Genomic DNA, 55715 nt, shown 5'->3' with positions numbered 1-55715 from the left:
ACGCTGTTAACGGTCACTCCGCTGCCGGCGACATATTTCGCCAGGCCGCGGGCCAGCGACAGCTGCGCGGTCTTGGTGACGCCATAGTGGATCATGTCCGCCGGGATATTGCGCGCCGATTCTGAGGAGATAAACACCACCCGTCCCCAGCCTTTACTGACCATCGCCGGGAGCAGCCCCCGCGACAGGCGTACGCCGGACATGACGTTGGTCTGCCAGTAGTTGTCCCAGGTCGCGTCGTCGGTGGCGTAGAAATCCTGCGGGCCATAGATCCCGGCGTTATTGACCAGAATATCGACGCCGGTCACGGCCCGCAGCAGCTGCGCTGCGCCGTCGGCGTCGCTGAGGTCGGCGATGGCCGGGCGCGCCTTCGCGCCCGGCACCTCATTTTGCAGCCGGGCGATCGCGGCGTTCACGCTCTGCTCGCTGCGCCCGTTAAGGATGACCTCTGCGCCGCTCTCCGCCAGGCCTTTGGCGATGGCGAAGCCAATACCCGCCGTGGAGGCGGTGACCAGCGCGACTTTTCCCGCTAAATCAATCTTCATGTTCCTGCCTTCTGGTTGTGGATCTCCTATTAAGCGTAGCAGCGGCGATATAGCCGGGGATCAGTAACCGGCGTGCTTATTGACCAGGTTTTTCAGCGGCAGCCCGCGGCGCTGGCGCTGAATGTTCTCCAGCAGCTGGCGGGCGATCACCTCGGCAGAGGCCGCAGAGGCCATATGCGGGGTGATGACCACCTGCGGATGGCGCCACAGCGGATCGTCCGCCGGCAATGGCTCCTGCGGGAAGACGTCGAGCACCGCCCCGGCGAGCTGGCCGCTCTCCAGCGCCGCCAGCACATCCTCATTGACCATATGCTCCCCGCGGCCGCAATTGATCAACACCGCCCCGGCGGGTAGCCGGTTGAACAGCGGCGCGGCGAGGATACCTCGGGTCTGCGCGGTGAGCGGCAGGAGGTTAATCAGCCCGTCAAGCGACCCGAGGAAGCTGTCGAGCGCCTCCTCGCCGCGATAGCAGGTGACGCCAGCCAGCTGCTTTTCACTGCGCGACCAGCCGGAGACCCGATAGCCGAGGCGGGCCAGCTGGTCGGCGATATAGCCGCCAATTTCGCCGAGCCCCATAATGCCGATATGGAAGTCGGCGGCGGCGCGCTGGGGATAGAGCTTCCAGGTTTGGGTCCGCTGGTGGGCCAGCGCCCGGTCGAAATGGCGCTGAAACCACAGGACGCTCCACAGGGCATATTCGAACATGCCGTGGCGAAAATCTTCATCGATCACCCGGCACAGCGGGATCTCGCTGGCGAACAGCGCGGGCGGCAGATGATCGACCCCGGCGGACGCGGCCTGGATCAGCTTCAGCCCCGGCGAACGGGTCAACAGCTGCGAGTCCGGGAACCAGCAGCTGGCGTACTGGGCGTCGCGCGCCGCCTGGTGATGGGGCAGAAGCGCCGTGACGTCGGGAAACTGCTGCAGGGCGGCGCAAATATCGCGGGCGAAATCCGCGTCGTTACAATCCACCACGATAGTGATATCAGACATAGGCGTTAGTCTTTGTAAGAGGTATCGAGACGGTCAAGACGGCGCAGCCACGCCTGCCAGACCTGTTGACGTTCATGCTCCACGCCCATCAGCTGCTCGCAGGCGTGCTGGCTGAGGTGCGGAGCGATGGTGTGGATCGGGCTGAGGGCCGCCAGCTGGGCGGTGGCCATCTGGATCTCGCAGGCGCGGTTCAGGTAGTACATGATATAAAAGGCGTCAGCCACGGTGCGGCCCACCGACAGCAGGCCGTGGCTCTGCAGGATCATGGCGATATTATTCCCCAGCGAGCGCTGGATGCGCGCCCGTTCGTCGAGGTCAAAGGCCACCCCTTCATAGGGATGGTAGCCGACGCGCTGGTAAAATTCGGTGCTGATCTGGTTGAGCTGCAGCAGGCCGTCCTCGCAGGCGGCCACCGCCATTCCCGGCAGCGTATGGGTGTGGATCACGCAGTGGGCGTCTTCCCGGGCCATATGCACCGCGCTATGGATGGTAAAGCCCGCCGAGTTAGCCGGCGCGTCGCCCGCTACGACCTTGCCCTGCATATCCACTACGATCAGGTTGCTGGCGGTGACTTCGTCAAACATCATGCCGAAGGGATTAATTAAAAAACGCGGCTCGCCGTCGCCGGGCAGGCGCACGGAGAAGTGAGTGTAGAGGGTATCCTCCCAGCCGAACAGCGCCGCCAGCCGGTAGGCGGCGGCCAGCTGCTGGCGCAGGTGTTGCTCAGTTGCCATTTAGCGTACTCCCATAAATTCACGGATTCGTTGCAGAGAAGGCGCCTCCAGCGGGCTGCGGATCACCTGCGGGGCGATATCGGCCTGCACCACGCCGTTCTCCATCAGCACCACGCGGTCGGAAATCGACAGGGCGAAGTCCATCTCGTGAGTGACAATCAGCATGGTCATGCCTTCGCGGGCCAGCGACTGAATGACCTTCAGCACTTCGCCTACCAGCTCGGGATCCAGCGCCGAGGTCGGTTCGTCAAACAGCATAATGTCCGGCTTCAGCGCCAGCGCCCGGGCGATCGCCACGCGCTGCTGCTGGCCGCCGGAGAGCTGTCCGGGGTACTTGTGGGCATGGGCCAGCAGGCCGACGCGGTCGAGCAGCGCCAGGGCCTGCTCGCGGGCGACCGGCTGGTCCAGCAGCTGGTGATAGCGCGGGGCCAGCATCACGTTGTCGAGCACCGTGCGGTGGGGGAACAGGTTGAAGCTCTGGAAGACCATGCCGATGCGCCGTACCCCGGCGCGCATCTGGCGTTTGTCGACGATAGCTCCGCCCTTAAGATAGTCCTCGCCGTAGAGAATGATCTCCCCGCCATCAAGGCTTTCGAGGGCGTTGATGGTGCGGATCAGGGTGGTTTTGCCGGAGCCGGACGGGCCGATGATGCTGATCACCTCCCCGTTCTCCACCTGCAGATCGATGCCTTTCAGCACCTCATGCTGACCCCAGGATTTGCGAATGCCCCGCAGATCGAGCGCCGGCGGCGCGCCGTTGACGGCCGGGGTGTTGCTCTCTTCCGTCAGCGCCGGCAGGCTCTGGCGCAGCGCCTGGCATTCCGCCTCGCTGAGGGTTTGCGGACGCTTACGCTGAATATCGAGACGATTTTCCAGCGCCCGGAACAGCCAGGTGAAGACGGTAACCACCATCACGTAGTACACCGCTACCGCCAGCAGGGTCTCCATCACAAGGAAATTCTGCGCATACAAGCGCTGGCCGGTGAGCAGCAGCTCGGGTAAGGAGACCACCGACAGAATCGAGCTCAGCTTAATGATGGTGATGTATTCATTGATCAGCGTCGGCAGCGAGATGCGAAACGCCTGAGGGATCACGATCAGCCGCTGGATGCCGATAAAGCTGAAGCTCAGCGCATGGCCTGCCTCGCTCTGCCCCTTGGCCACCGACAGCAGCCCGCCGCGGTGGATCTCCGCCATATAGGCCGCTTCGGTGACGGTCATCGACACCAGCCCGGCGATAAACGGCACCCCGAGTAGCGGCTGGGTCACCGGAAACAGCTGCGGCAGGTTGTAGACAAACACCAGCAGCACCATCAGCGGCACGCTGCGAAAAAACCAGATATAGAGTTCGACGGGGATCTTGACCCAGCGCGGCGCGGAGAGCTTCGCGCAGGCTAACAGAAAACCGACCACCAGGCCGATCCCCCAGGACAAGGTGCTGACCACGATCACGGTCACGCACGCCTGCCAGAATGCTCCAATGCTAAACAGTGAAAAAAAGTATCCCCAATCGAACGCCATACCGACTCCTGTTGCGCAGTGCTTATTGTCTTAATCGATGCTTTCTAAGTTGTATTTTTTGATCAGCGCGGCATATTGGCCGTTGGCTTTCAGCGCGGCCAGGGTAGCCTTAATCGCCTCCGCCAGCTCGGTGTTGCCTTTGGCGACGTAGATCCCCAACGGCAGCGGGTAGACCAGGCGCGTAGAGCTTATCCCCAGGCGGCCGCGGCTCTTGTCGACGATGATCTGCGCCGCCGGGGCAATCTCAAGCTGGGCGCCGATGTTCTTCGACAGCAGCGCCTGCGAGGCTTCCGGCGCCGTCGGGAACTCCTGAATGGTGATGGCCGGTTTGCCGTTTTTCAGGCACCACTCATCGGAGTGTTTTTTCAGGCTGGTCACCCAGGTGGTGCCTGCCTGCAGACCGACCTTCACGCCGCAAAGCTCATCTTCGGTTTTCGGCTGCACCGCGCCGCCCTTCAGGGCGATGATCGACGCGCCGGAGAGGGCGTAAGGGATGGCGTCGGCCTGTTTCTGGCGCTCCGGCGTCACGTACATCCCGGAGATCACCGCGTCATATTTCTTGCCGATGCCGAGGATCAGGCTGGTGAACTTGGTGTCGATCAGCTGCGGTTTGGCCTGCAGATGTTGGGCGATCAGCGCGGCAAACTCCGGGTCGAGACCGACGATATTGTTATTGCTGTCATAGGACTCAAACGGCGGGTAGGTGACCTCCATCCCCACCTTAAAGACGCCCTCGGTCAGCAGTTCCGCCGCCTGGGTGACAGGGGAAAAACAGGCGCTGACGGCGAGGGTAAGCGCGACATGGCGCGAGATTTTTTTCAGGGTGCTAGTCATCATGGATCCTCACGGGTGGTTAGGGGTTTTTTTGCTGAGCCTGTTTTTTCAAATGGCCAAACGTATTGGTGCCGCGCGCGCGCTCCGGTAGCTGAAGTTCACCGCGATTGACCTTTTCGCGCAGGTAGCGATAGGTTTGCAGGGCCTGGCTCCACATATGCTCCCCGATGCTGAGCTCCTGATATTCACCGGCTTCGCCGGCGGCGAGAAAGGTCGGCAGCGGACGGATCAGCGTGTGGTAATCGCAGGCGAAAAACAGCGGGAAGGAGTACCGCTCCTGCGGCACTTTGCGCACCCGGTGGGCTGTAGCAACAAATGTGCCAGCGCTGAGCACTTCCAGCATGTCGCCGATATTGATCACGAACGCCTCTTCTCCGGCGGCGTTCTTGACGGGAGGTGCATCGATCCACACGCTTTCTTCATTGAGAACTTCAAGGCCGGGCTGGTCGGCGAGCAGCAGGGTGAAGCACTCATAGTCGGTGTGTGCACCAATTCCGGGAACATCTTCGACGCTGGCGTCGAACGGGTAATGGATCAGCCGCAGCTTAGCCGGCGGGCAGGTCACCATCGGTTTGAAATACCCTTCCGGCAGGCCGAGCGCGAGGGCGAAAGCGTCGAACAGACGGTGGCCGAGGGCGAAAACCGCGTCGTAGTAGGCCAGCACCCGCGCGCGGAAATCTGGCAGATCGGGCCACTCGTTGGCGCCGATCAGCGGCGTACCGGCGAGCACCAGCGGATGGTCATCCGCTGCCTGGAAGCCGATATCGAAAGCCTCTTTATGGTCCGGCTTGCCGGAGCCGTAGATCTCTTCTCCTTCCGGAACGTAGCCCTTATGGCTTTTGGAGTGGCCGATGTAATAGTTCATCTTCTCCTCCATCGGCAGGGCGAAGATCTGCTTCGCCGCCTCGCGGACGCCGGCGATCAGCGCCGGGTCGATACCGTGGCCGGTGATGTAGAAAAAGCCCACCTCGCGCGCCGCGCGGCCGATGGCGTCGGCCACCGCCTGACGCCTGGCGAGGTCATCGCCGGCCAGATCGCGGATATCGATGGTCGGGAGTTCAGTAAAAGCGTGCTTCACGGCGGTCATGGCTGCGGTTCCTGTTCAGTGAGCGATAAAAACTGCTGAAAGTGGGCCTGCTGGCGCGTGGCCATCCAGGCGTTGAGCGACCAGAGATCGGCCACCGGAACGTTGGTGAACGGCAGATGGTGCAGATAGCCGTCGGCGCCAAACTCCGGGGTCAGCGTGGTCTGCGGGTAGCCGCGCTGGCGCTGCGAACGCCAGATTTGCTGCCAGAAGCGCTCGGCAAAGGCCAGCGCCGGCTGATACTCAGGCGCCGCCGGGTGCGGCACCTGCGGCCCCTGGTCGTAGCCCACCCGGGCCTGCACGTGATGCACGCGGTCGATAAAGGCGCTGAAGTCATCGCTGGGGTCATCCAGCAGGCGCTCACTGACCACCACCCAGTGGCTGATGTCGGCGGTAAAGCGCAGCTGGGGGAGTTGCTGAATGATCTCCAGGGTGAGCCACGGGCTGTACAGCGAGGTGGCGCGATGGGTTTCAAAGCTGCAGGTCAAACCAAACCCGGCGGCCAGCTCATGCGCCTTGCCGAGAAAATCGACCTGCTGCGCCAGCGGCCAGCGATCGTTGCCCGCCAGCAAATTGACAAAGCGCGGGTTGAGGCTGCTGGCCTCGGCGAAGCGGGTCTGCAGGCGCGCCAGATGCTGCTCGGGCGTTTCATGCTGGGCGGGGAGCACCCCGCCGCCGCTGAAAAGAATGGCGATATACTCCAGCCCCGACGCCTGCAGGCGGTCGGCGAGCTGCCGCCGCTCGGCCACCGTTAACGGCACGCGGGCTTCGATACCGCAGCAGCCGACACGCTGCAGTTCATCCAGCGTTTGCGGCCAGGGGGTCGTCACTCCCCAGAGGGTGCGAAAGCATTTCAGCTCCATGGCGGCTTCCTCAGGCGTACTTCACGCCGGGCAGGACGCAGAGCATCTCGTACAGCAGGTTGGCCGCCAACTGGGAGGTATTACCGCTCACGTCGTAGGGGGGCGAGACCTCGACCAGATCGGCGCCAATCAGATTCAGGCCGCGGCAGCCGCGGACGATCTCCAGCGCCTGAATGGAGGTCAGACCGCCAACTTCCGGCGTCCCGGTTCCCGGAGCCCAGATGGGATCGAGGCTGTCGATATCAAAGCTGAGATACACCGGCCCGTCGCCCATCTGCTGACGGACTTCGGCCATCAGCGGCGCCAGCGAGGTATGCCAGCACTGCTCCGCCTGCACCAGGCGAAAGCCCTGGTCAACGCCCCACTGGAAGTCGCCGGTGGCATAGCCCTGGGCGCGCTGGCCAATCTGCACCACCCGTTTGAGGTCGAGCAGTCCCTCCTCAACGGCGCGGCGGAAGGTGGTGCCGTGGGCGATTTTCTCTCCGAACATCTCATCATTGGTATCGGTATGGGCGTCGACGTGGATGAGCCCCACCGGACCATGTTTTTTGGCCAGCGCCCGCAGGATCGGCAGGGTAATGGTGTGGTCCCCGCCGAGGGTCAGCGGGATCAGCGGATAACTATTCAAACCGGTGTAGTAATCTTCGATAATTTGCACCGATTTGAGCAGGCTGTAGGTATTGATCGGTACATCGCCGATGTCGGCCACCGACAGCGAGTCGAACGGCGCGGCGCCGGTTGCCATATTGTACGGACGGATCATCACCGATTCGGCGCGAATATAGCGCGGTCCGTAGCGCGTACCTGAGCGCTGCGAGGTGCCGATATCCAGTGGAATGCCGACAAATGCCGCGTCAAGTCCCTGTAAATCTTCGATAAACGGCAGGCGCATCATTGTGGCGCGGCCGGCGAAGCGTGGCATCTCATTGCCACCCTGCGGTTGGTGAAAGAGGTTATCCATGTCTGCTCCTGAATCTGACGGATGAAACGTAACAGGAGAGATAGTGCGCAACCCGCGCTGGACTTTACATCGTCTGACGTAAATACTCAGTTCATTTATTGGTGAACTAAATACGATGCTTCACGACGCCAGCCTTAATATTCGACAGCTGCAGGTTTTCGAGGCGGTGGCCCGCCTGGAGAGCTACAGCCGGGCCCAGCAGGAACTGGGTATTTCGGTCTCCGCCATCAGCAATGCGATGTCGCAGCTGGAGGGACAGCTCGGCTTCACCCTCTGCCAGCGCGGGCGCGGCGGCTTTTCTCTGACCGAGAAAGGCCAGCAGTTTTTACAGCAGGCGATCCGCGTACTGAGCGAACTCAATGAGCTGGAGCGGCAGTCGGCGCTGCTCAAAGGGGAGCACAGCGGCACCCTGTGCATCTCGACGCTCGACTCCATCGAGACCGAAACGGCGCTCTCGCTGCCGGTGGTTCTGCGCAGCTTCAGCGACAAATTTCCCCATGTGCATATCAAACTGATTATCCGCACCCCGGCGGAGCAACTGAACGGCGTGCTGAACAACCATATCGACCTGGCCATCGGCAGCTACAACTCGCAGGTGCATAACATCATCAGCGAGCCGCTGTACCGTGAACAGCACTGGCTCTACTGCAGCGATCTGCACCCGATGTTCTTCAGCCGCCAGCTCGATAAAGAGCAGATCAGCCAGTGCCCGCTGGTGACCCGCAGCTACTGGAACACCAGCGATCTCCGCCGTCGGGGCTTCAGCAAAGGGAGCGCCACCGTCGAGACCGTCGACGCCCAGCTGCTGCTGATCCTCTCGGGGAAATATATTGGCTATCTGCCGGAGCATTACGCCTGGCCGTGGATCAAAGAGAACCGCCTGCGGGTGCTGCTGCCCAACGAGTTTGGCTTTCAGTCGCCGTTCTCGGCCATCTGTAAGCGCGGGCGCAGCAATGAGCCCTATCTGAAAGCGTTCCGCGATCTGCTGAAGAAAAACACGGTGGCGCGGCCGAAGTGGAATTATTAAGCGGGGCGGGCGCTTCCCTCCGCCGCGGTGGTGATTTTCGCGCTTAGCGCGCTGCCCGGCGGGGGCATGTCCCCTGTTCAAAAAACGAACGGCAGCCGGTAGCCCGCCCGGGCTGCGGCTGCCAGGCAACTGCCTCCAGGTTATCCACAGGGTTAGGCGCCGCTGGTGTGGACAGGTCGCGGGGCGACAGGGCGCGGCTAGCGGAACAAAGGATGGCGTTTGCGTTAAATAAAACGGTACGAAGGGGAATCTGTGTTTGCCCCGCCTTTGCCCGTGAAATCAGAAAATTTACTTCGCAGGCTAACCGCAGATTGCTTCAAAAAAATTCCCGTATTTGTTATATTGTTGTTCATTGATTATTCACCTCTGCGGTGCCAAAAAGAACAAGATTCACCGCAACCCAGGACACTGCCATGTTAGATTACCGCTTCCCGACAGCTTTGCAGATGGTTCTCAGCGTAGCAATGGCGGAGCAGATGGGTGAACGTTCGACGAGTGCGATTCTGGCCTACGGCCTGGAAGCGAACCCGAGCTTTATCCGTAAACTAATGGTTCCGCTAACTCGTGACGGCATTATCGTCTCCACGCTTGGCCGCAACGGCTCAATTCATCTTGGCCGTCCGGCGGACAAGATCACCCTGCGTGATATCTATCTTTCGGTTATCGAAGATAAAAAACTGTGGGCGTCGCGTCCTGACGTCCCGGCCCGCTGCGTGGTCAGCGCCAACGCCTGCTGGTACTTCAAATCGGTTGCCGATGAAGCAGAGCAGGCTTCGTTAAACGTCCTCGCTCGCCATACCGTGGCCAGCGCGCTGGAGGCGGTCAAAAACGCCGATACCAGCGGCTGCGACCCGGTGCCGGAAATGATCGCCCGCTTTAAAAAAGCGCATTAATCATTTTCTGGTGACGAAAAAAAACCGCCTTCAAATTGTGAAGGCGGTTTTTTTGTTATCTGCTGCAGGCTAGGCGGGCAGATCCTCCTGGACCGGCTTCCTGCGGGTCACCAGTTTCCGTAGCGTCACGTAAAACACCGGCGTCAGGAACAGACCGAAGAGCGTCACGCCCAGCATCCCGGAGAACACCGTGATCCCGGTGACGCCGCGGACTTCCGCCCCCGCGCCGTGGCCGAGGATCAGCGGAATGGTCCCGGCGATAAAGGCGATGGAGGTCATCACGATCGGGCGCAGACGCAGGCGGCATGCCTCCAGCGCCGCTTCCATGATGCCTTTCCCCTGGATCTCCAGCTCGCGGGCAAACTCGACGATCAGAATGGCGTTTTTACAGGCCAGGCCCATCAGGACCACCAGACCCACCTGCACGAAGACGTTGTTATCGCCCCCGGTCAGCCAGACGCCAAACAGCGCGGAGAGCATCGTCATCGGTACGATAAGGATCACCGCCAGCGGCAGTGTCCAGCTTTCATACAGCGCGGCCAGCACGAGGAACGCCAGCAGCACCGCCACCGGGAAGACGATCAGCGCCGTGTTGCCCTGGGTGGCCTGCTGGAAGCTGAGATCCGTCCACTCAATATTCATCCCATTCGGCAGGATCTGCTTCGACAGCTCCTCCAGATGCGTCATCGCCTGTGAAGAAGAGAGGACCCGCGGATCGGCATCGCCAATCAGGTCCGCCGCCGGATAACCGTTGTAGCGGATCACCGGATCCGGCCCGTAGGTGGTACTGATATTCACCATACTGCCGATCGGTACCATTTCGCCCTGATTATTGCGGGTGCGCAGATTGGCGATATCTTCCACGCTTTCGCGGTATGGTCCGTCAGCCTGGGCCATCACGCGCCAGGTACGCCCGAACTGGTTAAAGTCATTGACATAAGACGAGCCGAGATAGGTCTGCAGCGTACCGAATAGCTCGGTTAGCGATACCCCCTGCGCTTTCGCCTTATCGCGATCGACCTGCACGTCCAGCTGCGGCACGTTAGCCTGGTAAGTCGAGATCGGGAAGTGCATCCCCGGCGTCTGCATAATCGCCCCGGACATCGCATTCACCGCGCTTTGCAGCGCGCCATAGCCCAGCCCTCCGCGATCCTGGATGTACAGGGAGTAGCCGGAACCCTGACCCAGTCCTAAAATCGGCGGCGGCAGGATGGAGAAGCCAAAGCCCTGCTGGATTTGCGCGATTTTGGCGTTGATCTCCGCGTTAATTTCCGCCGCCGTGTGTTTGCGCTGGTCGAACGGTTTCAGGCCAAAAAAGACCGTCCCGGTATTCGGCGTGTTGGTGAACTGCAGCGCGTTAAGCCCCGGGAAAGCGACCGCATAGTCGACCCCTTCGGTATTCATCCCGATCTCGCTCATTTTGCGGATCACCGCGTCGGTGCGCGCCAGCGACGACCCTTCCGGCATCTTCACGCCGCCAATGAGATACAGCTTATCCTGGGTGGGAATAAACCCGCCGGGGACGACTTTAAACATCACCCCAGCGGCGCAGAGCAGCAGCAGGTACACCGCAAACACTGCGCCACGGCGTCCAAGCGTTTTGCCTACCAGTCCCTGATAGCCGTTCGAGCTGCGCAGGAAAAAGCGGTTAAACGGACGGAAAATCCAGCCAAACAGACGATCGATCAGCCGGGTAGGGAGGTCTTTCTTCGCGCCGTGAGGCTTTAACAGCAGGGCCGCCAGCGCCGGGGAGAGCGTCAGCGAGTTGATGGCCGAGATCACCGTCGAGATGGCGATGGTCACCGCGAACTGTTTGTAGAACTGGCCGGTGACCCCGGAGAGAAACGCCATCGGCACGAACACCGCACACAGCACCAGCGCAATGGCGATAATCGGCCCGGAGACCTCACGCATCGCCTGATGCGCCGCGGCAAGCGGCGCAAGCCCCTCTTCGATATTACGCTCGACGTTCTCCACCACCACGATGGCGTCGTCCACCACGATACCGATAGCCAGTACCAGCCCGAACAGGCTCAGGGTATTCAGCGAGAAGCCCAGCAGATAGAGAATGCTGAAGGTACCCACCACCGATACCGGCACAGCGATCAACGGGATAATCGACGCGCGCCAGGTCTGCAGGAACAGGATCACTACCAGCACCACCAGCACTACCGCCTCCAGCAGCGTCTGCACCACCGCGCGGATGGAGTCGCGGACGAAAACCGTCGGGTCGTACGGCGCCGCCCATTGCATATCTTCCGGGAAGCGGGTGGCCAGCTCGGCCATTTTGGCGCGTACCGCATTCGACAGATCGATGGCGTTAGCGCCGGGTGACTGGAAGATACCGATCCCGACCGCATCCTTATTGTTGAGCTGGGAGCGCAGCGCATAGCTACCGGAACCCATCTCGATGCGCGCCACGTCGCGCAGGCGGACCAGCGAGCCGTCCTGCGCCGTTTTCAGAATGATATTGCCAAACTCTTCTTCGGTATGCAGACGGCCCTGGGCGTTAATGGAGATCAGGAAATCGCTCTCCTGCGGCAGCGGCTCGGCGCCAAGCTGTCCGGCAGACACCTGGACGTTTTGCTCCTGCATCGCCGTCACCACATCCGAGGCCGTCAGACCGCGGGCCGCGACCTTATTGGGATCCAGCCAGACGCGCATCGCATATTCACCGGAGCCAAAAATCTGGATCTGGCCGACGCCGGGCAGGCGCGCCAGCTCATCCTTCACTTTCAGCGTGGCGTAGTTGCGCATATACAGCGAGTCGTACTTCCCGTTTGGCGAAAACAGATGCACCACCAGGGTCAGCGTCGGAGACTGCTTCTGGGTGGTGATCCCCAGACGGCGTACATCCTCCGGCAGACGCGCTTCGGCCTGCGCGACGCGGTTCTGCACCTGAACCTGCGCCTGATCCGGGTCGGTACCCGGGCGGAAGGTGACGGTGGTGACCAGCACGCCGTCGGAGCCGGCGACCGATTTCATGTACATCATGTTTTCAACGCCGTTGATCGCTTCCTCCAGCGGCGTCGCCACGGTCTCGGCAATCACTTTCGGGTTGGCGCCGGGATATTCCGCGCGCACCTGGACGCTCGGCGGGACGACATCCGGATATTCGCTCACCGGCAGCAGTGGGATAGCGATTAACCCGGTGATAAAAATTAAAATCGACAGCACCGCGGCGAAAATCGGCCTGTCGATAAAAAAGCGGGAAAAGTCCATGTCTTGGATTCTCTGATTAGGGATCAGTTAAGGGTGGCGCTGGAGGTCATGGCAACAGTTTTGGCGTTAACCGGCATACCCGGCATAAACACTTTTTGTAAGCCGTCGACGATGACGCTATCCCCAGGATTCAACCCCTTCTGAACGATGCGTAAACCGTCTGCCAGCCGCCCTGGGGTAATGTCGCGGCGCTGTGCTTTACCATCTTTATCAACGATATAGACGTATTTACGATCCTGATCGGTCAGTACCGCTTTGTCGTCGATAAGCGTGGCTTTGAACTCTGCGCTGCCCGGCAGACGCACGCGGGCAAACAGCCCTGGCGTGAACAGACGCTGCGAGTTATCCAGCAGCGCACGCATGCGGATGGTGCCGGTACTCGGCGTTAACTGATTATCGAGAAAATCCACTTTGCCCTGGTGGGGGTAACCTTCCTCGCCAACCAGGCCAATCTCCACCGGAAGCGCCTGATTATCGCTGGACGCGCCTTGCCCGCGGCGGGCGAGGTTTTGATAGTGGAGGTAGGTTGACTCGTCGACGTCAAAGTAGACGTACACCGTCTTCTGCGAGACCAGGGTGGTGAGCACGCTGGCGGTGTCGCCCGCGGTGACCAGGTTACCGCTGGTGATCAGCGCCCGGCTGGCGCGGCCGTCAATAGGGGCGGTCACTTTGGTGAAGTCGAGGTTAAGCTGCGCGGCATCCACCGCCGCCTGCGCGGCGCGAATGTCGGCCTGTGCCTGAACCGCGGCTGACCGGCGCTGCTCCCACTCTTCACGGGAGACGAGGTTGGTATGGACTAATTTATCGGTGCGGTTCGCCTCGCTTTGCGCCAGGCTGGCCTGCGTTTTGGCTCTTGCCAACGCCGCCTGCGCCTGCTCCAGCGCGGCGCGATAGGTTCTGTCATCTATCGTGAACAGCACCTGGCCCTTTTTCACCTCCTGGCCGTCGGTGTAATTCACTTTATCAATGTATCCCGAGACGCGAGGGCGAAGCTGAACGCTCTCCACCGCTTCAATGCGACCGTTAAAACTATCCCACTGACTGATCGACTTCACCAGCACCTTAGCGGCGCTGACCGTCGGGGCGGGAGGCGCAGCATTCTGCGCGACGCTGTCGTCGCAGCCGACGAGCAGAAAGGAGAGCATCATCGCGCCGAGCGCGGTCAGGTGAATGTTTCCCCAGGTTTTTTGCAGGCTCATTATTTTTATTCCGGTAAATGTAGCCGCCGGGCAAGACGCAGCGTGAGAAGCCGCGCCACTTCCTTTGTCCGGGCTGGCTTAAGGCCATTTGTGTCGATCATCGCCACAAAACTGTAACAATTTCGAATACACTATCGCGGCGATTGTAGGAAGGCGCTTAACTAAGTGCAAGAATAATTGTTGCACTTTATGTGCGGTCCAGGGGGGGATAAAAAACCGCGATCCCGGCGTGGATTTAAATGTAACAATAAAACTTGCATTTTGTGTAAAAACAGGCCACCTTTAAATGCAACTGACAAAGATGCTTTTAACCGGCCGCGAGGGGGTAACATGATGAACACTGGCGCCATCATTCAGGATCTGATCGACTGGATCGACAACCATCTTGATAGCCGTCTGGATATTGACACCGTTGCCCGACGAGCCGGCTATTCGAAGTGGCACCTGCAGCGGATCTTCAAAGAACATACCGGGCAGCCCCTCGGAGAATATATTCGGGCGAAAAAGCTGCAAAAGTCGATCGAACGCTTAGCCCACAGCAACGAGCCGATCCTGAACGTGGCGATTGCCCTCGGCTTTGACTCCCAGCAGTCCTTCAACCGCAGCTTCAAGCGCCGGTACGGCCAGGCGCCCGGCGTCTGGCGCCGGAGTATCAGCCGCTCTGTTGCGCAGACATCTCGTCAGCGATCCGCATGACCGGGGAGGGTCAGTCCTGACCCGGCCCATGATCGAATTTGCTGCCTTTGCCGATGGCATAGAACTGCCCGCCTGCGACATAGTGAACGGTCCGTAGCTCGTCCGGCGCATCATCAAAAATCCAGTGTCCGTTGCGGAATACCCGGTCATCGCTCCAGGCGGCGACGATATCGCCCATAAACAGATTGTGTTGCTGCTGAATGTCCGGGTAGGGCATCACTTTGCACACCAGCCAGCCCGCACAGCCTGCCACAAGAGGAAGATCAAATTCCGGCTGATAAAAGAAGGGGATGGTGTCATTTTTATCCGGCGCGTCGGCATAGCTGCGCCCGCCAGCGTAGAGGACGGTTGCCATCTGGCTGACTACGGGGATCTGCACCACGAAATAGCCGCTCTTTTCCACCAGCTGACGAGTGAAAGCCTGGGTGCCAATATAGGCCACCACTTTTCGCTCGCCTGCCAGCCCAACCCAGGCGGCTGACATGACATTTTCGACGCCATCATATTTTGCGGAAATCATGGTGGTGGACCCGACCTGCAATAAACGATAGGCCTTACTTATTTCGACAGGCTGAACGGACATGGTTTTTCCTTTGTGCATGCTATTTAACGTAATGATTATCTGGATATTTATTGAGGGCATGTTCATTTTCGGGCCCCCTTTCGTAATCCACCGTACAACGATACGCCAGGCGATTAAGCGTAAAAAGGTGCGTAAATTGTTTTCATTATTCATAATCCACGAATAATCATGCCGTCTGTCGGTAAGCTGCTCGCTACAGGAGAGAAAGAAGGTGGATCGTATTCAGGCTATGCAGATGTTTATGCGCGTCGCGGAGGCAGGGAGCTTCGTGCGTGCCGCGGAAACCCTTTCCCTGCCGGCCTCCACTGTCACCAGTACCATTAAAAACCTTGAAAAATACCTGAAGGTGCGGCTGCTGAACCGGACCACAAGGCGGGTGAGCCTTACCCCGGAAGGGATGCAGTATCTGGCGCAGTGCCGGGAAATTCTCGCCCTCATCGAACATAGTGAATCCACCCTGAGCGAGTCTGTCGCGCGGCCTCAGGGGCGCCTGCGGGTTGATATGCCCGCGGGCATCGCGCATTTCATCGTCATGCCGCATCTGCCGGACTTTTACCGGCGCTATCCCGATATCTACCTGATGATCGGCGTCAGCGATCGCCAGGTCGATCTCATTCAGGAAGGCGTCGACTGCGTGATACGAACGGGAGAGCTGAACAACTCCAGCCTGGTGGCCCGCCCTCTGGGCCGCTTTCGCTGGGTCACCTGCGCGTCACCGGACTATCTCAGGGAATATGGTGTGCCGCCGTCACCGGAGGCGCTCTCTCAGCACCGGGCTGTGCATTATTTCTCCGGTCAGGCGAGGCGGGCCGATGAGTTCCGCTTCGTCCGCCATGGCGAGACCTTTTCTGTACCCGTCAGCGGCAACGCCGCGGTGAATGAAACGGGGCTCTATATAAAAATGTGCCTGGCAGGATTTGGGCTGGCGCAGCTGGCGGAGAATATCGTTGCTGACCACCTGCAGGAGGGGAGACTGGTGGAAGTGCTGACGGACTGGCAGCCGCCCCCGGTACCCGTCACATTGCTCTATCCGCACCAGCGCTTTCTGTCTCCCGCCGTGCGGGCGTTTGCTGAGTGGATGAGCGAGGTGGTTTGAGGGGAGTATTGCTTGCATTTAGCGCTTCACGATGGAGGGTAGGGTTCCAGCAGAAATATCTGGTCTGCTGATGAATCACTCGATATTCTGTAATGCTTTGTCTTTTTTGTGAACAGGAAAAAGTATGCTTAATACGCTACCCGATTTACACAGAAGTTTTGCAGAGCAACTGAAGCTTAAATTACAGTCTGATTCGCGGATCCACTCCCTTCTCGCCGGCGGCTCGTTTATCCATGGCGGGTTTGATCAATACTCCGATCTGGATTTCGTGGTGGTGATCGACCCTCTCTATTATGACGAAATCATGGCTCAGCGTATGGCGTTCGCCGGAACGCTCGGCCATCTGCTACATGCTTTCACCGGGGAACACGTCGGTGAGCCTCGCCTGCTGATCTGCCTGTTTGGCCCGGAACTTCTGCATGTCGATCTGAAATTTATCACCCTGGACATGCTCACTCAGCGCGTTGAGGAGCCTGCCGTGCTATTTACCCGTGATAACGATGCTCTCAAGCGACAGCTGGCAAAATTTAGCGCGCACTGGCCGAACATGACGCCGGAGTGGTTTGAGTCCCGGGCCTGGATCTGGCTGCATTATGCCGTGGTTAAACTGGGCAGGGGGGAACTCTTCGAAGCGCTGGGGATGCTGTCTTTCTTCCGGGAACAAGTGCTGGGACCGATGCTGTTTCGTCGCGCCAATCTACCGCAACGCGGCGTTCGTCGAATAGAAGCCCTCGGCATTGATCCCGATGGCCTGCTGACTTCCACTCTGGCAACACACGATCGTCACTCCGTCGGGATTGCCATTCGAAGGGCTGCTGACGCTTATGTCAACCTGCGGGCTGATGCGCTGCCTGACAATATCGCAGACGATGCGGCGCGTCGGGCGGTCCTTGCCATGCTGGACGCGTATTCTCACAAGGGGTAAATCTATCCCTCCGGCCGCGGACGCGGCCGGAGGGTGAAAGGTGTCGTTGGTGGTCTAATTCTGAGAGGGATGGGTTGCCGGGTAATTGGTAACGCGAAAACAACAGAGCTTTTCGTTGGGCCTATCAATGGGCCTAAAAGGTTCGGATTTCCTGAGTTCTCTTCAGACGTCGTGGGGCAAATTGCAGGCACAAAAAAGCCCGCAGGGCTTGCGCCGTGCGGGCTTTCAGGACTTCATCGGATGACTCTGGTAATCACCGATGGAGAATTTTGGGCTGGCGGAGTCTGACTTTGTCTTTTAATTGTCTGTATTTAATGGTTTTTTTATTAAATTGAGATTTTGGATATACCTAAGCGTATACCAATTCTGCTTTGTAGGCACAAAAATACAGTCATGCTGGTATGACAATTCCAACCCCGTCACAGCTTGTATCCATCTGGTCACACATGACAAAAGCAGGCAACCAATACTAAGAATTTACTTTACGGCTCTTCGCTATTGGGGTTCTTAACTTTTTCCCATTCAATGCCCAACCCTTTAAATTTTTGTGCAAATGGGATTACTATGAGCGCAACACAAGCCCCTAATAGTGCCATTCTCTCAGTGGTTAAAAAATTAAATCGTATATCTGCAATTACTATAAGTAATAAGGCGACAGCAAGAGACCAAGTAACTCGTTGAAAAATATCCATCGTTTGAGATTTTTTCTGCCGAATATCATTTTTCCTAACTGCTGACTGCTCTGCGGTAAGGGCTCGAAAAGTTGGGAAAAGATTGAAATCAGATTTAACTAATTCACCCGAATCACTGACTGAATACAGTGAAAATGGCAATGGGTTATTAGGCAGGGAGGATACGGTCACCAAGAAAAGTGGGATTTTTTCATTTCCAATTGCTTGTTTGTATCTTTTTAATTGATTTAGAGTGTTTTCGCTATGTGCAAATCTGTCTGACTTTATTTCAATAATAGCAAGATATTCTTTCTTTTCTGGATCTATAATTGCAAAGTCTGGTCTATATGTGTTTTTGCCATCGTTGGAGAAAAATGCAGGTTCGTATAATATAGAATCTTTGGTATATCCTAGTGATAATAAGTATTCAGAGAATTTATTTTCCGCCTCTGAATGGTAATTGTTGTCCATTACAGTCCCTCTCTGCTGTGTGAAAACTAGTGAGCTAAATTAATAAGGTAACTAAAAAACGCAAGAGATTCAATTGATTAACGAGTGATAGGTCAAGTCAAGGTCAAACTCGGCGATCATGATGGTTATCTTGTTGAATCACAGCCAGACATGATGAATTTCTAGGTTGGAGAAAAAACTTTTTTTCAGGAAAACTGTTCACACTGTTCACACTGTTCACACCGTTGTTTTTGCTTTTGATTTCATAGTGATACGTTGTGAATGGTTGGTGAGCAGTGAACACTTTACTGTTCATTTTTGCCGTTTTGCAGGTAAAAAAAGACCGGCGATTGCCGGTCAGGATAGATTATTTTGCTACAGGGTCATCACATTTCGGCAGCCAGTCGGCGTTGCTTTCCTCTCTTAGTGTTAGATTGGTTTGTATGCCCTGATTTTTTCGGCGCTTCTCATAACTTAGCCCGTACTCTTTCAGCATAGCTGGCAGCCCCTTACCGAACATGGTGAGGCTCAGGGTGTTCCTGTAGCCGTGGGCCTCCATATACGCCAGATAGGCATGATACAGATACAGGCGCGGCTGACGCGGAATGATGTTGGCATTGCCAATATACATTCCCTCAGGCTCCGGCAGTGCTTCCAGATAGCCGCAAAAATCAAATGTCGGGTCAGCATCGCGTTTAATACTGAGCGCCTCGTCCGAGTTCTGCTGTGACTGGAGCAGGGCGCGGGCGGTCATCGGGTCGCTGAACTTCTGCATAAGCTGCCGAACAATCACCGCCAGCTCACGGGCGATTTTATTCTTAAGCTGCGGGTCACGTTCCTCCGGGGCAATCTGTTCCGGGAAATGCAGAATCACCCGGCGCCGTGAGACACCGCCGCTACGGTCGGTAAAGCGCATCGGGTTATTGTTCACGGCCAGAATCACCGCCGGAATATGGGTGGAGTACGCATCCTTGTATTTCGGGTCAACGGAGACCGCATCCCCGCCGGTGATGGCCTTGAGTCCTGCCCCGTCACCACTCCATTTTTCCTGGTCAGGCAGGCGTATCAGCGAGAAGCCAATCAGCGCAGCGCGTTCACGCGGTGATTCCAGCGTTTCGATGGTGGCCGATGTGGCGTTATCTTCCCCGGCGAGCAGGGTCGCAATTTCGGCCAGAATACTTTTCCCGCTGCCACCCGGCCCGGTCACTTCGAGAAAGAGCTGCCAGTCGTAGCGGTTCGCCAGTACCATAAACAGGGCGGCAAGTATCACGTCGCGTTTTTCCGGTCGGCCACCGGCGGCACGGTCGAGCCAGCGCCAGAAATCCGGCGCATGGGTTTCCAGCGTTTCGCCCTCCACCGGTGGGGTAAAATCGACATCACAGAGTGTGCGCAGCCAGTGCGATTTATGATGCGGGCTGAAAGTACCGGTAGCGGTATCGAGTACGCCGTTACGAAAACCAATCAGACGGCGCGCCGGTGCGTCCTGCTGCGGAATAATCAGTTTCAGGGTCTCCACCACTGAGGCAATTTTCCCCGACGAGAACGGTGCGCGCAGACGCTGAAATAACCCGGCCACGTCGCGGGCAAAATCCGATGGCGGAATGATTTTCCATATACAGGCCTCATAGCGAGACAGGAGCTGGCCGTTTGCGTCCACGGCCAGCGCTTCGCCGTAATGTTCATGCACCCGCATTGCCTTTTCACTGGTGCTCATGGCGGTAAATTCCGCCTCGCTCATGGTAGTGAAAGGACTGTCAGCCAGTGGCCGGATGGCGTCATAAATCGCTTTCCGCGTCGCCTCTTCGCCTTTCTGAACGAACGCATCATTCCAGTCACCGAACACCGGCGGCAGGGCAACAACACCCTCACAGGCGTCTACGGCCGCAGCGGCTTTTGTCTGGCCGGCGCCGTTAAGGTCACAGTCGGCGGTGAGGACAATCTGACAGGCCGGGTGTTTCTGACGGGCAAGGCTCGCCAGAGAAAAGAGGTTCACGGAGGACAGCGCCACCATGACGGTTTCGCTGGTCAGGTGATGTACGGTGAGTGCCGTCGCATAACCCTCCGCAATCCACAGGCGTTTTCCTGCCTGTTTTTTTCCTCCGATGACATGACATGTCCCTTTGACCTGACCGCCTTTCAGGGTGCGTTTGAGACCGTCAGCATTAATAAGCTGAAGGTTAACCAGTGCGCCGGTATCCTCATACAGCGGGACAACCACATCCCCGGCGCGGAACGTCACGCCGCCGGTTTTATGCATGACTGTCAGTACCGGACATTCCCGGTCGGGGAACCCCTTGCGGGTGAGGTAGGCGTTGTCGGTGGCCGGGCGCGTTTTCTCCAGCAGTCTGACGGCCAGCGCGGCCGCCGCTTTGCGGTCGGCATCGGTTTCAGCCTCTGCGGCTGCCATCACTTCCGGGGCAACCGGCGACAGATTGCCGGTCACGGCGTCCACCTTCCCGGCGGCTTCTGACGGGGTCACGCCAAACACTTTTTCTACCAGCTTAAGCCCGTCACCCGCGCCGCACTGATTGCAGAACCACGTCCCGCGCCCTTCTTTATCGTCAAAGCGAAAACGGTCAGAGCCGCCACACACCGGACAGGCCTGATGGCGGTTTTTAATCACCTTCACACCCAGCGCCGGAAGAATGCGCGGCCAGTGGCCGCACGCCTGTTTTACCGTTTCTGTTACGTTCATTTTCATCGTTGTTTTCTCCCTCAGTGCAGTACCGGTACGGTGATGTGACGGGCGCAAAGCTCATCCATCACGGCCAGCCCGAGAAAGGACAGCGACGGCGCGGCTTTGAGTGGACCGGCTTCCATTAAATCTTCCAGTAATGCACAGGCTATCTGGCGGCCTTTTTCCTCGCCGTGCTGGCGCAGGTAGAAGCCCTCCAGCTCGGTAGCGATGGCACTTTCCAGCGCGTCGAGGGTGAGGTTCGGGTAGCGGCGCTGGCGTTCGCACAGGGTCAGCCATGCACAGGCCACGGCGCGACGATACAGCGCGGCGCGTAATACGGGCGGTAATGGCTTTTTCATACGTTGCCCTCCCCGGTCAGCCAGTGCTGATTGCAGCGTTCAACCACGCCGTCGAGCTGGGCGGTCATGAGATAAATCACGGAGGTGAGCTGTAACTGCTGCGCCGGGTCACGACGAACGGTGGCGCAGTCCTGTACCTGCATCAGGTCGCTGACGAGCTGGCCGACATTGCGCATATGCTCCAGACATTCGAGGTCACGGGCGGTAATGGTGGTGTGTCTCATGCGCGCACCTCCGCAACAGGCAGACGGCCAGCAAATGAGAGGACGTAATCGCGAACGAGGGAAAGTCGTGCGGCGTGCTCATCACCGGCAACGGTGCGGAGCATACAAATACGGGGTTTACGGTCTGCACGACGAACGGCGGCAAACACAAAAACAAATTGCGGGTGTAACGGGGTGAGGATAGTAGCCATGATGGCAGCCTCCATTGAGTAGCGGTTACTGCTACCACCGGAAACGCCAATTTCACTGGTGGCAGCCCGAACGGGGTTGGCGTAACCGGCCTCAATGGATACCGGCCAGCCCGAAGGCTGCCCCGCCCGGACTACCATTATCTTGCTGGAACCATGGTGTATAAAAAGACACCACAACCCGGAAAATGGGTGTGCCTGAGCTACGACGAAAAAAAAGACGCACGGCGCGTCTGGTGTCGCCATTGAGTTTCGCGGAACGCCAATTCCGGCTGTCGATTTTGCGACAGCGGGAAAACTATACCTGGAAACGGCGAAAAGAAGCAAGCCAGAAAAAGGGGCTGAATGCTGAACGGTCATCATCATGCGTCACAGCCCCGGTTGCGTTCGGCAATGCGATCTGCCATCCATGCGGTGATTTCAGACTGCGCCCACGCCACGTTTTTACCGCCCAGGCTGATTTGTTTCGGGAAGGCTTCCCGGCTGATGAGGTCATAAATGGTCGACCGGGACAGGCCACACAGATGCATCACTTCGGGCAGGCGGATAAAGCGCTCCTGAACGGCATCAGAAACCGGCATCAGCGGCGCGGCAGGGGCAGAAGACGGGGAAGAAAAAGCGGTGTGCATCGGGCTACCTCATAATGTCCATACAATGCCGGTCATGTCCGTCCGGCTTCGGGTAGCTCCTTATTATGTCTATATTTTTCCTCGGGTCATGTGAGATTTTCGGGGAAACAAACATTGACTTTTCGCTCTGGCGAACAAAGGCAAACGCTGGCAAAGATATGCAAATCACTGCATTACAATGCAGCAATTTCTATTGCTTTAAGTTATACATTTTTCATTTTTAATCGAAATAAAGTCTAAGCGGTATAGGCAGAGCAAAACAGGAGGGTGAACAGTGGTGAACAGACGGTGAACAGTCAGTCCCTCAACTGTTCACCCTTTATCTCACTGTATTACTTATATTTTTATTTAAGGTGAACAGTAGTGAACAGTTATAAGTAAAAAAACAAACGATGAGCAAGGTTTTGCTGAGGTCTTTCTCTGGCCAGCCGGGTTTTGAGTGCTGTTTGTGCCAGAACTGCCACAACTGCAATGAATCGAGATGTTGTGTGATGAAGGGCAGAATAATTTCAGGTTGAATAAACGGAGAGCCTGAACATGAAACCCGAAACAGTCATTACCGCCCTGCAAGACGTTGCCGCTCAGCAGTACGCGGAGAACAGCCAGCACGTCACCGACAAGCTGAGCGCATTTACTGCGGCCAGAGACACCCACGCGGCCAGCATGCAGGCGCTGAAAGAGATTGATACGTCCATTGAACGCTGTAAGCAGGAGCGGCAGACCGCCCTCGATGAGAGCCCAGAAGCGGAGCTGGACTGGCGCAGCCGCTTTCGCACCCTGCGCGGCAGTCTCACCCCTGAAATGAAAGCTGAGCACAGCAGGCGTATCGCCAGTCGCGAGCTGGCCGACGAGTTCACCGGTCTGATTGCGGAGCTGGAGACAGACCGGACACGCGCTATGCTGAATGCCTGCTCCACCGGCAATAAATACCTTTCAGCGCATGAAGATGCTTTTACCGCTTATGCCGGTGCGGAATGGGCTCAGGCTGTCAATGCGATTCCTGTCGCCCTCATCCGCGCTTTCCTGCTGCGCATTCGTGCCCTCGAAATGAAGGGAGAAAGCGCTCCTCAGTCCGTGGCCACCGGCGAGCTGCGCGATGCGCTGAGCCGTCAGGGCAGCCTGTATCACTTCGATATGACGCAGGAGCCGGTGTTGTCCGTGACGGGCATGCACCGGCCGCAAATTACTGACGTTGATACGGAACTGTTACGCAGCCCTGCGAAGAGGATGATGCTTGCCAGAAAGCTGGCTGAAAATGGCGAGACAAAAGCGGAGGGGTAAGCATGTTTCACTGTCCGTTCTGCAAAACCAGCGCGCATTCCCGCACCAGCCGGTATCTGTCCGATAACGTCAAACAGCGCTATCACCAGTGCATGAACATCGAATGCTCGGCCACATTCCGCACGCTTGAATCCATCGACGGGGTTATACGTTCACCGGCGACCGAGCCGGTTATCCCTGTACTCGCACCGGCGGCCACCGTTAACCGTGCCGGTGCGTGAGCACGGCCAGACATCAGGAGAGACATACGTGACCACACTGACGCTACAGAAAGCCTGTGAGGCCTGTCAGGCAAATAAATCCGCCTGGCTGCAACGCCGGGATGAACTGAAGCAGGCCGAACAGGCATACCGCGAACAGCTTGCCGGTAACGGCCACAGCGGCCAGAGCCTGCAAACCCTGCGCGAGATTATCGACGTGAAAAAATGGGAAATTAATCAGGCTGCCGGTCGCTATATCCGTTCGCATGAGGAGGTGCAGCGCATCAGCATCTGCGACCGATTAAATGATTTTATGCAGGCGCACGGCGCGGAGCTGGCCGCCGCCCTTGCCCCTGAGCTGATGAATTATTCCGGGCAACATTCCGCCGTTCAGCGCTGCGCCATGCAGCGCTCACTCGATTATCTGCGTGAGGCGCTACAGCTCTGGCTGGTCGCCGGTGAAAAAATTAATTATTCGGCGCAGGATAATGACATTTTAACGGCCATCGGATTCAGACCTGACGCGGCTTCGCGTGATGATAATCGTGAAAAATTTACACCTGCACAGAACCTGAATTACAACCGCCGCCGTGCAGAACTGGCTGTGCAATAGTTCGCTTAAAAATCCCCGAAAATCCCGCTATTTTTACGTATAAAAGCCATGCATGCATAAGGTGCATGGTTTTGCATGCGTTTTAACGTCACTGAATTCCCCGCCAGCGCCAGCACTGGCGCGCCCTGAGGCTGGTCATGCACCTGCATTAAAAGCGCCCCCTTAAGCGGGCAGGCGGGGCGGGGAGAGCATTGCGCGCGCATGGTAGTAGTATAAAATTTTAATAATGTTTTTTTGGAATTGATCAAACGTGTACTCAAGGCTAATTTAGCAATATATTGGTAACTTTGGTGCTGCTTGTCAGAGGGAGTCTTAACTTAAGTTTCTGTTGGGGCTCAAATGTACTGCAAAAGGAGATGAATTGTGGCTGTCAGAACAATAAGTAAAATAGAGCTTTCAAAAATCCATAATAGATATAATTTAAGTGTGGATTTTTTTAATGATCTTAATGTTATTCATGGTAAGAATGGCGCTGGAAAATCTACACTCATACATGTTATTGCTAATATAGTCAATGGCGATTTTATTAGATTTGCGTTCTTAACTTTTGAAGAAATAAAGGCTACATACAGCGATGGCATGGAAATAGAAATACGCAGAGATAAAATAGAAGAGCAATCTTATATCTCGGTGGTGCTTTCCAACGGGAAGCATATCAACTTCGCAGTTGATGAAGCTATGGCAGCGGTGAGAGAAATTGAAAGTGACCGCCATATGAGGGATCGAGATGTTAAATCAATGTTGGTAATTGATATAAATAGATTTGTTAAGGAGAATGAACTGCAAAAGGTAAGTGCATCTTACTTCCCTGCATTTCGAACTATGTTAGAAGCATGGAGTTCTTCTTCGGATGCAGCATATGAGAGAAGAGCTCTTCGCCCCTCATTTTATAATCGTAAAGCCAGTGTTTTTGCGCGTGAGCTGTTTGGTCATTTTTTGCCTAGTATAAATTATCCATCTCCAATGGAGATCGAAGAACGTTTGAGAGAAGAAATCAGGCGAGCGCAATTGGGTATAGCAGCTTATGAAAGTCGAACTTTTTCTGAATCATTTGTTAAAGTATTTTCGGCATTATTTGATAATTCAGCTGTAGAAGGAGAAATTACTGGGGATTTATTAAAAGAAATAGAAGGGTTAGCAATAGCACAAGATAGCTCAATTAAAAATGATTATTATGCGGAGTATTCAAAGGTATATGAAGAGATTAGGTCTTTAATTAATAGAAATTTAAAGGGCAAGGTCGAAAATTCTGTTTCAGGTGCTTTGGTTGTATATCGCGATGCGTTGAGGGATAGGCAAGATTATCAAGAAAAAGCTTTTTCTGAAATTGATAACTACATGTCATCTGTTAATTCATTTTTAGAAGATAAAGAGATGGCTTATGATTTTGACTTAAGGCGGAAGTATCCAAAAGTCGGACTTAAATTCCCGGATGGTTCATGGAGTCCTATTAGAGTTTTATCCTCTGGGGAAAGGCAACTTTTAACTATGCTTTATGCAGCATCTAAGATGGGAGATGATGCAATTGTACTTATTGATGAACCTGAGATTTCGCTACACATCGATTGGCAAGAAGATCTATTAAAAAGAATGCTTTCCCAACTTAGTGGCCGACAAATTATTGTGTGTACACACTCGCCATCTATTGCAACAGGCTACGAAGATTTTATGATAAATATTTCACCGGAGTTTATTTCTTCGCGTGATGACGATAATCATAAAGACTCAGAAGAAATGGAAGAGGATGAATCTTTATGAGTTCATGTGCTTACACTGTTGATAGCTATATCACATCATTGAGCATGAGCTCTAAAAAGCGGTTGTTGGTAGAAGGAAGACATGACCGTTCACACCTATATCAATTAATTTATAAATTTAATCCTGCGTCCAAGGTTAAAATTGACACAGCGCAAGACATAAAAGCATCTGACAAAGCTATGTCTAAAAACAATAGGTTGAAAATAGAGACTATTCATTCGAGGGTTAAAAGTAAAGATAATATATCTTTTCTATGCGATCGCGAATTCAGAGAGTTCACTTTTAATGACCAGGTTGAAGATTTATTGAATTCACATTATTGTGACGATTCTTTGTATTGGACTTTAGGACATTCGCTTGAGAATTATTTCTTCAATGCCGCAGTAATAATGGATGCTTTTCAGTTTCTTTCGCCCTCTGAATATAAGTATAAAGCTATCGAATTATTCTCGAAGCTAATATCCTCATCTTTTGCTGTTCTAGCTGCAATTTCTATTGCAGCCAAGAATATTGATAAGTCTGGATTGCCGGCTGCGTTGATTGATTGGAAGGATATAGTAATTAATGAAGGATATATCAATCTGGTTAGGCGTGACGCTTATGATATTGACCCGGAATGTGTAAACAGCTTTTTTAATGCTTTTGATGCAGTATTACCCAGCGTCATAGCTTCAGAGGTTGGGGTTTGCTCCAGAGTAGTTAGGGGGCATACAGGCATCTTACTTTTACAAAAACTATTCGCAGCATGCTTGTATTATGTTGGTAAGGAAGATGATCCTATACTGGCTGATGCAAGCGCAAATTACTTTTGTAATATATCAGAATTATCACTTACAACTGCATTAGCTGAGAGTTGGGTAAGAAAAATTGGAGTACTTGAGGATGTATATTTTCCTGACTCACTTTTGAAGGATATTGAGTGATAATTGGCCAGCCTAGTATATACAGGCTGGCCATTTGTATCATGGATGAATTTCGTTACCCCACCAGCACATAAGCTCGACTCTCTGATGAAGATAAGTCGAGCGATTATAAGCCTTTCGAACTTCATTTTTATCACTATGAGCTAAAGCCGCTTCAATAACATCTGCATTGAAACCCGCTTCATTCATAGCAGTACTCGCTATTGAGCGCAAACCATGTGCTACTAACTTACCCCCATATCCAATTCGTTTTAACGCAGCATTTGCAGTCTGACTATTCATCGCTTGCTTTGGATCATTTCTGCTTGGAAAAATATGCTCACGGTGAGCACTGATTGGCTTCATCACTTCCAGAATATCTAATGCTTGAGGTGATAGGGGAACAATATGCTCACGCTTGGCTTTCATCCGCTCGGCTGGAATAGTCCAGAACTTTGCATCGAGATCGATCTCCGCCCACCGAGCACCTGAGGCCTCAGAAGGGCGCACAAGTGTCAGGAGTTGCCATTCAATGAGGCAGCGAGTCGGAACAGACAGGTTTGACATGATTAAAGAACGCATTAGCTTCGGCAATTCTTCTGGTCGCAGCGTCGGCATGTTTTGCTTTTTTTGGTTTCTCAAATGCCATACTAATACCGGATGCAGGGTTGGCATCAATCAAACCGGTGTTAACCGCATAAATCATTATCTCGTTTATGCGCTGCACCAGTCTACGAACAGTCTCAAGCGCCCCACGAGCTTTGATTGGCTTAAGTGCTTCAACAAATGTTCGGGCTTTGATTTGCTGAACGGGAATCTCACCAATTGCAGGGAATACATCTTTCTCCAGTGAGCGCCAAATGTCTTTTGCGTAATCAGGGGTAACGCTTTTGCTTTTGAGTTGGAACCAGTTAGCGGCGACCGTTGAAAAAATACTGTCCAGTGCGATTTGCTGCTGTTCCTCTGCAACTTCAGCTTGAATTTGCGGGTCGATTCCGTTGGCTAATAGGGCAAGGTAATCAGCCCTTAAACCTCGGGCGTCAGCAAGCGAAAGGGCTGGGAAGGCACCCAGCCCCATCATTGTCCGCTGTTTTGTCGCCGGACGTTGATAACGGAAACGCCAGAGCTTTTTCCCGCTGGTTTTCACTATAAGGAAAAGCCCGTCGCCATCATGCAGCGTTAGATCCTTCTCTAACGCTTTAGCGCGCAGAACTTCGGTGTTGGTCAGGGGGCGTGTTGTCCGCGCCACTGTGGCCGCTCCTTCATGAATTGGTATACGCTTTTAGGTATACATCCTACCGTATACCTAAACGTATACCAATAATCACCGGATTTAGCCGGATGTTCTCGGACAACGACAGATACAAAAAAGCCCGCAGGGCTTGTGCCATGCGGGCTTTCTGTACTTCACCGGACGTATCCGGATCATGATTTGGTGGAGCTGGCGGGAGTTGAACCCGCGTCCGAAATTCCTACATCCTCGGCACTACATGCTTAGTCAGTCTTTACATTCGCTTGCCAGCTGCGGACAGACACGCCACTAACAAACTAGCCTGATTAGATTTAACGTTTCAACCCCAGGCAGGGCATCCACGCGATCTCTTTTGGGTTTGACCTCTCTTTGATCCCCGTCTTAAGAGCGGAAGCTAGGGAGAGAGGGCTCAGAGCAGGTTATTAAGCTGCTAAAGCGTAGTTTTCGTCGTTTGCGACTATTTTTTGCGGCTTTTTACGAGGCCAACCGCCCCTCGGCATGCACCTTGGGTTTCGCAAATCCCGTCGAATCCAGAATCAGCCCCAATGTGTAGGTCAAGTATAACAGATTTGTGAATGTCGTTACCAGCCCCATCACGCAGGATTATTTCAGCAGGGTGGACGAAAAAGCAGCATCAACAAGGATATAGCGTAAGGGCCAGCGAGAGCTGGCCCTCTGGGAGGGGAAATTAACGTCCGGCGTGCTTCATAATACGCGCCTTATCCAGCGCCCATTCACGATCTTTCAGGTCGGTACGCTTGTCGTGCTGTTTCTTACCTTTGGCGACGCCGATTTTCACTTTGCACCAGGCGTTCTTCCAGTACAGCGACAGGGCGACGACGGTGTAACCTTCGCGGTTAATGCGGCCGTACAGCGTGTCGAGTTCGCGCTGGTTGAGCAGCAGCTTACGGGTGCGCGTCGGGTCGCAGACATAGTGGGTGGAAGCCACGGCCATAGGCGTAAAGTTGGCGCCGAACAGGAAGGCTTCGCCATCCTTCAGGATGACATAGCTATCGCCGATGTTGGCTTTACCTGCACGCAGGGATTTGACCTCCCAGCCCTGCAGGGCGAGACCAGCCTCGTATTCATCTTCGATAAAGTATTCGTGACGGGCGCGTTTATTCAGCGCAATGGTGGCTGATCCAGGTTTGTGGGCTTTTTTCTTAGTCATAATGTCCTGAAGTCATCGTCTTATACACAGTTACCTCGATCGCATCCTGCGAGGTGTACTGCGCATCTTAGCACGAGTTGCGGCACAGCGTTTTTTTTAGCAGCAGATAAATGATATTATTTGCACTGTGTTTAAATGTGGAACCTGCTATGCCTCAGATTAGCCGTACTGCGCTGGTGCCTTTCAGCGCGGAACAGATGTATCAACTGGTAAACGATGTGAAGTCCTATCCTGATTTTCTGCCAGGCTGCACCGGTAGCCGCGTGCTGGAATTGGGGCCGACGCAAATGACGGCGGCGGTTGATGTGTCCAAAGCCGGCATCAGTAAGACCTTCACCACACGCAATACACTGACCAGCAACCAGAGCATTTTGATGAGCCTGGTGGATGGCCCGTTCAAGAAGCTGATTGGCGGCTGGAAGTTTATTCCGCTGAGCCCCGAGGCCTGCAAAATAGAATTCCATCTCGATTTCGAGTTTACCAATAAACTGATTGAGATGGCTTTTGGCCGGATCTTCAAAGAGCTGGCCGCTAACATGGTGCAGGCGTTCACTTCGCGCGCCAAAGAGGTTTACAGTGCCGGCTAATATTCGTGTTGAAGTGGCCTACGCGCTGCCTGAAAAGCAGTATCTGCAGCGGGTCACCCTGGACGAGGGGGCGACGGTCGAGCAGGCGATTATCGCCAGCGGTCTGCTGGCGCTGCGTGATGACATTGATCTGGCGAAAAACAAGCTGGGTATCTACAGTCGTCCGGTAAAGCTGCATGACGAAGTTCACGACGGCGACCGGGTCGAAATCTATCGACCGCTGATCGCAGACCCGAAAGAGCTGCGTCGCCAGCGGGCAGAGAAAAGCGCCGCAAAGTAACCAGCAGCAGACCGGCTATCAGCCATAAAAAAAGCGCTCACCGAGCGCTTTTTTGCTTTTCCGGGCCTTACTGACTGGTCAGCGCAGGCTTGTTATCAATGTTAGTCAACACACCGCCGCTGTTGAAGGTCAGGGTTAGGGTCTGCTGAGTCACTTTCTGGTGGCCCGGCTCCTGACGGAAGACATAGAACCAGGTATTGGTGCCGAACGGATCCGTCATCATTGGCGTCCCCAGAGCATAAGCTACCTGCTGTTGCGTCATACCGACACGAATTTTTGCTACATCGTTTGGTGCCAGATAGTTACCCTGGTTGATGTCAGGACGGTAAACCACTCGTTCCAGAGTGGAACAGCCTGCGGTCAACATAAGAAGAACCGCTGCGGCAGCAGTCAGCGTTTTACAGCGCATAGTGATTTGATTCCTTTTTGGGCCCGAGCAGTACGTGGCTCATCTGTAATATGCCGATAATAATAGACCTTCGCGCCGTTGGAAACCTCCGGCTGCAGGTCAGCAGGCAATTTGCTGTTCACTATGACCCTGTGAAAATCAAAAAGTTTACGCCGCAAGCAACTCTTTCGCGTTCGCCAGGGTGTTGCGCGTGACTTCGCTGCCGCCCAGCAGACGGGCCAGCTCCTGCAAGCGAGCACGTTTATCCAGCGGCTGCATATGGGTTTCGGTCATCTCGCCATCGGTCTCTTTGCAGACAAAGAAATGATGGTGGCCGCAGCCTGCGACCTGCGGCAGGTGGGTCACGCACATCACCTGCGTGGACTCGCCCAGCTGGCGCAGCAGCTTGCCGACCACCGCAGCGGTCGGGCCGCTGATGCCGACGTCCACTTCGTCGAAGATGAGCGCCGGGGTTTCCATTTTACGCGCGGTGATCACCTGAATCGCCAGCGCAATGCGCGACAGTTCGCCGCCGGAGGCCACTTTGGCGATTGGCTGCAGCGGCTGACCGGGGTTAGTGGTGACGCGGAACTCAATATGGTCGGCGCCGTCGGCGGTGAGATGGCGTTCATCGAACGCGACCTCAATCGCGAAGACCCCGTGCGGCATCGAAAGTGAGTGCATACTTTCGGTGATAAGCTGGGTCAGCTCGTCGGCGCTGGCCTGGCGCAGGGCATGCAGCTGGCGTGCGGTCTCCAGCGCCAGCTGATGATGTTCGACCACCTGCTGGCTGAGGGATTCCAGCGAGCCGGCGCTGTCGTCCAGCAGGCGCTGCTCTTCCAGCATCGCCTGATAAACCGCCGGCAGCTCTTCCGGCATCACCTGATGTTTACGCGCCAGCGCGATTTGTCGGGAAATCCGTTGCTCAAGTTCAAACAGACGGTTCGGATCGAGATCCAGACGGTCATGGTAGTGGCGCAACTCGTCGCTGGCCTCGCTGAGCTGAATGGCCGCCTCTTCCAGCATATCCAGGACGCCGGAAAGCTTGCTGTCCATGCCCACCAGCTCGCTAACCAGCTGCTTCGCGGTATAAAGCTGGCTCTGCAGATTGGCCTCTTCGCCGTCCGCCAGTACCGTAAGGGCGTGCTGGCAGGTGCTGAGCAGCTGGCCGCTGTTGGCCAGGCGCTTGTACTCTTCGTCAATCTGCTCGAATTCTCCCGGCAGCGGGTTAAATTCGTTCAGCTCTTTAAGCTGATACTGCAGCAGATCGGCGCGGGCGGCGCGCTCCTGGCTCTGCTGCTGATGCTGGGCCAACTCGCGGCAGCTCTGGTGCCACTGGCGATAGTGCTCGGCCATACGCTGAGTAAGCGCATACTCACCGGTATAGCCGTCGAGCAGCGTTTTTTGGTGTTCGGGTTTGGTCAGCAGCTGGTGGGCATGCTGGCCGTGGATCTGGATCAGCAGCTGGCCCAGCTCGCGCAGCTGCGAGAGTGGGACGGCGGTGCCGTTGATGAAGCCGCGCGAGCGGCCGTCGGCGCTGATCACCCGGCGAAGTAAACACTCACGCCCGCTCTCCAGCTGATTCTCTTCCAGCCAGCGCTGGGCGGCAGGGGTATCTTTCAGCGCGAAGCGCGCGCACAGGTCGGCACGGGTGGCGCCGCGACGCACCATGTCGGCTTCCGCTCTGCCGCCGAGGCACAGCCCCAGCGCGTCGATGGCAATGGATTTCCCGGCGCCGGTTTCCCCGGTGATGGCGGTCATGCCGCTGTGGAAATCAATTTCCAGTTCACGAACGATAGCAAAATTACTGATGGTGAGTTGCGCCAACATAGCTGCCTTCCTGTATGAAAAACCAATACTGTGTTTTCGTACAGTATAGACTGGTTTTTTATCCAGTAAAGAGGCAGCCGTGAAAATCAGAACAATTTTTTCGACCAGCCGAGCTTGGTGCTTAATGTATTGAAATAGCTGTAATCTTTAGGGTGAATCAGATTGAGGTGATAATCACAGCGGCGAATGAGGACATCTTCGCCATCCTGGATCGGCAGGGCAATCTGGCTGTCGCAGCTGATCTCCAGATCGCTGCAGCGGTGAGAGAAGCGCAGGCGGATGGTGCTGTCGCCGTTGATCACCAGCGGTCGCGCTGAAAGGGTGTGCGGGAACATCGGCACCAGGGTGATGGCGTCCAGCGACGGCGTAAGGATTGGGCCGCCGGCCGACAGCGAATAGGCGGTGGAGCCGGTCGGAGTGGAGATAATCAGGCCATCGGATCGCTGAGAGAACGCAAAGACTTCGTCGATATAGACTTCGAACTCAATCATATGCGCCACTTTGCCAGGGTGCAGCACCACTTCGTTGATGGCGGTGCTGATACGTTTCTGGCAATCCTGCTGACACACCTGGGCCTCCAGCAGAAAGCGTTTCTCGGCGATGTAGTGGCCTTCCAGCACGTCGGCGAGCTGCTGCAGGGCGTTGTCCGGGTCAAGGTCGGTGAGAAAGCCGAGGTTGCCGCGGTTAATGCCGATGACGTTAATGTCGTAACGGGCCAGGGTCCGCGCCGCGCCGAGCATATTGCCGTCGCCGCCCACCACCACCGCGAGGTCGGCCTGTTGGCCAATCTCCGCCAGCGTGCCGGTTTTCACGTTGCTGAGCTGAAGTTCATGGGCGATCTGCTGTTCAACCAGCACTTCATACCCTTTGCTGCACAGCCAGCGCCAGAGCATTTCATGTGTGGTCAGGGCGGTGGGGTGACGAGGATGTCCCACAATGCCGATACACTTGAAATGGTTCTTCATGATCTGGATGTCCTTGCGTTAAATGAAATAGTGACAATCTGTCCGCTTCCCTTGAAACCCGGAAACTGATCCCCATAATAAGCGAAGTTAGCGAGATGAATGCGAAAAAACGCGGAGAAATTCATGAGTAGTAAAGAACAGAAAACGCCTGAGGGGCAAGCCCCGGAAGAAATTATCACGGAGCAGCACGACGACGTTGAGGCGGTAGAGCCTGAAGTTTCGGCTGAGCAGGTGGATCCGCGCGATGAAAAAATTGCGAATCTGGAAGCCCAGCTGGCTGAAGCGCAGAAACGTGAACGTGAAGTGATGCTGCGTGCCAAAGCCGACGAAGATAACCTGCGTCGTCGTACCGAGCAGGATATCGAGAAAGCGCACAAATTCGCGCTGGAAAAATTCGTCAATGAACTGCTGCCGGTGATCGACAGCCTGGACCGCGCGCTGGAAGTGGCTGACAAGGCTAACCCGGAGCTGGCGCCGATGGTGGAGGGGATCGAACTGACCCTGAAATCTATGCTGGACGTAGTGCGTAAGTTCGGCGTGGAAGTGATCGCCGACACCAACGTTCCGCTGGATCCGAACGTCCACCAGGCCATTGCGATGGTCGAGTCTGAAGATGTGGCGGCGGGCAACGTGCTGGCCGTGATGCAGAAAGGTTATACCCTGAACGGCCGTACTATTCGCGCCGCGATGGTGACGGTAGCGAAAGCGAAATAACGCTTGCTGCCTTGCTCAACGGCTGCCTGCGGGCGGCCGTTTTTTGTGTCATCGCTGCTGGCGCGAGATAAAAAAACGGCGGGCCGCAGCCCACCGTGATATTAATTCCTTCGCTCGCGCTACTCCGCGACGCTCTCGCGTAATGATTTCACCGGCATCACTTTCACCTGTTTGATCATGTTGTCCTGCACGTCGAGGATATCTATATCGTACTGCTCAATGCGCACGCGGGTGCCCGGGACCGGGATCTCTTCCAGCGCTTCGAGGATAATACCGTTGACGGTGCGCGCTTCATCTTCCGGCAGGTGCCAGTTAAACGCTTTGTTGATTTCGCGAACGTTGGCGCTGCCATCGATAATCACCGTGCCGTCGTTAAGCGGGGTCACTTCCTCCGCCAGGGTGGGTGACATGGAGGTGGTGAAGTCGCCGACAATCTCTTCAAGAATATCTTCGACGGTGACCAGCCCCTGAATATCGCCGTATTCATCGACCACCAGACCGACTTTCTTTTTATTGCGCTGAAATTTCACCAGCTGGGTGCTGAGCGGCGTGCCTTCCGGCACAAAGTAGATCTCATCTGCCGCCCGCAGCATGATCTCTTTTGTGAACTCTTTCTTCTCCGTCATCAGACGGTAGGCTTCGCGAACGCGCAGCATGCTGATGGCATCGTCCAGCGAATCGCGGTAGAGCACGATGCGGCCATGCGGGGAGTGGGTCAGCTGGCGGACGATAGATTTCCAGTCATCATTGATATCGATGCCGACAATCTCATTGCGCGGCACCATGATGTCGTTAACGCTGACCTTCTCCAGGTCCAGCACCGACAGCAGCATATCCTGATTGCGTCGTGAGATTTGTGAACGGGATTCATTCACAATCGTGCGCAGTTCATCTTTGCTCAGGGCGCTGCTGATGACGGTATCGGTGCGGATGCCCATCATGCGCATCAGTATGCGGGTGATGGTATTCAGCAGCCACACCAGCGGCATCATCAGCACCTGCAGGGGCGCCAACAGGAAGCTGCTGGGGTAGGCGACCTTTTCCGGATAGAGGGCGGCGATGGTCTTCGGCAGCACTTCGGCAAATACCAGCACCACAAAGGTAAGTACGCCGGTGGCGATCGCGACGCCGGCGTCGCCGTACAGGCGCATGCCGACGATGGTGCCCAGCGCCGAGGCGAGAATGTTGACAAGGTTATTGCCGATCAGCACAAGGCTAATCAGGCGGTCCGGCTTGCGCAGCAGCTTCTCCACGCGCTTGGCGGGGCGGTTGCCTTGTTTCGCCATGTGGCGCAACCGGTAGCGGTTCAGCGTCATCATGCCGGTTTCGGAACCGGAGAAATAGGCAGAGATAATCACCATGACGATCAGCGTTATGATCAGCGTGGTGGTGGAGATATGTTCCACGTAGGATTCCTTAAAAGACTTAGCTCACGAACTGCTGCAGCACGCGGCTACCAAAATAGGCCAGCGTCAGCAGACCGGCGCCAGCGACGCTGAACCAGACCACACGACGTCCGCGCCACCCTTCATGATAGTGCCCCCACAGCAGGACGATATAGACGAACCACGCAATAATCGACAGCACCGCTTTATCGATATTTTCGCTGCTGAACAGATTGTGCATGTAGAACAGGCCGCTGCACAGCGTCAGGGTCAGCAGCACCACGCCGACCTGGGTGATGTGGAACATTTTGCGCTCAATGCTCATCAGCGGCGGCATTTCGCTGCTGAAGGCCAGCTTTTTATTCTTGAGCTGGTAGTCGATCCACGCCAGCTGCAACGCATACAGCGCGGCGATGATCAGCGTGGCGTACGAGAAGAGCGACAGGCCGATATGCACCAGCATCCCCGGGGTGGTTTCCAGGTGGGTGATATATTCGTTAGGCACGAATGTGGCGAAGGCCAGGTTGATCAGCGCGAAGGCATAGACGATAGGCAGCAGCAGCCAGCCGCGATTGCGCGAGGCCACGATAGTCATCACCGTACAGATCATCAGGCTGACCAGCGACCCGACGTTCAGTAAGCTGAGATTTTGCCCGCTCTCGCCGCCGGGGAATATCCGTGCTTCCAGCGCAAAAGCATGGCTGATCAAGGCGATAGTCGCAGATAAAATCGCCATTCGCCGCCAGCTGCTGTTTTTTTGCAGCAAGCCGGGGATAATCAGCGCGAGGCTGACGGAGTAGGCGACAAGGGCGAGTAGAGCAAAAACAGGCATAGGTGTCGGCTGTTGGCTAAATAAGAAAGAGAAGCAGTATAACGTTAGCAGGCCTCTGCTCCAACCGTTGCAGCACATTCAGATTGATGTCGTGTTATACTCCGCCACATTCGTTTTGTGTGTCGCTGCGGCGACCGACCGTTTCCACCTCAGGCGAGAGACAATGTTTGATAATTTAACCGATCGTTTGTCGCGTACGCTGCGCAACATTAGCGGCCGCGGACGCCTTACAGAAGACAATATTAAAGACACCCTGCGCGAAGTGCGCATGGCGCTGCTGGAAGCGGACGTTGCGCTTCCGGTGGTCCGTGATTTCATCAGCCGCGTCAAAGAGAGCGCGGTCGGCCATGAAGTCAATAAAAGCCTGACCCCGGGTCAGGAGTTCGTCAAAATCGTCCGCAACGAGCTGGTGGCGGCGATGGGCGAAGAGAACCAGACGCTCGACCTGGCCGCGCAGCCGCCGGCCGTGGTGCTGATGGCTGGCCTGCAAGGTGCTGGTAAAACCACCAGCGTCGGTAAGCTGGGGAAATTCCTGCGCGAGAAGCACAAGAAGAAAGTGCTGGTCGTTTCCGCGGACGTTTACCGCCCGGCGGCGATCAAACAGCTGGAAACCCTGGCCGAGCAGGTCGGCGTCGATTTCTTCCCGTCTGATGTCGGGCAGAAGCCGGTTGATATCGTCAACGCGGCGCTGAAAGAAGCGAAACTCAAATTCTACGACGTGCTGCTGGTGGATACCGCCGGTCGTCTGCACGTTGACGAAGCGATGATGGACGAAATCAAGCACGTCCACGCCGCCATTAACCCGGTTGAAACCCTGTTCGTCGTCGATGCGATGACCGGTCAGGATGCGGCGAATACCGCGAAGGCCTTTAACGAAGCGCTGCCGCTGACCGGCGTGGTGCTGACCAAAGTGGACGGCGACGCCCGCGGCGGCGCGGCGCTGTCGATTCGCCATATTACCGGCAAGCCGATTAAATTCCTCGGCGTCGGCGAGAAAACCGAAGCGCTGGAGCCGTTCCATCCGGACCGCGTCGCTTCCCGTATCCTCGGCATGGGCGACGTGCTGTCGCTGATCGAAGATATCGAGAGCAAGGTTGACCGCGCGCAGGCCGAGAAGCTGGCCTCCAAGCTGAAGAAAGGCGACGGTTTCGACCTCACCGACTTCCTTGAGCAGCTGCGCCAGATGAAAAACATGGGCGGCATGGCCAGCCTGATGGGCAAGCTGCCGGGCATGGGGCAGATCCCGGACAACGTGAAAGCGCAGATGGACGACAAAGTGCTGGTGCGTATGGAAGCGATCATCAACTCGATGACACTGAAAGAGCGCGCTAAGCCGGAAATCATCAAAGGTTCGCGTAAGCGCCGTATCGCCGCCGGCTGCGGCATGCAGGTGCAGGATGTGAACCGTCTGCTCAAGCAGTTCGACGACATGCAGCGCATGATGAAGAAGATGAAGTCGAAAGGCGGCATGATGAAGATGATGCGCGGGATGAAAGGGATGATGCCGCCAGGCTTCCCGGGTCGTTAAAAACAAGGGCATAAGGCTATCTTGTTTGCCATTTTAGCGCCGGGGTGTGCTCGCCATCCTCACGTACTACCTGTACGTTACAGTGGTTGCGCACACGCTGGTACTAAACTGGCTGCACCGCCGACGGCCTTTTACAGCAGACTTATCAACTGCTGATTGCATTTTCCCCAGAAATCAGTAAAATTTTCGGGCTTTTAATATGACACCGGGCTCCGTTCCTCGATGGGGCCCGGTTGTTTTATTCACACAAGAGGATGTTATGGTAACTATTCGTTTAGCACGTCACGGCGCTAAAAAGCGTCCGTTCTACCAGGTTGTTGTCACCGACAGCCGTAATGCACGCAACGGTCGCTTCATCGAGCGCGTTGGTTTCTTCAACCCGATCGCTAACGGTGCGGAAGAAGAAACTCGCCTGGATCTGGATCGTATCGCTCACTGGGTTGGCCAGGGCGCTACTGTTTCCGATCGCGTTGCCGCGCTGATCAAAGCCGCTAACAAAGCAGCTTAATCTGTCACGGTGGTCATGATGAGCAAGCAACACACCGCGCAAGCACCTGTTGATCCGATCGTATTGGGGAAAATGGGTTCTTCCTACGGTATCCGTGGTTGGCTCAGAGTGTTTTCCTCCACCGAAGACGCCGAAAGCATTTTTGACTATCAGCCCTGGTTAATCCAGAAGGCGGGTCAGTGGCAGGTCGTTGAGCTGGAAAGCTGGCGCCACCACAATCAGGACATCATCATCAAGCTGAAAGGCGTTGACGATCGTGATGCCGCGAATCTACTGACTAATTGCGAAATTATCGTGGATTCATCGCAGTTGCCGGAGCTGGAAGAGGGTGACTACTACTGGAAAGACCTGATGGGCTGCCAGGTAGTTACGACGGAAGGCTATAGCCTCGGTAAAGTCATCGATATGATGGAAACCGGGTCGAATGACGTGCTCGTCATCAAGGCAAACCTGAAAGATGCATTTGGTATCAAGGAGCGGTTGGTTCCGTTCCTCGATGGGCAGGTTATCAAGAAAGTCGATCTCACTACGCGTACTATCGAAGTAGATTGGGATCCTGGTTTTTAAATTCTCCGGATAAACGGTAAAAGACGGCGCTATGTGGATTGGCATAATTAGCCTGTTTCCTGAAATGTTCCGCGCAATTACCGATTACGGGGTAACTGGCCGGGCAGTAAAAAATGGCCTGCTGAGCATCGAAAGCTGGAGTCCTCGCGACTTCACGCATGACCGGCACCGTACCGTGGACGATCGTCCTTACGGCGGCGGACCGGGGATGCTAATGATGGTGCAACCCTTACGGGATGCCATTCATGCAGCAAAAGCCGCGGCAGGTGAAGGCGCGAAGGTGATTTATCTGTCACCTCAGGGACGCAAGCTTGATCAAGCGGGCGTCAGCGAACTGGCAACGAATCAGAAACTGATTCTGGTGTGCGGTCGCTACGAAGGGATAGACGAGCGCGTAATCCAAACCGAAATTGACGAAGAATGGTCAATCGGCGATTACGTTCTCAGCGGTGGTGAGTTACCGGCAATGACGCTGATTGACTCCGTTTCCCGGTTCATTCCGGGAGTACTGGGCCATGAAGCATCGGCAACGGAAGATTCCTTTGCTGATGGGTTGCTGGATTGCCCCCACTATACCCGTCCTGAAGTGTTAGAGGAGATGGAAGTACCGCCAGTATTGCTGTCGGGAAACCATGCTGAGATACGTCGCTGGCGTCTGAAGCAGTCGCTGGGCCGCACCTGGCTTAGAAGACCTGAACTTCTGGAAAACCTGGCTCTGACTGAAGAGCAAGCAAAGCTGCTGGCGGAGTTCAAAACTGAACACGCGCAACAGCAGCATAAACATGATGGGCAGGCGTGAGCCCCCAATATCAGTTTACCCAGGATAAGAGATTAAATTATGAGCAACATTATTAAGCAACTTGAACAAGAACAGATGAAGCAGGACGTACCTTCCTTCCGTCCGGGTGATACCGTGGAAGTGAAAGTATGGGTTGTTGAAGGTTCCAAAAAACGTCTGCAGGCATTCGAGGGCGTGGTTATCGCTATTCGTAACCGCGGTCTGCACTCTGCATTCACTGTTCGCAAAATTTCCAACGGCGAAGGCGTTGAGCGTGTCTTCCAGACTCACTCTCCGGTAGTTGACAGCATTGCTGTTAAACGTCGTGGTGCTGTACGTAAAGCTAAACTGTACTACCTGCGTGAGCGCACTGGTAAGTCTGCTCGTATCAAAGAGCGTCTTAACTAAGATTCGCTTTCGCGACATCCTGACAAAAAGGGCTGGCCTCAGGGCCGGCCCTTTTTTTATCTTTGTTGTAACCATCGTGATGTAAATCATTTACAATACGCCCTCTATACGGAGGGGCGGTGGTCAGTAACAGTTTTCAGCAAACGACACCTAAACGGCGAGCCGCCTGGCTGGCGCTGTTGGCGATCCTGCTGATCGTGGTGGCCCCCCTGATCTCCGTCTCCCTGCAAAAAGACCCCATGAGCGCCATGCCCGGCATGCACCACGCCATGATGATGGATAGCTCGTCCGCGAGCATGGCGCAGATGCCCGGGCACAAGATGGCAATGATGCACAGCACAGACGGCGCTACGCATACCGGACACGAAATGCCGCTGGACCATGCCGAAGCGTGTGGCTATTGCGTGCTGTTAGCCCATGTCCCGGGGCTCCTTTTCGCGCTGGCGCTGTTCGTCGCCATGCTCCTGCGGCGCATTCGCCTGCCGGTTTCTCGCCCGGTATTAAAGCACTGGCACTACTTTCCCTGGCTCTACCCCGAAACCCGCGCCCCGCCGCGGTTGTCTGCTTTTTCCCTTTAATAAAAATCAATCTGCGCACCGCGCAACGACCTCTTTTGCTTTAAAAAAGGAAAAGTATGACAACCTGCACCTCGCGCGCGGCATGGCTGAACCTGCTGCGTCGCCTCCATTTTTATATTGGTCTGTTTATCGGACCGTTTATCTTTGTCGCTGCCCTGACCGGTACGTTGTACGTGGCGACGCCGCAGCTGGAAAACTGGCTCTATCACGACGCGCTGCATGGCCTTGCCGACGGGACTCCGCAGCCGCTCAGCGCCCAGATTGCGGTGGCCGAAGAAGCGACCCAGGGCAATCTGCGGCTGCTGGCGGTGCGTCCGGCGCCTGCGTTGGGCGAGACCACGCGCATTATGTTTGCCGATACGGGTCTCGGAGAGTCGGAATCCCGGGCTATTTTTGTCGATCCGATCGCGCTGCGGGTGAAGGGCGATATGACGGTCTACGGCACCAGCGGCATCCTGCCGCTGCGCCAGTGGATTGATTATGCGCATCGCTCTCTGCTGCTGGGCGACAGCGGGAGGTTATACAGCGAACTGGCCGCCTCCTGGATGTGGGTGGCCGCGCTCGGAGGCATTGCCCTGTGGGCGATGACGCGTCCAAAACGGCGGCTGAATAACGCCCTGCAGAACCATCGTCGGCTGCACGTGACGCTGGGCTGGGGCTTACTGGTGGGTATGCTGCTCTTCTCCGCCACCGGCCTGACCTGGTCGCAATGGGCCGGCGGCAATGTGGACAAAATGCGGGCAGCGTTCGGCTGGCTGACGCCGCAGGTCAATACCCAGCTGCATGGCGAGATGCCGATGACGCACGATCCCCATGCCGGACATCATATGGATGCGATGACGCACGATCCCCATGCCGGACATCATATGGATGCGATGGCCATGGCCCAGCATCAGCCGGCGCTGCAGTTGGCCCAGTTTGACCAGGCGCTGGCGGCGGCCCGTCAGGCGGGGCTGAACGCCAGCCGGCTGGAGATCCGTCCGCCAGTGTCAGACGACCGCGCCTGGACGGTGAATGAGATCGACCGTCGCTGGCCGACGCAGGTGGACGCGGTGGCGATCGATGGCACCACGATGCAGGTGGTGGATCGCACGCGTTTTGCCGACTTTCCGCTGATGGCGAAGCTCACCCGCTGGGGCGTCGATTTCCATATGGGGATCCTCTTTGGTCTGGCGAATCAGCTGCTGCTGGTGGGATTTGGCTGCGCGCTGTGCGTTACCATCGGGGTGGGGTACCGGTTATGGTGGATCCGCCGTCCGCCTCAGGCCGCCTGGGATCCGGCGCATTCGCTGCTGCAGGCGTGGCTGTCGCTCGCCTGGCCTGCCCGAAGCCTGGTGCTTGGGCTGGCGTTTGCCCTTGGATTGGCCATGCCGTTAATGGGAGCCAGCCTGTTGCTGTTCATTGCCGTTGACTACCTGCGCTGGCGCGCGGCAACGGCAATGAGGATGATGAAGTCCAGCGACTAAGTGAAGACTTACGGCGTGCTGATGACCACCGTTACCCGGCGGTTTTCGGCGCGCCCGGCCGCCGTGTCGTTGCTGGCGATCGGGTATTTTTTGCCAAGGCCGCGGGTGACTAAATTACTGCGTGGGACATGAGCGCCTTCCGCCCAGGCATCGGCCACGCTGTTGGCCCGCTTAAGCGACAGGGCTTCATTGTAGCTATCTTCACCATAATTATCGGTATGGCCTTCAAGGCGGCTATGGGTGATCCCGGTAGCCGCCAGCCGCGAGGCCATCGTGGTGATCTGCTGGCGGCTGTCGGGACGTAGTCGGTAGTCATTCTTGTCAAACAGGATGCTATCGGATAAGCCCAGGGACCAATCGCCATTGCTTTCAGTAAAGCCGTAAGATTTCATCGCCGCCACCTGCTCGGGGGTAAATTTTCCCTGAGGAGCCTGGCAACCTGTCAAAAGCGCCGCCGCCATCAGGGCGGGGACGAAATATTTTCTGATCATAATGAGTCCTTTATTATTTCAGCGTCTGCTGGATACGTTGGTTTTTCATCCGATACATATTCTGATCGGCAAGTTCTTGCAGTGATTCCGCGGTGGCGTGCTCCCACGCCAGGGCATAACCGACGCTCAGCGAGAGCGTGGCGCTATGACCGTTGTGCAGGTTGAATGGCGGAAGAAATTGTTCCGTTAGCGCCTGGCACAGGGCCTGCACTTCTGCTTCCGAGCGCACCTCGCGCAGCAGAACGGCAAACTCATCGCCGCCAAGACGCCACGCCAGATGGCGTTTACCGGCAAAAGTCATCAGGCGGCTGGCGACCTCCATCAGCACTTTATCGCCCGCCGCATGCCCCCAGTTGTCGTTAATCAGTTTGAAATTATCGCCATCAAGAAACAGCAATGCCGAGGTTTGATGATCGACTTCATTCTGCATCAGCTCGGCGAGCGCGTTACGAAAGGCGGCGCGGTTAGCCAGGCCGGTCAACGGATCGTGTAACGAACTGCGCAACAGCTGCGCGTTTTTGGCCTGCAGCTGGCGCTGCCAGTCCTCCATTTCCCCCAGCAGGCTGTTAAAGTCCTGGGCGAAAAGATGGAACTCCTCGATACGCTCCTCCGGCACCCGCCGGGAGAAGTGGCGGTTTTCACGTATATCATGCACGACCTCAGTGATGCTCTGCAGGGCGGCGACGATCCCCCGGTGTAGGGAGTGGGTCAGCAGCAGGGCGATGAACGAGGCGAGCAGAATGCTACCGGTCAGCACCAGAATCGAGATACCGAGAAAGTGGCTAATCAGTTCATCAAGCGCGGTCAATCTCAGCTCGCCGATTTGTTTGCCCTGGTGCCAGATGGGCTGCACCGTGGGCTCCGGAAACAGCCATTTACTGATAAGCCCGCTCACTTGCTCTTTATTGGCCAGCGGTTCATGGCGCCACGCGGCGAAGTGCTGCATCTGGCCGTTTAGCACGATTGCCTGGGAGATCTGCCCTTGCTTGCCCAACGACGCGAGGGTCTCCTCTGCCGCCGCGCTGTCGCCAAACACCAGGGCGGCTTCGAGGCTGCGCCCCATGGTCGCGGCAGTGAGCTCAAGATTTTTCTGCGCGTACTGCTTGAGCGTGAAGATTGAGGCTGTACTCAGCAGCAGCCAGACCAGCGTCATGGAGATCACCACGCTTATCACGCTAATGCGACGGAGCGCGCGTTTGAAAGTCGGGCGCGGAGTCTGTGAAAAGTCCTTATTCATGTGGTTTCTTCCGGGCAAGCATCAGGACGTCCGGGTTAACCCGAACCCCGCTGTGCGTCAGAACGTCCAGATTAACGGAGAAGCGGACCCGGTCGTCATTGATGATCAGGCAAAACGCGCTACCAATTGAACAATCCGTATTTTGTTCTGCGATGAGTAACAGCGGCCTCGGGCCATAGCGGCGAGTGAGTTCTGACTGTTCAGTCGGCGATTCGCTGCCAAAATAAAAACCATCGCAGGTCGTTTTTAACGCTTCTTCACGATTACGTACTATCACCGGTTGATAGGGTAATGCATCCGGATCTTCATGAGCCAGGCTATGGGTGAAGCGTGATGAGGCAAAAATGCACAGCTTTGGCGCTCCTGTTAATGACGGCCAACGGGTGTAGGTCACGATCCCGGAAACAATAGCGCGAACATGTTCTGAAGGTCCGGCAGCAAAAACAGGAGATACCGCGATGAGAAAAAATACAGTCAATAAAAGACGGTGTAATACTGTCATTAACGCTTCCGTCAAAGTCGCCATAGCGCGGGAAAAGCCGCTGCCGATGCCCGGCGAAGAATACCACTGTTAATAAAACCCGTCATTAGATGCGCCCTTTGCTTTGGGACAATTCTCACCAGGATTTTTCGTAGTACCGATACCGTGGGTGCGCAAGTTTGGCTTGTTTTTCCTATGTGTAAATATTGTTATACGCATCGCGCCATTGTGAGTGGCAATTAATTCGTTAGTGTAAATTAAAATTTACGGAATATGGATTGAATTCTTTACTTTGTGTGGTATCGTTACGTCATGCCCTCTGAGGCAACCCTTATCGCAAACGAGCTACACAGGATCGCAATCATGCAAAAAGACGCGCTGAACAACGTACATATTACCGACGAACATGTATTAATGACCCCGGAGCAACTGAAGGCGGAATTCCCGCTGAGCGTCGAGCAGGAAGCGCAGATCGCGCACGCCCGTCAGACCATTTCGGATATCATCGCCGGTCGCGATCCGCGCCTGCTGGTGGTATGTGGTCCTTGCTCCATTCACGATCCGGAAGCTGCGATTGAATATGCTCGTCGGTTTAAAGCCCTTGCCGCAGAGGTCAGCGATAGCCTCTACCTGGTGATGCGCGTCTATTTTGAAAAACCCCGTACCACCGTCGGATGGAAGGGGCTGATTAACGATCCGCACATGGATGGTTCGTTTGATGTTGAAGGCGGCCTGAAGATTGCGCGTCGTCTGCTGGTCGAGCTCGTCAATATGGGACTGCCGCTGGCGACGGAAGCGCTGGATCCCAACAGCCCGCAGTACCTCGGGGATCTGTTCAGCTGGTCCGCTATCGGCGCGCGTACCACGGAATCACAAACGCACCGCGAAATGGCCTCTGGCCTGTCGATGCCGGTCGGCTTTAAAAACGGTACCGACGGTAGCCTGGCCACGGCCATCAACGCTATGCGCGCCGCGGCGATGCCGCACCGTTTCGTCGGCATCAACCAGGCCGGGCAGGTCTGCCTGCTGCAAACGCAGGGTAATCCGAACGGCCATGTGATCCTCCGTGGCGGCAAGGCGCCGAACTACGGTCCGGAAGATGTGGCGAAATGCGAAAAAGAGATGGCGCAGGCGGGACTGAAGCCGTCGCTGATGGTAGATTGCAGTCATGGGAACTCCAATAAAGATTTCCGCCGCCAGCCGGCCGTGGCTGAATCCGTGGTCGCGCAGATCAAAGATGGCAACCGCTCCATTATCGGCCTGATGATCGAAAGTAATATCCACGAAGGCAATCAGTCCTCTGAACAGCCGCGTGAGGCGATGAAATACGGCGTCTCGGTGACGGATGCCTGCATCAGCTGGGAGACTACCGAGGCGCTGCTGCGTGAACTGGATAAGGATCTCCGCGGCCACCTGGCGGCCCGTTTGGTTTAAGAGGAAAGTATGGTTGCTGAACTGACCGCGTTACGCGATCAAATTGATGAAGTGGATAAAGCGTTGCTTAGCCTGCTGGCTAAGCGTCTGGAGCTGGTGGCCGAAGTCGGCGAGGTGAAGAGCCAGTATGGCCTGCCGATTTACGTCCCGGAGCGCGAGTCGGCGATGCTCGCCTCCCGACGTGAAGAGGCGGCTGCGCTCGGCGTACCACCGGATCTGATCGAGGACGTTCTGCGTCGCGTGATGCGGGAATCCTATTCCAGCGAAAACGACAAAGGCTTCAAAACCCTGCAGCCGAATCTGCGGCCGGTGGTCATCGTCGGCGGCGGTGGGCAGATGGGCCGTCTGTTTGAGAAGATGTTAACGTTGTCCGGCTACCAGGTGCGTATTCTGGAAAAAGAGGATTGGGCCCGGGCGGCGGATATCGTCGCCGATGCCGGCATGGTTATCGTCAGCGTACCGATTCACACCACCGTGGAGACGATCGCCAGGCTGCCGCCCCTTCCGGCGGATTGCATTCTGGTTGACCTTGCCTCGGTGAAAGCGGAGCCGCTGCAGGCGATGCTGGCGGCGCATCAGGGCCCGGTTCTCGGCCTGCACCCGATGTTCGGTCCGGACAGCGGCAGCCTGGCGAAGCAGGTGGTGGTCTATTGTGATGGTCGCCAGCCGGAGGTCTATCAGTGGTTCCTCGAACAAATTCAGGTTTGGGGCGCGCGGCTGCACCGCATCAGCGCCGTTGAGCACGATCAGAACATGGCCTTTATTCAGGCGCTGCGCCACTTTGCCACCTTCGCCTATGGCCTGCACCTGGCGGAAGAGAATGTACGTCTTGAGCAACTGCTGGCGCTCTCGTCACCCATTTACCGACTGGAGCTGGCGATGGTAGGCCGTCTGTTTGCCCAGGATCCGCAGCTGTACGCCGATATTATTATGTCATCGGAAAACAACCTGGCGCTGATTAAGCGCTACTACCAGCGTTTCGGCGAAGCGATCGGCCTGCTGGAGCAGGGCGATAAGCAGGCGTTTATCGACAGCTTCCGTAAAGTCGAACACTGGTTTGGCGATTACGCTCAGCGTTTCCAGAGCGAGAGCCGCACGCTGCTGCGTCAGGCGAACGATAATCGGCAGTAAAGCGAAAAAGATGTATACAATAAAGCCAGCGACCGCTGGCTTTTTTTATAGGGATGACAACGATGGCTGAACCACAACCGCTGTTTGACTACACCGGATACCTGCCGGAATGCCCGACCTGGAGCGAGGCAGAACAGGCCCTCTACTGGGCTGATATCATGGAATGTGAAATTCACCGCTACGATATCCGCAGCGGAGAACACCAGGTGCTGCAGTTTCCAGAGGAGGTCGGCTGTTTTGCCCTGCGCGAGAAGGGCGGGTTTATCGTTGCATTGCGCAGCGGCATCTGGCTGACCGACGCCCACGGCCTGCTGCGGCGGAAAGTCTGCGATAACCCGAGCAACCCGGAGCTGGCGCGGTTTAACGACGGCGGGACCGATCGCGATGGGCGCTTTTATGCCGGTACCTTCTGGGGGCCTGGGGATTACAACGGCGCGCTGCTGATGCGAGTGGATAACGACCTGCAGCCGAAAGTGATCCAGTGTGACATCCATGGCGCCAATGGCCTGGCCTTTAGCGCCGACCGGCGCTGGATGTATACCTCTGATACGCCGAACGCCGTGATCTACCGTACGCCGCTGGATGAGCAGGGTGAGCCTGGCCGACGCGAAGTCTTTCGCCGTTTTCAGCCTGGCGAAGGGATCCCTGACGGGGCGGCGATCGACGTGGAGGGATGTTACTGGAGCGCAATGTTTGACGGCTGGCGGATCGCCCGTTTCTCGCCGCTGGGCGAGGAGCTGGAATCCTACCCGATGCCGGTTCGTTGCCCGACGATGGTCTGCTTCGGCGGGGCGGATATGAAAACGCTCTATATCACCACCACCCGGGAAAACATGGAGGACGATGAGCTGGCGCAGTATCCGCTGTCAGGCGCCATCTTCACCCTGCCGGTAGCGGTGGCAGGGATGAAGAAATTACCGTTCCGCGAATGTTAAACCGGATCCACCGGGACCACGTTTTCGCTAGGGTAGCAGCCGAGGACCTTCATGGAGCGGGTGATATCCGCCAGCTCCTTCAGCGCCTTGCGCATGGGCAGCGAATCCAGGTTGGCCTGAATATCGAGATAAAACATCTCTTCCCAGGGATTGCCGTGGATCGGGCGGGATTCCAGTTTGGTCATGATCAGATTGTGGTTGCGCAACACCAGCAGGGCTTCCACCAGGGCGCCCGCCTGCTGACCGGTCGCCATTAACAGCGTGGTCTTGGCCGGCACCTGATCGGAGACGTTCACCGCTTTGCGCGCCAGGACGAGGAAGCGCGTGATGTTCTGCGTCTGGTTGGCCTGGCAGTGCTCCAGCACCTGCAGACCATACAGAGCGCCGCCCGCTTCGCTACCCAGGGCCGCGACGGCCGGGGAGTTCGCCTGCGCCACTTTTTCCATTGCCGCCGAGGTGCTCTCGGTATACTCAATCTTCCAGTGCGGGTAGCGGCTCAGGTACTGGCTGCACTGCTGGAACGGCTGCGGATGGCTGTAAACGGTCTGAATTTTATCGGCATCCGTCGAGGTGCTCACCAGTACGCAATGATCGATAGGGATCGTCAGCTCGCCAACGATCGACAGGCTGGTGTGCTGCAGCAGATCGTAGACGTCGTTGATCCCGCCGGAGCTGGTGTTTTCAATCGGCACCACCGCGTAATCGGCCTGGCCGGTTTCTACCTGATTAAAAATATCGGCGAACTTCGCGCAGCCGCTCTCAATAAACTGCTCAAAGTGGCGAGCGGCGTACTGACGCGCCGCCAGATGCGAGTAAGAGCCCTTGGGACCGAGGAACGCCACGCGGGCCGAATGCGGGTTAATTTTATTCAGATGCTGCTGCAGCAGGGTTTGCTGGGTAAGAACAGAGTCTTCGATAATCAGCTGGAACAGGCGGGTGATATAGTGCGCATCCAGATTATGGCGCTTGCCGATAGTCATCAGGCGCTCCAGCAAATCGCGTTCGCGGTCAATATCACGCACCGGACGATGGGAGGCCAGTTTGGCTTTTCCAACCTCAACAGCCAGTCCGCGGCGCTCCGCCAGCAGAGCAAGCAGCTTCTCGTCCAGGGCGCTTATCTTATCGCGCAGCGCCAGTAATGGGTTTTCCTCGGTCATAGATGTTGCCTTTGTTGTTATCAAATAAAAAAGGCCTCCCGGGTGGGAGGCCTTATTGTTCGTCTTCGCATTCTTTCTTATACGACGAATTGCCTCCCGGTCAGGGGAAGGTAAAAAAGAATGCGAAGAAGAACGGGACAAGTTTCATGGTAAATTCCTTTAGGTAGTGGGGATTACAGTACCTGTACTGTTTTCACTCTGTCAATAAAAAACGCGCCCGAAGGCGCGTGGCATGACACAACTTAAGTTAAGGATTACTCTTCTTCTTCCACAAAGCCTGCCTCTTTCACCGACGTCGCGGCGCGGCGGGCTTCCCCTTTGTGTTGCACTTTATTGAGCTGCCGTTCCAGCTTGTTGATCAATTCGTTAATGGCGGCGTACATATCTTCATGACGCGCACTGGCAACCAGATGGCCGTTTGGCGTGTTGATGGTTGCATCAGCGATAAAACCCTGCGGCTCCTTAGACAGAATGATGTGCGGGTTGATTAAATGAGTTTGCCACTTATCCAGTTTGGCGAGACGGTCTGCGACATGCTGGCGGATTGCCGGAGTAATTTCCATTTGTTTACTGGTAATGTTCATTGTCATAAATTTTACCTCTTGTCTTTCCCGTCTTGGTGAATCCAGCATACCTTTCCCAATGTCAAAATGTGTGATCTAAATCACATTTTATTGTCACTTTTTGTCAACAAATTCATTTTGTGAGACAGGGCAGGAAGAAGTGAGATTTTACTTGTCGAACCCGATAAAGCAGGCCATATTTGATGAGTTAACCCGGCGCTAAACCGCTTCAGCTCGTCGGGAAACGTATAAAAAAACGGCAGCCAGTGGCTGCCGTTTGCGATCGATGAGTCAGGCTCAGGTGTTCTTGCTGTTCGCGGCGATAATCTTCGCGACTTTGTCCGCCTGAGCGTTCATTTGCATCTGACGATAGGCGTTTTCCATCTTCGGCAGGGCATCGCGGGTGGCCTGGGTATCCGGATAATTACGCATCATCCCTTCCACACGGTTAACCACGGCAACCCATGCGCCACGATCGGTGTAGTAATCCACGACCGACAGCTCATATTTGGCCAGACGATCTTTCAGGAACACCATGCGTTTATAGGCGTCAGTGGCGTACTGGCTGTTCGGATAACCACGCACCAGTTTGGAGAAGTCATTGAAGGCATCGCGCGCGTGCTGCGGATCGCGGTCGGAGCGATCAACGCCGAAGAAGCCCTGCAGCGCGCTGTCATCCAGGGCCATGTTGGTCAGGCCGCGCATATAGATGACATAGTCGATGTTCGGATGGGTGGGGTTCAAACGCATGAAGCGATCGATAGCCGCCTGAGCCAGAGGAAGATCGGCGTTTTTATAATACGCATAAATCAGATCCAGCTGTACCTGTTGGGAATAAGGGCCGAATGGATAACGATTATCCAACGCTTCCAGTTGCGTTATCGCCTGTTTCCAGTTACCGTCCTGCAGTTTTTGCTGGGCGGTCGCGTAGATTTCATTCGGCGGATTATCAGGCACCTCTTCCTTAGAGCCGGAGCAACCCACCAAAGCCAGGCTCAGTGTGGCGGCTGCCACCAGGTATTTCATGCGCGTCATGACGTTTTGACTTCCTCAAAATGTTTATGCGGGAGAATCTCTGTTCCTGCTCCCGATTAAGACCAGCTACAATAGCACACTATATTAAACGGCAAAGCCGTAAAACCCAACGTTAAACGAAGAAGCTGTATATGGCACAACGAGTACAACTCACCGCAACGGTGACCGAAAATCAACTCGGTCAACGCTTAGATCAGGCTTTGGCCGAATTGTTCCCTGATTATTCGCGATCGCGGATAAAAGAATGGATCCTCGACCAACGCGTATTAGTCAATGGCACCATTGGCGATAAACCGAAAGAAAAAGTGCTGGGGGGAGAACGCATCGCTATCGATGTGGAAATCGAAGAAGAGGCGCGCTTCCAGCCGCAGGATATTCCGCTCAATATCGTTTACGAAGATGATGACATCATCGTGATCAATAAACCGCGCGATCTGGTTGTACATCCTGGCGCGGGCAACCCTGACGGTACTGTGCTGAATGCGCTGCTGCACTACTATCCGCCTATTGCCGATGTGCCGCGCGCGGGTATTGTTCATCGTCTGGATAAAGACACCACCGGTCTGATGGTGGTGGCGAAAACCATTCCGGCGCAAACCCGGCTGGTGGAGTCGCTGCAGCTGCGCGAGATCACCCGTGAATACGAAGCGGTGGCGATCGGTCATATGACCGCCGGTGGCACAGTGGAAGAGCCGATCAGCCGTCACCCGACCAAGCGTACCCATATGGCGGTGCATCCGATGGGCAAACCGGCGGTGACCCACTACCGCATTATGGAACATTTCCGCATCCATACCCGCCTGCGTCTGCGTCTGGAAACCGGTCGTACGCATCAGATCCGCGTGCATATGTCGCATATCACCCATCCGCTGGTAGGCGACCAGGTCTATGGCGGCCGGCCGCGTCCGCCGAAGGGCGCGTCGGAGGAGTTCATCACCGCGCTGCGTAAATTCGACCGCCAGGCGCTGCATGCCACCATGCTGCGCCTGTATCACCCGATCTCCGGCATTGAAATGGAGTGGCACGCGCCCATCCCGCAGGATATGGTCGAGCTCATCGAGGCGATGCGCGCCGATTTTGAAGCCCATAAGGACGATATTGACTGGTTATGACGAAACTGATTGTACCGCAGTGGCCAATGCCCGGCAGCGTGGCGGCCTGTAGTTCTACCCGCATCGGCGGCGTGAGTCTGCCGCCCTATGACTCGCTCAACCTGGGCGCCCATTGCGGCGACAATCTGCAGGATGTCGAAGAAAACCGGCGGCGGATGTTTGCCGCCGGCGGCTTGCCGTCTTACCCGGTTTGGCTGGAGCAGGTCCATGGCACCGAGGTTCTGACGCTGGACGGCGGACCCTATCCGTCGAAACGCGCGGATGCCTCTTATAGTCGTACGCCAGGGACCGTCTGCGCGGTGATGACCGCTGACTGCCTGCCGGTGCTGTTCTGTAACCGCGACGGCACCGAAGTCGCCGCGGCGCACGCGGGATGGCGCGGCTTATGCGAAGGGGTTCTGGAAGCGACGGTTGCTCGTTTCGCCGATAAAGCCGAAAATATTATGGCGTGGCTGGGGCCCGCCATCGGTCCGCAGGCGTTTGAGGTGGGACCGGAAGTCCGGGATGCCTTTATGGCGAAGGACGAGGATGCGCACCGGGCTTTTCGTCCGGCAGGCGAAAAATATTTTGCTGATATCTACCAACTGGCGCGGCAGCGTCTGGCAAACGTCGGCGTTGAGCAGATTTTCGGCGGCGATCGCTGCACGCTAAGCGAAAAGGATGATTTTTTCTCTTACCGGCGCGACAAGACCACCGGTCGTATGGCAAGTTTCATTTGGCTGATATAACCTAGAGAATCAAGACGATCCAGAAGGCAAACTTATTTTTCACATAGTTCGGGTCTTTAACCTTGAATAATTGAGGGATGACCTCATTTAATCTCCAGTAGCAAATTTGACCTGTTTATGGGAGGAGTTATGCGTCTGGATCGTCTTACCAATAAATTCCAGCTTGCTCTTGCCGATGCCCAGTCGCTCGCACTCGGGCACGACAACCAATTCATCGAACCTCTTCATTTAATGAGCGCCTTGCTGAATCAGGAAGGGGGATCGGTACGTCCTTTATTAACCTCGGCGGGCGTGAATGCCGGGAAACTGCGCACTGACATCGAACAGGCCTTGAGCCGTTTACCGCAGGTGGAAGGCACCGGCGGCGATGTGCAACCTTCTCAGGATTTAGTGCGGATCCTCAACCTTTGCGACAAGCTGGCGCAAAAGAAAAAGGACAACTTTATTTCGTCGGAACTGTTCGTTCTGGCGGCGCTTGAATCACGCGGTACGCTGACCGACCTTTTAAAATCCGCCGGAGCAACAACCGCCAACGTGACTCAGGCGATTGAACAAATGCGCGGAGGGGAAAGCGTGAACGATCAGGGTGCCGAAGACCAACGTCAGGCATTGAAGAAATTTACCGTCGATCTCACCGAGCGTGCCGAGCAGGGCAAGCTGGATCCGGTGATCGGCCGTGATGAAGAGATTCGCCGTACCATTCAGGTACTGCAGCGTCGTACCAAAAACAACCCGGTGCTGATCGGTGAACCCGGGGTGGGTAAAACGGCAATCGTCGAAGGCCTGGCGCAGCGTATCGTCAACGGCGAAGTACCAGAAGGGCTGAAAGGCCGTCGGGTATTGGCGCTGGATATGGGGGCGCTGGTGGCCGGGGCGAAATACCGCGGTGAGTTTGAAGAGCGTCTGAAAGGCGTGCTGACCGACCTGTCCAAACAGGAAGGCAACGTCATTCTGTTTATCGACGAACTGCATACCATGGTTGGCGCTGGTAAAGCCGACGGCGCGATGGATGCGGGTAACATGCTGAAGCCGGCGCTGGCGCGTGGTGAACTGCACTGCGTCGGGGCGACGACGCTTGATGAATACCGTCAGTACATCGAAAAAGACGCCGCGCTGGAACGTCGCTTCCAGAAAGTGTTCGTCGCCGAGCCTTCGGTAGAAGATACCATCGCGATTCTGCGCGGTCTGAAAGAACGTTATGAGCTGCACCACCACGTGCAGATCACTGACCCGGCTATCGTGGCGGCGGCGACCTTATCGCATCGCTATATTGCCGACCGTCAGCTGCCGGATAAAGCCATCGACCTCATCGATGAGGCGGCATCCAGCATCCGTATGCAGATTGACTCCAAACCGGAAGAGCTGGACCGCCTCGATCGGCGTATTATCCAGCTGAAACTGGAACAGCAGGCGCTGAAGAAAGAGTCTGATGAGGCGAGCCTGAAGCGTCTCGATATGCTCAACGAGGAGCTGGCGGATAAAGAACGGCAGTACTCGGTGCTGGAAGAAGAGTGGAAAGCGGAAAAAGCGTCGCTCTCCGGCACCCAGACCATCAAAGCTGAGCTGGAGCAGGCGAAAATCGCCATCGAACAGGCGCGTCGCGTCGGCGATCTGGCGCGGATGTCCGAGCTGCAGTACGGCAAAATTCCGGAACTGGAGAAACAGCTGGCGGCTGCCACTCAGTCCGAAGGGAAAACCATGCGTCTGCTGCGTAATAAAGTGACGGATGCTGAAATCGCCGAAGTGCTGGCTCGCTGGACCGGTATCCCGGTCTCCCGCATGATGGAAAGCGAGCGTGATAAACTGCTGCGTATGGAGCAGGAGCTGCATCATCGGGTGATTGGCCAGGATGAGGCGGTTGAAGCGGTATCCAACGCCATTCGCCGCAGCCGCGCCGGGCTGTCCGATCCGAACCGGCCGATTGGTTCGTTCCTGTTCCTCGGTCCAACCGGGGTCGGTAAAACCGAGCTGTGTAAAACGCTGGCTAACTTTATGTTCGATAGCGACGACGCAATGGTGCGTATCGATATGTCCGAGTTTATGGAGAAACACTCCGTCTCGCGTCTGGTCGGTGCGCCTCCGGGATACGTCGGCTATGAAGAGGGCGGTTACCTGACCGAGGCGGTGCGCCGTCGTCCTTATTCCGTCATCCTGCTGGATGAAGTGGAAAAAGCGCACCCGGATGTGTTCAACATTCTGCTGCAGGTACTCGACGACGGGCGTCTCACCGACGGGCAGGGGAGAACGGTCGACTTCCGTAATACGGTAGTCATCATGACCTCGAACCTCGGTTCCGATCTGATTCAGGAACGGTTCGGCGAGCTGGACTACGGACATATGAAGGACCTGGTGCTGGGGGTAGTCAGCCAGAACTTCCGTCCGGAGTTCATCAACCGTATCGACGAAGTGGTGGTCTTCCATCCGCTGGGCGAGAAACATATTGCCTCTATTGCCCAGATCCAGCTGCAGCGTCTGTATAAACGTCTGGAAGAGCGCGGATATGAAGTGCAGATGTCCGATGAGGCGCTGAAGCTGCTGAGCGCCAATGGTTACGATCCGGTATACGGCGCGCGGCCATTGAAACGTGCTATTCAGCAACAGATTGAGAACCCGTTAGCCCAGCAGATCCTTTCCGGTGAGCTGGTTCCGGGTAAAACCATCGAGCTGGTAGTAAAAGACGACCGCATTGTGGCAGTGCAGTAAATCACAAAACGACAAAAACGGGCCCAGCGGGCTCGTTTTTGTTTAAAAACCAGGCAAGAATTAAAGCTCAATACCTGATTTGGTTGAAAAGTGAGCGGTTGAATTCTTTTTTTGAATTTATCCTTGTCACTTCAGAATTACCCCCTATAATGCGCCTCCACTGACACGGAACAACGGCAAACAAGCCGCCGGGCCAGGAGGATTCAGCGACGGAAATCGACGTTGAAAGCCGACAGAGAAAAGCAAAATAAGCGCTTGACTCTGAATGAGGAAAACGTATTATACGGGACCTCGCGACAGAGCGCTAAAGCGCGTCGCAACTGCTCTTTAACAATTTATCAGA

General features: G+C 55.9%; 57 protein-coding genes, 1 other RNA gene, 2 pseudogenes and 1 other annotated feature (1 of these 61 running past the window's edge). Of the genes and pseudogenes, 26 read left to right on the top strand and 34 right to left on the bottom strand.

Annotation, left to right across the window (positions count from 1 at the left end; genetic code table 11):
- The 8 genes in view from RRF55_RS07435 to speB are tightly spaced (at most 60 nt apart) and all read right to left on the bottom strand, a layout consistent with a single transcriptional unit that may run on beyond the window.
- Positions 1 to 545, bottom strand: the 5' portion of a protein-coding gene (locus tag RRF55_RS07435) for an SDR family NAD(P)-dependent oxidoreductase (protein WP_004145699.1). 250 nt of this gene lie to the left of the window's left edge; the window shows 545 of its 795 coding nt (coding positions 1-545); the start codon lies at positions 543 to 545; its stop codon lies off the left edge, out of view.
- A 60-nt stretch (positions 546 to 605) separates the two neighbouring features.
- On the bottom strand, positions 606 to 1538 hold the full coding sequence (locus RRF55_RS07430; protein WP_004185312.1) for a 2-hydroxyacid dehydrogenase: 933 nt from the start codon (positions 1536 to 1538) through the stop codon (positions 606 to 608).
- A 5-nt stretch (positions 1539 to 1543) separates the two neighbouring features.
- Positions 1544 to 2272, bottom strand: coding sequence for a class II aldolase/adducin family protein (locus RRF55_RS07425; RefSeq protein WP_004174769.1), 729 nt, complete (start codon positions 2270 to 2272; stop codon positions 1544 to 1546).
- Complete coding sequence (locus RRF55_RS07420; protein ID WP_023285473.1) at positions 2273 to 3793, bottom strand: amino acid ABC transporter permease/ATP-binding protein; 1521 nt, start codon at positions 3791 to 3793, stop codon at positions 2273 to 2275.
- A 30-nt stretch (positions 3794 to 3823) separates the two neighbouring features.
- Positions 3824 to 4627: an ABC transporter substrate-binding protein gene (locus tag RRF55_RS07415; RefSeq protein ID WP_023285472.1), complete on the bottom strand. Its 804-nt coding sequence runs from the start codon at positions 4625 to 4627 to the stop codon at positions 3824 to 3826.
- A 19-nt stretch (positions 4628 to 4646) separates the two neighbouring features.
- A complete protein-coding gene (locus tag RRF55_RS07410) occupies positions 4647 to 5714 on the bottom strand; it encodes an isopenicillin N synthase family dioxygenase (protein WP_004145695.1) in 1068 nt (355 codons plus the stop codon).
- The gene (locus RRF55_RS07405; RefSeq protein WP_004145694.1) at positions 5711 to 6574 is read right to left on the bottom strand and encodes a sugar phosphate isomerase/epimerase family protein; all 864 of its coding nucleotides are present in this window, start codon (positions 6572 to 6574) and stop codon (positions 5711 to 5713) included. Before RRF55_RS07405 ends, RRF55_RS07410 begins: the two co-directional genes overlap by 4 nt.
- Before the next feature lie 10 nt (positions 6575 to 6584).
- Positions 6585 to 7535 (bottom strand): agmatinase, encoded by a 951-nt coding sequence (gene speB / locus RRF55_RS07400; protein WP_032438914.1) that lies wholly within the window; start codon positions 7533 to 7535, stop codon positions 6585 to 6587.
- A 115-nt stretch (positions 7536 to 7650) separates the two neighbouring features.
- On the opposite strand from speB, the gene RRF55_RS07395 reads away from it, so the two are divergent.
- The gene (locus RRF55_RS07395; protein WP_032438912.1) at positions 7651 to 8562 is read left to right on the top strand and encodes a LysR family transcriptional regulator; all 912 of its coding nucleotides are present in this window, start codon (positions 7651 to 7653) and stop codon (positions 8560 to 8562) included.
- A gap of 413 nt (positions 8563 to 8975) precedes the next feature.
- Entirely contained in the window at positions 8976 to 9455 is a 480-nt protein-coding gene (locus tag RRF55_RS07390; protein ID WP_000888203.1) for an RrF2 family transcriptional regulator, read from the top strand.
- Positions 9456 to 9524: 69 nt separating this feature from the next.
- Here RRF55_RS07390 and RRF55_RS07385 read toward each other — a convergent pair whose 3' ends face one another.
- Both RRF55_RS07385 and oqxA read right to left on the bottom strand, forming a co-directional pair.
- Positions 9525 to 12677 carry a multidrug efflux RND transporter permease subunit OqxB25 gene (locus RRF55_RS07385; RefSeq protein ID WP_016947602.1) on the bottom strand — a complete coding sequence of 1051 codons (3153 nt, stop codon included), beginning with the start codon at positions 12675 to 12677 and terminating at the stop codon, positions 9525 to 9527.
- Positions 12678 to 12700: 23 nt separating this feature from the next.
- Positions 12701 to 13876: a multidrug efflux RND transporter periplasmic adaptor subunit OqxA gene (gene oqxA / locus RRF55_RS07380; RefSeq protein ID WP_002914189.1), complete on the bottom strand. Its 1176-nt coding sequence runs from the start codon at positions 13874 to 13876 to the stop codon at positions 12701 to 12703.
- A 333-nt stretch (positions 13877 to 14209) separates the two neighbouring features.
- Between oqxA and RRF55_RS07375 the strand changes: the two genes are divergently transcribed.
- Positions 14210 to 14572 (top strand): helix-turn-helix domain-containing protein, encoded by a 363-nt coding sequence (locus RRF55_RS07375; protein WP_004899979.1) that lies wholly within the window; start codon positions 14210 to 14212, stop codon positions 14570 to 14572.
- A gap of 10 nt (positions 14573 to 14582) precedes the next feature.
- Here RRF55_RS07375 and RRF55_RS07370 read toward each other — a convergent pair whose 3' ends face one another.
- Complete coding sequence (locus RRF55_RS07370; protein WP_004174789.1) at positions 14583 to 15155, bottom strand: flavin reductase family protein; 573 nt, start codon at positions 15153 to 15155, stop codon at positions 14583 to 14585.
- A 211-nt stretch (positions 15156 to 15366) separates the two neighbouring features.
- Between RRF55_RS07370 and RRF55_RS07365 the strand changes: the two genes are divergently transcribed.
- Together RRF55_RS07365 and RRF55_RS07360 are read left to right on the top strand one after the other, a co-directional pair.
- Positions 15367 to 16251 (top strand): LysR family transcriptional regulator, encoded by an 885-nt coding sequence (locus RRF55_RS07365; protein ID WP_002914178.1) that lies wholly within the window; start codon positions 15367 to 15369, stop codon positions 16249 to 16251.
- A 124-nt stretch (positions 16252 to 16375) separates the two neighbouring features.
- Complete coding sequence (locus tag RRF55_RS07360) at positions 16376 to 17176, top strand: hypothetical protein (RefSeq protein ID WP_004180956.1); 801 nt, start codon at positions 16376 to 16378, stop codon at positions 17174 to 17176.
- A 482-nt stretch (positions 17177 to 17658) separates the two neighbouring features.
- Here RRF55_RS07360 and RRF55_RS07355 read toward each other — a convergent pair whose 3' ends face one another.
- The 7 genes and pseudogenes from RRF55_RS07355 to RRF55_RS07325 form a co-directional block, all read right to left on the bottom strand.
- Positions 17659 to 18318, bottom strand: a complete 660-nt coding sequence (locus RRF55_RS07355; RefSeq protein ID WP_021536585.1) for a type I restriction enzyme HsdR N-terminal domain-containing protein — start codon at positions 18316 to 18318, stop codon at positions 17659 to 17661.
- Between the two features lie 346 nt (positions 18319 to 18664).
- Positions 18665 to 20998 carry a primase-helicase zinc-binding domain-containing protein gene (locus tag RRF55_RS07350; protein ID WP_048332129.1) on the bottom strand — a complete coding sequence of 778 codons (2334 nt, stop codon included), beginning with the start codon at positions 20996 to 20998 and terminating at the stop codon, positions 18665 to 18667.
- A gap of 14 nt (positions 20999 to 21012) precedes the next feature.
- Positions 21013 to 21333 carry a DUF5375 domain-containing protein gene (locus RRF55_RS07345; RefSeq protein WP_048332128.1) on the bottom strand — a complete coding sequence of 107 codons (321 nt, stop codon included), beginning with the start codon at positions 21331 to 21333 and terminating at the stop codon, positions 21013 to 21015.
- Complete coding sequence (locus RRF55_RS07340) at positions 21330 to 21557, bottom strand: hypothetical protein (RefSeq protein WP_021536582.1); 228 nt, start codon at positions 21555 to 21557, stop codon at positions 21330 to 21332. Before RRF55_RS07340 ends, RRF55_RS07345 begins: the two co-directional genes overlap by 4 nt.
- A complete protein-coding gene (locus RRF55_RS07335; protein WP_021536581.1) occupies positions 21554 to 21748 on the bottom strand; it encodes a host cell division inhibitor Icd-like protein in 195 nt (64 codons plus the stop codon). The genes RRF55_RS07340 and RRF55_RS07335 overlap by 4 nt, the downstream gene beginning before the upstream one ends.
- A gap of 24 nt (positions 21749 to 21772) precedes the next feature.
- Positions 21773 to 21991 (bottom strand): annotated as a pseudogene (locus tag RRF55_RS07330) (ash family protein); the annotation flags it as partial.
- Positions 21992 to 22107: 116 nt separating this feature from the next.
- Positions 22108 to 22374, bottom strand: a complete 267-nt coding sequence (locus RRF55_RS07325) for a helix-turn-helix transcriptional regulator (protein WP_021536580.1) — start codon at positions 22372 to 22374, stop codon at positions 22108 to 22110.
- Positions 22375 to 22911: 537 nt separating this feature from the next.
- Here RRF55_RS07325 and RRF55_RS07320 point away from each other — a divergent pair.
- Genes RRF55_RS07320 through RRF55_RS07310 form a run of 3 tightly spaced genes read left to right on the top strand, consistent with a single transcriptional unit; the run spans position 22912 to position 24468 of the window.
- A complete protein-coding gene (locus tag RRF55_RS07320) occupies positions 22912 to 23655 on the top strand; it encodes a hypothetical protein (RefSeq protein ID WP_064153720.1) in 744 nt (247 codons plus the stop codon).
- A 2-nt stretch (positions 23656 to 23657) separates the two neighbouring features.
- The gene (locus RRF55_RS07315; protein ID WP_048332126.1) at positions 23658 to 23876 is read left to right on the top strand and encodes an ogr/Delta-like zinc finger family protein; all 219 of its coding nucleotides are present in this window, start codon (positions 23658 to 23660) and stop codon (positions 23874 to 23876) included.
- 28 nt (positions 23877 to 23904) lie between these two features.
- A complete protein-coding gene (locus RRF55_RS07310) occupies positions 23905 to 24468 on the top strand; it encodes a phage polarity suppression protein (protein ID WP_048332125.1) in 564 nt (187 codons plus the stop codon).
- A gap of 5 nt (positions 24469 to 24473) precedes the next feature.
- Here the strand turns inward: RRF55_RS07310 and RRF55_RS07305 are convergent, their stop codons facing one another.
- A complete protein-coding gene (locus RRF55_RS07305; RefSeq protein WP_227589996.1) occupies positions 24474 to 24716 on the bottom strand; it encodes a hypothetical protein in 243 nt (80 codons plus the stop codon).
- Positions 24717 to 24831: 115 nt separating this feature from the next.
- On the opposite strand from RRF55_RS07305, the gene RRF55_RS07300 reads away from it, so the two are divergent.
- Both RRF55_RS07300 and RRF55_RS07295 read left to right on the top strand, forming a co-directional pair.
- Positions 24832 to 26226, top strand: a complete 1395-nt coding sequence (locus tag RRF55_RS07300; protein ID WP_064153709.1) for an AAA family ATPase — start codon at positions 24832 to 24834, stop codon at positions 26224 to 26226.
- On the top strand, positions 26223 to 27149 hold the full coding sequence (locus RRF55_RS07295) for a DUF4435 domain-containing protein (protein WP_064153710.1): 927 nt from the start codon (positions 26223 to 26225) through the stop codon (positions 27147 to 27149). Before RRF55_RS07300 ends, RRF55_RS07295 begins: the two co-directional genes overlap by 4 nt.
- Positions 27150 to 27188: 39 nt before the next feature.
- Here RRF55_RS07295 and RRF55_RS07290 read toward each other — a convergent pair.
- The 3 genes and pseudogenes from RRF55_RS07290 to smpB all read right to left on the bottom strand — a co-directional run bounded on the left by RRF55_RS07290 (position 27189) and on the right by smpB (position 29551).
- Positions 27189 to 28377: pseudogene (locus RRF55_RS07290) on the bottom strand (integrase domain-containing protein).
- Positions 28378 to 28561: 184 nt separating this feature from the next.
- Positions 28562 to 28924: a transfer-messenger RNA gene (gene ssrA / locus RRF55_RS07285) on the bottom strand.
- A gap of 144 nt (positions 28925 to 29068) precedes the next feature.
- Entirely contained in the window at positions 29069 to 29551 is a 483-nt protein-coding gene (smpB, locus tag RRF55_RS07280; protein ID WP_002914164.1) for an SsrA-binding protein SmpB, read from the bottom strand.
- Positions 29552 to 29700: 149 nt separating this feature from the next.
- Here smpB and RRF55_RS07275 point away from each other — a divergent pair, with 149 nt between their 5' ends.
- The gene (locus tag RRF55_RS07275; protein ID WP_004174798.1) at positions 29701 to 30138 is read left to right on the top strand and encodes a type II toxin-antitoxin system RatA family toxin; all 438 of its coding nucleotides are present in this window, start codon (positions 29701 to 29703) and stop codon (positions 30136 to 30138) included.
- The gene (locus RRF55_RS07270; protein WP_004145682.1) at positions 30128 to 30418 is read left to right on the top strand and encodes an RnfH family protein; all 291 of its coding nucleotides are present in this window, start codon (positions 30128 to 30130) and stop codon (positions 30416 to 30418) included. Before RRF55_RS07275 ends, RRF55_RS07270 begins: the two co-directional genes overlap by 11 nt.
- Before the next feature lie 67 nt (positions 30419 to 30485).
- On the opposite strand, the gene bamE is transcribed toward RRF55_RS07270, so the two are convergent.
- The 3 genes from bamE to nadK form a co-directional block, all read right to left on the bottom strand.
- Positions 30486 to 30827, bottom strand: coding sequence for an outer membrane protein assembly factor BamE (gene bamE, locus RRF55_RS07265; protein WP_002914160.1), 342 nt, complete (start codon positions 30825 to 30827; stop codon positions 30486 to 30488).
- 147 nt (positions 30828 to 30974) lie between these two features.
- A complete protein-coding gene (recN, locus tag RRF55_RS07260) occupies positions 30975 to 32636 on the bottom strand; it encodes a DNA repair protein RecN (protein WP_004174799.1) in 1662 nt (553 codons plus the stop codon).
- Positions 32637 to 32722: 86 nt separating this feature from the next.
- Positions 32723 to 33601, bottom strand: coding sequence for an NAD(+) kinase (gene nadK, locus RRF55_RS07255; protein WP_002914158.1), 879 nt, complete (start codon positions 33599 to 33601; stop codon positions 32723 to 32725).
- Between the two features lie 123 nt (positions 33602 to 33724).
- Here nadK and grpE point away from each other — a divergent pair, with 123 nt between their 5' ends.
- Positions 33725 to 34315 (top strand): nucleotide exchange factor GrpE, encoded by a 591-nt coding sequence (gene grpE / locus RRF55_RS07250; protein WP_004174800.1) that lies wholly within the window; start codon positions 33725 to 33727, stop codon positions 34313 to 34315.
- Between the two features lie 119 nt (positions 34316 to 34434).
- Here the strand turns inward: grpE and RRF55_RS07245 are convergent, their stop codons facing one another.
- Positions 34435 to 35721, bottom strand: coding sequence for an HlyC/CorC family transporter (locus RRF55_RS07245; protein ID WP_004149392.1), 1287 nt, complete (start codon positions 35719 to 35721; stop codon positions 34435 to 34437).
- 19 nt (positions 35722 to 35740) lie between these two features.
- On the bottom strand, positions 35741 to 36532 hold the full coding sequence (locus RRF55_RS07240) for a cytochrome C assembly family protein (protein ID WP_439419113.1): 792 nt from the start codon (positions 36530 to 36532) through the stop codon (positions 35741 to 35743).
- A 163-nt stretch (positions 36533 to 36695) separates the two neighbouring features.
- Between RRF55_RS07240 and ffh the strand changes: the two genes are divergently transcribed.
- The 7 genes from ffh (at position 36696) to RRF55_RS07205 (ending at position 42365) form a co-directional block, all read left to right on the top strand.
- Positions 36696 to 38060 (top strand): signal recognition particle protein, encoded by a 1365-nt coding sequence (gene ffh / locus RRF55_RS07235; protein WP_002914152.1) that lies wholly within the window; start codon positions 36696 to 36698, stop codon positions 38058 to 38060.
- Positions 38061 to 38319: 259 nt separating this feature from the next.
- The gene (gene rpsP, locus RRF55_RS07230) at positions 38320 to 38568 is read left to right on the top strand and encodes a 30S ribosomal protein S16 (RefSeq protein ID WP_002914149.1); all 249 of its coding nucleotides are present in this window, start codon (positions 38320 to 38322) and stop codon (positions 38566 to 38568) included.
- Between the two features lie 18 nt (positions 38569 to 38586).
- The gene (rimM, locus tag RRF55_RS07225) at positions 38587 to 39135 is read left to right on the top strand and encodes a ribosome maturation factor RimM (RefSeq protein WP_004150977.1); all 549 of its coding nucleotides are present in this window, start codon (positions 38587 to 38589) and stop codon (positions 39133 to 39135) included.
- 31 nt (positions 39136 to 39166) lie between these two features.
- Positions 39167 to 39934: a tRNA (guanosine(37)-N1)-methyltransferase TrmD gene (gene trmD, locus RRF55_RS07220; protein WP_002914147.1), complete on the top strand. Its 768-nt coding sequence runs from the start codon at positions 39167 to 39169 to the stop codon at positions 39932 to 39934.
- A gap of 39 nt (positions 39935 to 39973) precedes the next feature.
- Positions 39974 to 40321: a 50S ribosomal protein L19 gene (gene rplS / locus RRF55_RS07215; RefSeq protein WP_002914145.1), complete on the top strand. Its 348-nt coding sequence runs from the start codon at positions 39974 to 39976 to the stop codon at positions 40319 to 40321.
- A gap of 119 nt (positions 40322 to 40440) precedes the next feature.
- The gene (locus RRF55_RS07210) at positions 40441 to 40899 is read left to right on the top strand and encodes a DUF2946 domain-containing protein (RefSeq protein ID WP_002914119.1); all 459 of its coding nucleotides are present in this window, start codon (positions 40441 to 40443) and stop codon (positions 40897 to 40899) included.
- A gap of 56 nt (positions 40900 to 40955) precedes the next feature.
- On the top strand, positions 40956 to 42365 hold the full coding sequence (locus RRF55_RS07205; protein ID WP_064277544.1) for a PepSY-associated TM helix domain-containing protein: 1410 nt from the start codon (positions 40956 to 40958) through the stop codon (positions 42363 to 42365).
- A gap of 8 nt (positions 42366 to 42373) precedes the next feature.
- Here the strand turns inward: RRF55_RS07205 and RRF55_RS07200 are convergent, their stop codons facing one another.
- The 3 genes from RRF55_RS07200 to RRF55_RS07190 are packed head-to-tail and all read right to left on the bottom strand — an operon-like array spanning position 42374 to position 44595.
- Positions 42374 to 42856: an OmpA family protein gene (locus tag RRF55_RS07200; protein WP_004145671.1), complete on the bottom strand. Its 483-nt coding sequence runs from the start codon at positions 42854 to 42856 to the stop codon at positions 42374 to 42376.
- Positions 42857 to 42869: 13 nt separating this feature from the next.
- On the bottom strand, positions 42870 to 44093 hold the full coding sequence (gene dgcN, locus RRF55_RS07195) for a diguanylate cyclase DgcN (RefSeq protein WP_002914116.1): 1224 nt from the start codon (positions 44091 to 44093) through the stop codon (positions 42870 to 42872).
- The gene (locus RRF55_RS07190; protein WP_004174804.1) at positions 44086 to 44595 is read right to left on the bottom strand and encodes a YfiR family protein; all 510 of its coding nucleotides are present in this window, start codon (positions 44593 to 44595) and stop codon (positions 44086 to 44088) included. Before RRF55_RS07190 ends, dgcN begins: the two co-directional genes overlap by 8 nt.
- Before the next feature lie 342 nt (positions 44596 to 44937).
- On the opposite strand from RRF55_RS07190, the gene aroF reads away from it, so the two are divergent.
- The 3 genes from aroF to RRF55_RS07175 all read left to right on the top strand — a co-directional run bounded on the left by aroF (position 44938) and on the right by RRF55_RS07175 (position 48074).
- Entirely contained in the window at positions 44938 to 46008 is a 1071-nt protein-coding gene (aroF, locus tag RRF55_RS07185) for a 3-deoxy-7-phosphoheptulonate synthase AroF (protein WP_002914114.1), read from the top strand.
- A 9-nt stretch (positions 46009 to 46017) separates the two neighbouring features.
- Positions 46018 to 47139 (top strand): bifunctional chorismate mutase/prephenate dehydrogenase, encoded by a 1122-nt coding sequence (gene tyrA, locus RRF55_RS07180; RefSeq protein WP_439419112.1) that lies wholly within the window; start codon positions 46018 to 46020, stop codon positions 47137 to 47139.
- Positions 47140 to 47201: 62 nt separating this feature from the next.
- Positions 47202 to 48074: an SMP-30/gluconolactonase/LRE family protein gene (locus tag RRF55_RS07175; protein WP_002914112.1), complete on the top strand. Its 873-nt coding sequence runs from the start codon at positions 47202 to 47204 to the stop codon at positions 48072 to 48074.
- Here the strand turns inward: RRF55_RS07175 and pheA are convergent.
- From pheA to bamD, 4 genes are all read right to left on the bottom strand, one after another.
- Complete coding sequence (gene pheA, locus RRF55_RS07170; RefSeq protein WP_004150975.1) at positions 48071 to 49231, bottom strand: bifunctional chorismate mutase/prephenate dehydratase; 1161 nt, start codon at positions 49229 to 49231, stop codon at positions 48071 to 48073. The genes RRF55_RS07175 and pheA overlap by 4 nt on opposite strands.
- A 24-nt stretch (positions 49232 to 49255) precedes the next feature.
- Positions 49256 to 49380 (bottom strand) — a sequence feature (Phe leader region).
- Positions 49332 to 49379, bottom strand: coding sequence for a pheA operon leader peptide PheL (gene pheL / locus RRF55_RS07165; protein ID WP_100250063.1), 48 nt, complete (start codon positions 49377 to 49379; stop codon positions 49332 to 49334). Its footprint overlaps the feature before it by 48 nt.
- Before the next feature lie 105 nt (positions 49381 to 49485).
- Positions 49486 to 49821, bottom strand: coding sequence for a ribosome-associated translation inhibitor RaiA (raiA, locus tag RRF55_RS07160; RefSeq protein ID WP_002914111.1), 336 nt, complete (start codon positions 49819 to 49821; stop codon positions 49486 to 49488).
- Between the two features lie 270 nt (positions 49822 to 50091).
- Positions 50092 to 50829, bottom strand: a complete 738-nt coding sequence (bamD, locus tag RRF55_RS07155; protein WP_004145664.1) for an outer membrane protein assembly factor BamD — start codon at positions 50827 to 50829, stop codon at positions 50092 to 50094.
- A 131-nt stretch (positions 50830 to 50960) separates the two neighbouring features.
- Here bamD and rluD point away from each other — a divergent pair, with 131 nt between their 5' ends.
- The 3 genes from rluD to clpB all read left to right on the top strand — a co-directional run bounded on the left by rluD (position 50961) and on the right by clpB (position 55372).
- Positions 50961 to 51941, top strand: a complete 981-nt coding sequence (gene rluD / locus RRF55_RS07150; RefSeq protein ID WP_002914110.1) for a 23S rRNA pseudouridine(1911/1915/1917) synthase RluD — start codon at positions 50961 to 50963, stop codon at positions 51939 to 51941.
- Positions 51938 to 52669, top strand: a complete 732-nt coding sequence (gene yfiH, locus RRF55_RS07145) for a purine nucleoside phosphorylase YfiH (RefSeq protein WP_004174806.1) — start codon at positions 51938 to 51940, stop codon at positions 52667 to 52669. Before rluD ends, yfiH begins: the two co-directional genes overlap by 4 nt.
- A gap of 129 nt (positions 52670 to 52798) precedes the next feature.
- Positions 52799 to 55372, top strand: a complete 2574-nt coding sequence (gene clpB / locus RRF55_RS07140) for an ATP-dependent chaperone ClpB (protein ID WP_004150973.1) — start codon at positions 52799 to 52801, stop codon at positions 55370 to 55372.
- Positions 55373 to 55715 lie beyond the last annotated feature (343 nt).

It is taken from the genome of Klebsiella sp. K47, assembly GCF_051858335.1.
Taxonomy (GTDB): Bacteria; Pseudomonadota; Gammaproteobacteria; order Enterobacterales; family Enterobacteriaceae; genus Klebsiella; species Klebsiella pneumoniae.
The sequence above is the reverse complement of the archived record's forward strand: the minus strand, read 5'-3'. Positions and strand labels throughout refer to the sequence as shown.

What these genes read in the sequence shown, in the direction of transcription:
- RRF55_RS07430 (WP_004185312.1), bottom strand. Translation starts at nt 1,538, where the DNA reads ATGTCTGATATCACTATCGTGGTGGATTGTAACGACGCGGATTTCGCC.
- RRF55_RS07425 (WP_004174769.1), bottom strand. Translation starts at nt 2,272, where the DNA reads ATGGCAACTGAGCAACACCTGCGCCAGCAGCTGGCCGCCGCCTACCGG.
- RRF55_RS07420 (WP_023285473.1), bottom strand. Translation starts at nt 3,793, where the DNA reads ATGGCGTTCGATTGGGGATACTTTTTTTCACTGTTTAGCATTGGAGCA.
- RRF55_RS07415 (WP_023285472.1), bottom strand. Translation starts at nt 4,627, where the DNA reads ATGACTAGCACCCTGAAAAAAATCTCGCGCCATGTCGCGCTTACCCTC.
- RRF55_RS07410 (WP_004145695.1), bottom strand. Translation starts at nt 5,714, where the DNA reads ATGACCGCCGTGAAGCACGCTTTTACTGAACTCCCGACCATCGATATC.
- RRF55_RS07405 (WP_004145694.1), bottom strand. Translation starts at nt 6,574, where the DNA reads ATGGAGCTGAAATGCTTTCGCACCCTCTGGGGAGTGACGACCCCCTGG.
- speB (WP_032438914.1), bottom strand. Translation starts at nt 7,535, where the DNA reads ATGGATAACCTCTTTCACCAACCGCAGGGTGGCAATGAGATGCCACGC.
- RRF55_RS07395 (WP_032438912.1), top strand. Translation starts at nt 7,651, where the DNA reads ATGCTTCACGACGCCAGCCTTAATATTCGACAGCTGCAGGTTTTCGAG.
- RRF55_RS07390 (WP_000888203.1), top strand. Translation starts at nt 8,976, where the DNA reads ATGTTAGATTACCGCTTCCCGACAGCTTTGCAGATGGTTCTCAGCGTA.
- RRF55_RS07385 (WP_016947602.1), bottom strand. Translation starts at nt 12,677, where the DNA reads ATGGACTTTTCCCGCTTTTTTATCGACAGGCCGATTTTCGCCGCGGTG.
- oqxA (WP_002914189.1), bottom strand. Translation starts at nt 13,876, where the DNA reads ATGAGCCTGCAAAAAACCTGGGGAAACATTCACCTGACCGCGCTCGGC.
- RRF55_RS07375 (WP_004899979.1), top strand. Translation starts at nt 14,210, where the DNA reads ATGAACACTGGCGCCATCATTCAGGATCTGATCGACTGGATCGACAAC.
- RRF55_RS07370 (WP_004174789.1), bottom strand. Translation starts at nt 15,155, where the DNA reads ATGTCCGTTCAGCCTGTCGAAATAAGTAAGGCCTATCGTTTATTGCAG.
- RRF55_RS07360 (WP_004180956.1), top strand. Translation starts at nt 16,376, where the DNA reads ATGCTTAATACGCTACCCGATTTACACAGAAGTTTTGCAGAGCAACTG.
- RRF55_RS07355 (WP_021536585.1), bottom strand. Translation starts at nt 18,318, where the DNA reads ATGGACAACAATTACCATTCAGAGGCGGAAAATAAATTCTCTGAATAC.
- RRF55_RS07350 (WP_048332129.1), bottom strand. Translation starts at nt 20,998, where the DNA reads ATGAAAATGAACGTAACAGAAACGGTAAAACAGGCGTGCGGCCACTGG.
- RRF55_RS07345 (WP_048332128.1), bottom strand. Translation starts at nt 21,333, where the DNA reads ATGAAAAAGCCATTACCGCCCGTATTACGCGCCGCGCTGTATCGTCGC.
- RRF55_RS07340 (WP_021536582.1), bottom strand. Translation starts at nt 21,557, where the DNA reads ATGAGACACACCACCATTACCGCCCGTGACCTCGAATGTCTGGAGCAT.
- RRF55_RS07335 (WP_021536581.1), bottom strand. Translation starts at nt 21,748, where the DNA reads ATGGCTACTATCCTCACCCCGTTACACCCGCAATTTGTTTTTGTGTTT.
- RRF55_RS07325 (WP_021536580.1), bottom strand. Translation starts at nt 22,374, where the DNA reads ATGCACACCGCTTTTTCTTCCCCGTCTTCTGCCCCTGCCGCGCCGCTG.
- RRF55_RS07320 (WP_064153720.1), top strand. Translation starts at nt 22,912, where the DNA reads ATGAAACCCGAAACAGTCATTACCGCCCTGCAAGACGTTGCCGCTCAG.
- RRF55_RS07315 (WP_048332126.1), top strand. Translation starts at nt 23,658, where the DNA reads ATGTTTCACTGTCCGTTCTGCAAAACCAGCGCGCATTCCCGCACCAGC.
- RRF55_RS07295 (WP_064153710.1), top strand. Translation starts at nt 26,223, where the DNA reads ATGAGTTCATGTGCTTACACTGTTGATAGCTATATCACATCATTGAGC.
- smpB (WP_002914164.1), bottom strand. Translation starts at nt 29,551, where the DNA reads ATGACTAAGAAAAAAGCCCACAAACCTGGATCAGCCACCATTGCGCTG.
- RRF55_RS07275 (WP_004174798.1), top strand. Translation starts at nt 29,701, where the DNA reads ATGCCTCAGATTAGCCGTACTGCGCTGGTGCCTTTCAGCGCGGAACAG.
- bamE (WP_002914160.1), bottom strand. Translation starts at nt 30,827, where the DNA reads ATGCGCTGTAAAACGCTGACTGCTGCCGCAGCGGTTCTTCTTATGTTG.
- recN (WP_004174799.1), bottom strand. Translation starts at nt 32,636, where the DNA reads ATGTTGGCGCAACTCACCATCAGTAATTTTGCTATCGTTCGTGAACTG.
- nadK (WP_002914158.1), bottom strand. Translation starts at nt 33,601, where the DNA reads ATGAAGAACCATTTCAAGTGTATCGGCATTGTGGGACATCCTCGTCAC.
- grpE (WP_004174800.1), top strand. Translation starts at nt 33,725, where the DNA reads ATGAGTAGTAAAGAACAGAAAACGCCTGAGGGGCAAGCCCCGGAAGAA.
- RRF55_RS07240 (WP_439419113.1), bottom strand. Translation starts at nt 36,532, where the DNA reads ATGCCTGTTTTTGCTCTACTCGCCCTTGTCGCCTACTCCGTCAGCCTC.
- ffh (WP_002914152.1), top strand. Translation starts at nt 36,696, where the DNA reads ATGTTTGATAATTTAACCGATCGTTTGTCGCGTACGCTGCGCAACATT.
- rpsP (WP_002914149.1), top strand. Translation starts at nt 38,320, where the DNA reads ATGGTAACTATTCGTTTAGCACGTCACGGCGCTAAAAAGCGTCCGTTC.
- rimM (WP_004150977.1), top strand. Translation starts at nt 38,587, where the DNA reads ATGAGCAAGCAACACACCGCGCAAGCACCTGTTGATCCGATCGTATTG.
- trmD (WP_002914147.1), top strand. Translation starts at nt 39,167, where the DNA reads ATGTGGATTGGCATAATTAGCCTGTTTCCTGAAATGTTCCGCGCAATT.
- rplS (WP_002914145.1), top strand. Translation starts at nt 39,974, where the DNA reads ATGAGCAACATTATTAAGCAACTTGAACAAGAACAGATGAAGCAGGAC.
- RRF55_RS07205 (WP_064277544.1), top strand. Translation starts at nt 40,956, where the DNA reads ATGACAACCTGCACCTCGCGCGCGGCATGGCTGAACCTGCTGCGTCGC.
- RRF55_RS07200 (WP_004145671.1), bottom strand. Translation starts at nt 42,856, where the DNA reads ATGATCAGAAAATATTTCGTCCCCGCCCTGATGGCGGCGGCGCTTTTG.
- dgcN (WP_002914116.1), bottom strand. Translation starts at nt 44,093, where the DNA reads ATGAATAAGGACTTTTCACAGACTCCGCGCCCGACTTTCAAACGCGCG.
- RRF55_RS07190 (WP_004174804.1), bottom strand. Translation starts at nt 44,595, where the DNA reads ATGACAGTATTACACCGTCTTTTATTGACTGTATTTTTTCTCATCGCG.
- aroF (WP_002914114.1), top strand. Translation starts at nt 44,938, where the DNA reads ATGCAAAAAGACGCGCTGAACAACGTACATATTACCGACGAACATGTA.
- tyrA (WP_439419112.1), top strand. Translation starts at nt 46,018, where the DNA reads ATGGTTGCTGAACTGACCGCGTTACGCGATCAAATTGATGAAGTGGAT.
- RRF55_RS07175 (WP_002914112.1), top strand. Translation starts at nt 47,202, where the DNA reads ATGGCTGAACCACAACCGCTGTTTGACTACACCGGATACCTGCCGGAA.
- pheA (WP_004150975.1), bottom strand. Translation starts at nt 49,231, where the DNA reads ATGACCGAGGAAAACCCATTACTGGCGCTGCGCGATAAGATAAGCGCC.
- raiA (WP_002914111.1), bottom strand. Translation starts at nt 49,821, where the DNA reads ATGACAATGAACATTACCAGTAAACAAATGGAAATTACTCCGGCAATC.
- bamD (WP_004145664.1), bottom strand. Translation starts at nt 50,829, where the DNA reads ATGACGCGCATGAAATACCTGGTGGCAGCCGCCACACTGAGCCTGGCT.
- rluD (WP_002914110.1), top strand. Translation starts at nt 50,961, where the DNA reads ATGGCACAACGAGTACAACTCACCGCAACGGTGACCGAAAATCAACTC.
- yfiH (WP_004174806.1), top strand. Translation starts at nt 51,938, where the DNA reads ATGACGAAACTGATTGTACCGCAGTGGCCAATGCCCGGCAGCGTGGCG.
- clpB (WP_004150973.1), top strand. Translation starts at nt 52,799, where the DNA reads ATGCGTCTGGATCGTCTTACCAATAAATTCCAGCTTGCTCTTGCCGAT.